This is a genomic window from Acinetobacter sp. 251-1 (assembly GCF_030329305.1).
Taxonomy (GTDB): Bacteria; Pseudomonadota; Gammaproteobacteria; order Pseudomonadales; family Moraxellaceae; genus Acinetobacter; species Acinetobacter piscicola_A.
Genome location: NZ_JACANS010000007.1, coordinates 113,344 through 171,014, shown reverse-complemented (window position 1 = coordinate 171,014; position 57,671 = coordinate 113,344). Strand labels below are relative to the sequence as shown.

Below are 57,671 nucleotides of genomic sequence, written 5' to 3'. Positions count from 1 at the left end.
AATCGTAATATTGTTGTGGCTTTGGTCGATAATGATTTTACTGTAAAGCGCCTTATGATCGAGGGTGATCGTAGATGGTTACAAGCAGAAAATCCTGAATTTCCTGATATTCATTTTCAAGATGGTCAAGAAATGGTAATTTGGGGCGTGGTGACGCGAGTCATTAAGAATCTAAAATAAAATGCAGTTAATCCAGTCGTTATGTCGTTATATAAACACATACGTGGCATTATAAAAACTTACGCATTTGTCGGTCTCTTTGATTCAGTCCTAAAATCTTTTTACGATTTTGAATGTCTACTTCCGAGTATGGCAAATGCTGACGCAATTCTTGCATGGACAATGCATTGTGTTCAATCAAGAAGCAATCTTGCTCTGTTGTCCATGAATTCCGCTGTGTTTGAATGTTCGATTTCTTCATAGCATGATATTTAAAGATCTTTATTCAGAAATTAGATTGTGCTGCTATATTTTCTGCTTAAATCATCATCAAAGCAACTATTGTATTCTGCATTTACATAGCATGCCCCGAGATAAAGGCATTTTTTATCTCACATTTTTTTGCATCGCTTCTGATATTATTCTTTTTATAGTGTAAATTTTCAAAAGCCTTTATCATTGATTTAAAATTGCAATCTACACATGTTATTCTCATGATGTTTACACAAAAACTTATCGTATTTTGATCTTCCTATGCATATAAATATATGTATTTATACAACAAACTCAATTTCCTACAGACTTATGGACGCCACTTTTTTGTATGAATAGCTTCTTAAAATGGTTTGAAACACGTGTTGATCCTTATCCGAATGAAGGGCTAAATGAACCGTTACCCAAAACTTTTTTTGCCTTTGTTTGGCAGTCCGCTTATGGTGTCAAAAAGTATTTGGTTTTATTGATTTTATTCACTGCTGCGACAGCCAGTTTTGAAGCTATTTTTTTCTCGCAAATTGGGCATCTTGTGGATTGGTTAACGCAGTCTACACCTAAAAATTTTATTCAAAATCATAAGAATAATCTGATTATTTTATCCTTGATCTTATTTGCCAATATTTTCTTTGCTAATATGCAGTCGATTATTCGACATCAAGTTCTATATAGCAGCTTTCCAATGCGATTGCGTTGGCGCTTTCATAACTTATTGTTACGTCAGGGTTTAGACTTTTTCCACAATGATTTTGCGGGTCGCTTATCTGCTAAAGTCATGCAAACAGCATTGGCTGTGCGTGAGTTCTGGGTCATTTTGGGTGATATGGTGACTTATGTCATTATTTACTTCATTACCATCAGTATTGTGTTAGGCGCAATCTCCCCCATTTTATTGATTCCACTCTTGATTTGGTTAGGTTTGTTTATTACTGCCGCATGCTATTTTATTCCACGTTTAGGGGCAATTTCTAAAGCCCAAGCCGATACACGTGCAGAAATGACTGGACGTGTAACCGATGCCTATACCAATATTCAAACAGTGAAACTGTTCGCGCATGCAGGTCGTGAAAGTGAATATGCCAAAGCCTCGATGCAAAAATTTATGGTTACCGTATTTCACCAAATGCGCTTAGGTTCAATGTATGAGATCTGCATTAACTTACTGACTTTTGTACTGTTCTTTGGGGTATTGGGTACTGCTATTTGGTTGTGGTTAGAAGGCTTAGCTGCGATTGGGGTCATTGCTGCGACCACAGCAATGATTTTAAAACTCAACAGTATGGCTGAGTTTATGATGTGGCAAACTTCGATGTTGTTTGAAAATATTGGCACCATCCAAGATGGTATGAATACATTAGGCAAGCCGATTCATATCCAAGATAAAGCAGATGCCAAAGCGCTAAACATTCAACGAGGTCAAATCAAGTTTGAAGATGTGAGCTTTGCATATAATAATAAAAACGTGATTGATCATTTTAATTTAGACATTAAACCAGGTGAAAAGATTGGTATTGTTGGGCGTTCTGGTGCAGGAAAATCTACACTGATTCAGCTCCTTTTACACTTTTATAGCCTCAACCATGGTCGAATTTCCATTGATGGACAAGACATTGAAGATGTCACACAAGATAGCCTGAGAAAAAGCATTGCTTTGGTGACCCAAGATACTTCCCTTTTACATCGTACTGTGGCTGAAAATATTAAATATGGTCGCCCTGATGCGACTGATGAGGAAATGTTTGAAGCGGTCAGAAAAGCCAAAGCCGCAGAATTTATTCCTCAACTATCAGACCTTCGTGGACGTACAGGTTACGACGCTTATGTCGGTGAACGAGGTGTTAAATTATCTGGTGGTCAACGCCAACGTATTGCTATTGCACGGGTATTTTTAAAAGATGCTCCGATTTTAATTTTAGATGAAGCAACCAGTGCTTTAGACTCTGAAGTTGAAGCAGCAATTCAGTCCAGTTTAGATGATTTGATGCAAAATAAAACCGTGATCGCTATTGCCCATCGTTTATCAACGATTGCGCAAATGGACAGATTAATCGTTTTAGATCAAGGTAAAATCGTTGAACAAGGCACACATGAAGATTTAATTCGCCAAAATGGCATTTATGCCAATTTATGGCAAAGACAAACAGGCGGTTTTTTGGTAGAACAACAAGGTATGAAAGAAAAGGATGATGAATAAATGTTGTATTTAGAAGATCTGAATGTAGGGGATCAATTTAAAAGCCGAGAATATGAAGTTAGTTTGGATGAAGTTTTAGATTTTGCCCATAAATATGATCCTCAAATTTTTCATACAGATCCAGAAAAAGCGGTTGAACACCCAATCTTTAAAGGCTTAGCAGCAAGCGGCTGGCATACTTCTGCGATCGTCATGCGACTTTGGACAGAATGTTTTCCTGTCGCTTATGGCTTGATCGGCTCAGACTCTAATTTACGTTGGCCACGCCCAACGCGCGTAGGTGATAAAATATCAGTTGAAGTGGAAATTGTTTCTATCACTCCATCAAAAACTAAACCTGATCGTGGTATTGTGAGTTACATCACTCAAGCAAAAAATCAAAATGGCGATGTTTTACTGATTTCGACAACTAAAATTGTTGTTTTTAATCGAGATTTTCAAAACAATTAAAAGCTATTTTTTGTCTTACAATTTTTATGGTTTTTGATTAGAATCATGACAATATGCAACTTAAACACATATGTTGAGAGCAACGGATAGCATATGAAGAACACTTCAGCTCGCCAAGATCAGGGAATTCCTGGTGTTTATGGACTTTTATTACTCGATATTGTTTCGAGATGGGGCTACAGTGCCGAAACTTTTTTTGCGCCATTCCCTTTTAATAGCGAACAATTGGCTGAACCAGACTTTCGTATTCCAACGACAATTGCGAATGAATTGGTTAAACATGCTTTAAAACTCACGGGTGAAAGTACGCTTGGCTATCAAATTGGTACACAAATGCGTATTTCCATTCATGGTTTTATTGGTTATGCGATCATGACTGCCAATGATATTACTGACGCATTGGTCTTAGCCAATCGTTTTATTCAACTGCGTATGCCATTTTTACAATTGTATTTTTCTACTTTTGGCGAAAAAGCCACCTTACAATTGCAATGTGATATTGATATTGAACCATTAAGAACCGAAATTTTAATGGGTTTAACCTTTGGGATTATGACGATGGCACGTGCCTTAACGGGTATAGATGATCTCAAAGGCGATATCGACTTCGATTTTTCTAAACCTGAAGGTTTTGATAAATATATCGATAAACTCCAAGGTCGTTATCAAATGCGCTTTGAGCAGCCTCACTTGATTGCCAGCTTTGATAAATCTTATCTTGGTTTGAAAATGGTCAATGCAGATCCGATTGCCAGTCAAATTGCGATTAACCAATGTGAAGCTGAACTGTCTGCCATTGGGGAACGCCGTCGTTTGTCGATGCGTGTACGTGATATTTTGACGCATTCTGAACAGCATTATTTAAGTATTGAAAATGTTGCTGAACGCTTACATATGTCTGATCGAACATTAAAACGTCAACTCGCTGCAGAAGGGACATCCTTTTCAACGCTAGTGGATGAAGTGCGTTATCGACATGCAACCTCGTTACTGTCAAGAACAGACTATACGCTTGAACAAATTGCAGATGAGCTAGGTTATAGTGATGTCGCCAATTTTAGTCGTGCTTTTAAACGTTGGAGTGGACGTAGCCCAAGCAATTGGCGCAAAGACCCATATCTATAGCACTTTTAAATCTTTTGTTTTTTAACAAAAACCTGTATAACACGTAGAAAAATAAAGTGAAACTTTTAAGGAGTGAGCATGAATCATCCTGCTGAATTAAAGTACGCAGCAACACATGAATGGGTACGAATCGAAGGTGATCTCGTTGTTACAGGTATTTCTGATCATGCACAAGATGCGCTTGGCGATTTGGTCTATGTTGAAATTCCTGAGGTTGGTCGTCCAGTCACTGCAGGTGAAGCCGTTGGTGTGGTTGAATCAGTGAAAACTGCATCTGATATTCATGCACCCATTTCAGGAACTGTGGTTGAAATCAATCCTGCACTTGAAGATGATCCTGATTTTGTTAATGACGACCCTTATGGTAAAGGTTGGATTTATAAAATTAAAGCAGATCATCTGAGCGATGTTGAAAAACTGCTTAGCAATTCAGATTATGAAGCAGGTTTATAAAATAAACTCTGCCATACAATGAAATACTATTGCTTAAATAAAAAAGGAATCGGCTACGATTCCTTTTTTATTTAATACGATCTTTACACTATACTCTGTTGCCTAATTGTATTAAAATTAACCATATTTTTCTCCATAAAAGACTTTTTAGCTCTTTTACGCCTCTCCCAACATTCAGGTTATTTATGTCAACTGTAAATGCACAACATTTATGGAATAAATCCTTTATTCTTTGTTTAGCCAATAATTTATTTTTATTTATCTTTTATTTTGCCCAAACCACCATTTTACCCATTTATATTTTAAATGATTTAGGTGGCAGCTTGACTCAAGCAGGTTTGGCAATCACTTTATTTATGGTCTCCTCCATCGCCGTCCGACCATTTAGTGGACTGATTATTGAAAAATTAGGGCGTAAAAAAACATTATATATTTCTGAAACTTTATTTTGTTTATTTGCAGTCTCTTATTTACTTGCTGACAATTTCACTATCTTGATGATTATTCGCTTTTTACATGGAATTTGGTTCAGTATATTAACGACTGTCACAGTTCCGATTGTGAATGATTTTATTCCAGAAAAACGAAAAGGCGAAGGCATGGGATATTTTGTCATGTCAGTCAATTTGGGAATTGTGCTTGGCCCCCTGATTGGCTTAACTTTGATCCAATCAATTTCCTATTTAACTATAACTGCCATTTTAGCGGTAATTATTTGTCTAGGTTTTGCCTTATGCTTTTTTATTCCAATTCAGCAAAACCAAGCTGTAGCGCTTAAAGTTGAAAATAAAAAACTCAATATTAACCATTTTGTTGAAAAAAAGGCAATTTCTGTGTCTGTGATGGCAATGATCACTTCATTTTCCTACGCAAGCATTATGTCGTTTATTTCCACCTTTGCCGAAGCAAAACACCTACTCGCTTATGCCAGTGCATTTTTTGTGGTTTTTGCAATTTCGATGATGAGCCTACGCCCAATCACAGGAAAAATTTACGACCGTAAAGGTGCAAGTTATGTGATTTATCCTGCGATTGCATTATTTGCAGTCGGTTTAGCCATGTTAAGCCAAGTTGAAAATGTCACAGGCTTTCTTTTTGCCGCAGTACTGATTGGCATGGGCTTTGGTTCCGCCCAACCTTGCTTACAGACACTCGCGATTCAACGCTCGCCAAGAGATCGAATTGGGCATGCGACCTCAACCTTTTTTACCTGCTATGACATTGGTATTGCTGTCGGTTCAATCTTACTCGGCATGATTATTGCGCATTTTGATTATAGTTTTGCTTATTTACTGTGTGCCATAATCACAGCGTGTAGCTTGCTATTTTATAAGTTCGTGGTCAATCGAAAAACGGCTTAAATTAATATACAATCTATAATTTTCAGTCACTTAAAGCCGCACCATGCGGCTTTTGAGCCTAATCTTAATCTCAACTAAAATTTCAGATCAATATGATCAAAAAATAGTCCTAAATATAAATAAAGATATTCAATAAAAGTTTTATTCATCCACAATATCTGCAAAATGAGCAGCTAAAACCTGAGCCAAATCATTGGGATTCACACCGATATCTAACCCTCTTTTCCCCCCACTGACATATATTTTTTTTAATGTTTTTGCACTTTCACAAATTACTGTTTTTAAGCGCTTTTTTTGACCAACAGGACTAATTCCTCCGACCAAATATCCTGTTAAACGCTCTGCATCTTTTGGATCTGCCATATGCAGTTTTTTCGCACCAAACGCAGTTGCAACTTTTTTTAAATTCAGTTGGTGACTTACAGGTAACACAGCAACAAAATAGTTTTTATCATCTGTTACCATCAGTGTTTTGAATACTTCTTCGACATTTAAAGCTAATTTTTCTGCCGCTTCTAATCCAAAACTTTTCGCATTCACATCATGTTCATATTCATGAATTGAAAATTCGATTTTATTTGATTTTAAAACTTTACATGCGGGTGTCATGATCAAATATTCTATAAAAAATAATAAAGTATTATATGACATTCACATAAATATGTTAAATTTGCTTAGGCTATTTATCTCATAACAACGCTCATCTATTTCTTATTATGGATGATTTCCAATCTGCTCATAACATTTATAAAAACTGAATATCAATTTAAATGACAAATAACTTTACTCACCATATGATCTCTTGTTTTAATGGATTTCATATTTAACTTATTTTTTACAATAACAATTTTGGTTTTATTATGACGCAAATTACACCGCAGGATAATAATCAAAGATCTTTGCCCACAACACCAAGTGCTTCAAACTATCTTGCTCGCTTCATCTCTTTTTTAACACGGCGTGGTGCTCGATTACTCACAGGTGCTCGTAGCTTATGGATAGGTTGCCAACCCGAAGAATCCAAACAACGTATTTATTATGCCAATCATAATAGTCATATTGACTTTATTTTATTGTGGTCATCCTTACCTACCCCCATACGCAGAAAGACTAAACCTGTAGCAGCCTCTGACTATTGGTTAAAAGATGGGATCCGCCGTTTTCTCATTCATAATACTTTCAACGGCGTCACTATTCAGCGAAATCGTGAAAATAATCAAGACCCATTACAGCCCATTAAGGATGCCTTAGAACAAGGCTATTCTATTATTTTCTTTCCTGAAGGCACGCGTAACCTCAATGATGATGTTGAGTTATTGACATTTAAAAGTGGTCTATACAATTTACATCATGCTTTTCCTGAGGTTGAAATCGTTCCTGTATGGATTTCAAATCTAAGACGTGTCATGCCCAAAGGTGCATTTGTGCCTTTGCCTTTATTATCTACAGTATGTTTTGGCTGTCCGCTTAATGAGCATATTGAAATGAATAAAGCCGAATTTTTAGCATATGCACAACAAGAACTCCTAAAATTAAAAGAGGTTGAAAACCAATGACCTTAGATAACTTAGAGCAAACTTATGTATTATTTGGTATTTTTGCAGCCATTTTAATTTTCGCATCCACTGTCGGTTTTATTTTAAAACAACGTGCAGGAACTACAGCCTCTCCTGTAATTGACAATTTAAATGCACGAATCAATGCATGGTGGGTCATGCTGATCGTCATTGGAGCTGCTATTCTGCTCGGAAAAACAGCCTTTATTATTCTTTTTGGCATTATTTCTTTATTTGCATTACGTGAATTTATCAGTTTATTACCCACGCGGCGTGGTGATTACTTCCCCTTACTGATCGCTTTTTATTTTGTCATTCCTTATCAATACTATTTAATTTATACCGATTGGTACGGCTTGTATTCAATTTTCATTCCCCTTTATGTCTTTTTACTGATTCCAATTGCCAGTTTAAAACAGGAAGATACCACGCATTTTTTAGAACGAAGTGCAAAAATTCAGTGGGGTTTGATGGTCAGTGTGTTTTGTATTTCCCATGTACCTGCTTTACTCAACCTAAAACTGCCTGGCTTTGATGGGGAGAAAATTTGGCTTGCAATTTGGCTGATCATGGTGGTGCAAGCCTCTGATGTTTTACAATATGTTTGTGGAAAATTATTTGGAAAACACAAAGTTGCACCGATCCTCTCACCATCTAAAACCATTGAAGGTTTAGTCGGAGGCATTGTACTGGCAACAGGTTTAGGTGTTTTAATGAATTGGCTTACACCTTTCACTTATTTACAAGCTGCTTTGATCGGTTTGATTGTCTGTATTTTTGGCTTCTTTGGTGGTTTGGTGATGTCTGCAATCAAGCGTGATCGTGGGGTCAAAGACTGGGGACAATTGATTCATGGGCATGGTGGTATGTTAGACCGCATTGATTCAATCTGTTTTTCAGCACCTATTTTCTTTCATATTTTACGCTATTGGTGGAGCTAAGAATTTAGGTTTTACACCACATAATGTAGCAATCACATAAAAAAGGATGGAGAAATATCGCTATTTCCCCTCCTTTTTTCATGTCGTATAGGTTGTTGACCTATTATTGTTCAGCCACCCAACTCATAAAACGTTGACGTTCTGCTTTTGATGCTCTTTGCCAGATCTGAATCATTTGTTGATCTGCACCGTTGGCTGTATTTAAATCAACTGATGTATTGGGTGTTGCGGTTGTATTGCCCCCAGCGGCAGACTGCTGTGTATTGGCATAAACAGGAGCTGGTTGATTTTCAGATTTTTTTGAGGTTGTTAAATCAAATACTCGACCAAAAACACCACCCGATAACCAAGGTTTCGCTTCATTATTTGCACCTGTTTGCTGCACAATCATTTGATTATTTTGATCATACAAAGCAATTGTAGGTTGTTCAGCATATTTCTTGGCTGCATCAAAATCTTTGGGCGCATTCACTAAATTTAATTTATAGCTCTGACCCTCTTGTAAGTTAGGTGCCGTAATCGTAATAACACCCGATTTTAAAATATCATGTTCATTATTTAAATGTTCAAAATACTGCTGATAACGCACACTGATTGCGGTTTGACCCGCATTGACTTTATATTCATTTTTCTTAGTTCTAAAAATACCTGTATTGACTTCTTGATCATTTACAGCCAAAACAACAATTTCTTCAGGTGCGGTAATGGTGACTGCTGCAAATGCTGACGCATTCATGATAAGACCTAAACCCATTACACTTGCTGCCAATTTAAATCGCATAGGTATTTCTCAAATATCAATAAACTTTAAAATTGAATGCACTATGCTATGTGTGCATGACATTTTTATGACAATTTGTTTTTAAACCCAAAGTTTACAAGTAATTTGAAGAAATTTATCACTTTTTATAAGCTTCAAAAAAATTAAAAAAATCTAAATATTGTTATTTTTACATCAAATAATGTGTATATCTACGGTACTTTATACAAGCTAAAAACAAAAGAGCGCCTAAGCGCCCTTGTATTTAATAAACTGATTAGTTAAATGTTTTAAAACGTTCAGCATCATCCATAAATGCTTTTTCGCCAGCAGGTGCTTCTACCGAACCAAAGACCAATTGAGCACGAAGTTTCCAGTTGCTAGGAACATTAAAGGTTTGTGCCACTTCTTCATCTACAATTGGATTGTAATGTTGTAATGATGCACCTAAACCAGCTTCTGAAAGCGCAGTCCATGTTGCAAATTGTGCAATTCCTGTTGAATGCTCTGACCAAATTGGAAAATTATCTGCATACAGTGCAAATTGTTCTTGCAGGCTTTTTACCACATCTTGATCTTCATAAAACAAGACTGTGCCATAACCAGCGATAAAGCTATTAATTTTCTGGCTTGTCCCTTCAAATGCTTCTGCAGGTACAATTTTACGTAACGTTTCTAACACAATTGTCCAAAATTTTACGTGTGAATCACCAAATAATGTCACTGCACGTGAAGTTTGTGAGTTAAATGCAGATGGGCTAAGTTTAATGGCTTGCTTAATGATATCTTCAATTTTTGAATTATCCAAAGTCACATTTTTGCCAATTGCATAAATACTACGGCGTTGTTTGATTTGATCTAAAAATGACATTATCGTAATCCTCAATATTTCTTTGACCCTATGGTCGTGTTCTTAAGATAAGCTAAGTGTATTACATTCAAAAAATCTTCGTTAGTGGTATCTATATGACATACTGTTGCATAAATAGAACAATATCTAAAAATCAATGCTTTAAATATGTCAACATCCTAGCTAAGACACAGACTGATCCATTCAATCATCAATCAGTGTAATTATTATGACCTAGCTTCCATGCGCATGATGAATATCGAATAAAAATAGCCTTTCTTTACGCTTTAATCCTATAAAATGTCAAATTTTTTATAAAAGCTTATATACATTTATGAAAATACTCGAAAAATCACTTGATCATCCTCATAGCTTTTAGCATCTGCTGGCGTCATGATTGAGCCAAAAGTCATTTGTGCTTTTAATTGCCAATGTGAGGGTAAGTCATAATATTGCAAAATTTCATCATTTATATTGGCATTATAATGATGTAAAGCCGCCCCTAAATTTAAACTTGCCAATAATCCCCACACTGCAAACTGCACCATACCTAAACTTTGTTCTGACCATACTTCAAAGTCATTTGCTTGTAATGGTCTTAATTTTTGTAGTTTTTGTATGACATCAAGATCTTGAAAATACAAAATCGTCCCATATGCAGCCATGCTTTCGTCTATTTTTAATGCCATGCCCTCATAAGCTTTTTCATGCATGTATTTTTTTTGGATTTCTTTGACCATTGCCCAAAACTGTGCATGTGATTTTTGCAGCAAAATAACCACACGTGTACTTTGACAATTCAACACTGAAGGACAGCAATATACTGTTTCTTTAATTAAAGACACTAAGTCATCTTGTGGATAAGCGACCTTTTTACCTAAATGATAAATACTACGTCGCTTACGTAGTTCTTCTAGAAAATTGCATTCATCCTTTTGATTTTCCTTTCGTTTAAAAAGTATATCTTTGGATAAATCCGTTGCTAACACCTGACCGATTTTAGACAAAATTGTCAATTTGTATTCCCCCTAAAAAATGAATAAAAAACCATATTTTTTTTAGGTATTTTAGCTTTAATTGCATGTATTTGTATATTTAAGCAAGGTTCTAACGCCTATTTTTACAGCATAAAATCATTTAAAAACAAAAAACTCCGTGGATAACGGAGTTTTTTGTTTATTTATTCCACATTGTAGCTAGATTCATTATTTTTCAGTTTCAAATAATGCTGCCACAAATGATTTTGCAGAGAATGGGCGTAAGTCATCAATTTTTTCACCGACACCAATAAAACGAATCGGTACATGTGTACGGCTTGCGATATTAAACAACACACCACCTTTGGCAGTACCATCGAGTTTAGTAATGGTTAAGCCTGTTAAGCCCACGGCTTCATCAAACATTTCCACTTGATTAATGGCATTTTGTCCCGTACCCGCATCGACAACCAACATGACTTCATGTGGCGCAGTTGCATCAATTTTTTGCATCACACGTTTCACTTTGGTTAACTCAGTCATCAAGTTACTTTTGTTATGTAAACGTCCTGCTGTATCTGCAATCAATACATCCACACCTTTAGCACGAGCACTTTCAAAAGCATCGAAAATCACAGATGCACTATCTGCTCCATGCCCTTGTGCAACCACTTGGATATTGTTACGCTCACCCCAAATTTGTAATTGCTCTGTCGCTGCCGCACGGAAAGTATCACCCGCAGCCAACATCACTTTCTTACCTTCACCCTGCAAACGTTTAGCCAGTTTACCAATAGTAGTGGTTTTACCTACCCCATTTACCCCAACCACTAAAATCACAAATGGATTTTTATTCGGGTCAATATGTAAAGGTTTGACACGCGGTGCAAGTAATGCCACCAACTCTTCTTGTAAAGCCTTATATAATGAATGTGAATAAATTAAATCACCACGTTCTGTACGCTCAGTCAGATTAGCAATAATCGTCTTGGTTGCTTCAACACCAATATCTGAAACTAAAAGCTGTTCTTCAACTTCTTCAAGCAATTCATCATCAATTTCTTTACCACCGATGAGAATATTCACCATACCGTCTGCAAGGTTTTTACGGGTTTTAGTTAAACCCTCCTTCATACGGCTAAAAAAACCACCTTTCGTTTGCTGTTCTGACTGTTGTTCATCTGTCACAGCCGTATCTGCTACTGGCGCTTGTACAACCGGTGTTTCTATAATTTTATTTTCAACGATGGGCACATCAACGGTGGGTAAACTCGGTAATGTGACATCATCATCACCAATTTCCGCATCAATCAAGAATTTATTGTGCTGTTCTTGCATGCCGATTCCTTGAAAAGCATCATGTTAAAAAAGAAAGAGTTTAGCACAGATTGTCCTATTGATAAGCGTTTAAGACACTTTTAAATATATGCTTAAGGTATTTGTGCTGATGCTGATGCAAATCAACTAAAATGCAACATTTCAATATTGATTTAAAAAATATTTTTCTAAAGAATGGTTTATGTATTTAACACGTTTGGGGTAGGTAGTGCTGAAAATCAAAAAAAATCCTCACTCTATTTTTTCAACTTTATCTCATGTCGTACTTTTAAGTGGATTTTTCTTGACGACTTGTCACATTCCCACAGCATTTGCTGAAACACAAAGTCAATTAGCACGTACAACCGTGGAAACAACTTTAAATAATGGTCTAAAAGTCATTATTCGAGAAGACCATCGTGCGCCGATTGTGATGACACAGATTTGGTATGCAGTAGGCAGTAGTGATGAATTTGGCAATGTACTCGGCATATCACATGTCTTAGAACACATGATGTTTAAAGGCACACAAAAAGTGCCCGATGATGAATTTACACGTCTGAGTCGTATTTATGGTGGGCGGATCAATGCTGCAACATTTACCAATTATACTAATTATTATCAGCTTTACCCTAAAAAGTATTTTCCATTGGCTTTAGAACTTGAAGCCGATCGCATGCAAAACCTCGTCCTACGTCAACAAGATTTTGAACCTGAAATCAAAGTCGTTATGGAGGAACGCCGTCAACGTACCGATGATAATCCGCGTAATTTAGCATACGAACGTTTTAAATGGATTGCCTACCCTACGAGTCACCACCGCCAACCTGTAATTGGCTATATGAAAAATCTACAGAATATTCAACTTGATGATTTAAAAAAATGGTACAAAACGTGGTATACGCCTAACAATGCGACCTTGGTGATTGTTGGCGATGTCAACGCAGAACAAGCACTCAAACAAGTCGAAAAATATTTTTCCGCCATTAGTCAAAAAACAACACCTGACCGCAATGATGTGCTTGAATTTGACCGTTTAGGGTATCGTCATATGGAGTTGTCACTCCCTGTACAGGTTCCAAACTTATTTATGGCATGGAATGTTCGCTCCCTTGCCACCGCCAAAAATCCACAAGATGCTTATGCACTCACGATTATTCAATCTTTACTCGATGGCGGAATCTCTGCCCGTCTGCAAGACCGATTGATTCGTGATAAAAAATTGTTGACTGCCATTAGTGTAAGTTACGACCCCTACAATCGTGGGGATAGCTTATTTATTATTTCCGCCTTACCTTCTGAAAATGTTTCACTGACCGAAGCACAAGCTGCTATCGAAAAAGAAATGAATTTATTTAAAACCGAATTGGTCAATCAAACCGAGTTAGCACGTGTGAAAAACAATTTTGTCTCTAATTTAATCTATAGCCAAGATGATATTATTGGGCAAGCAAATATGATTGGCAATTTAGAGGTAAATGGCTTGAGTTACCGCCTGATGGATGAGTTAGCCCAACATTATGAAAAAGTGACTCCACAAGATTTACAACGGATTGCCAATATTTATTTTGTTCGCGATAATTTAAGTACCTTGTACTTAAGCCCCGAATCAAATAACAAAAAATAGAGAATCAGGAGCTTTCAGTGCAAATATCGCAATTTATTGTATTACTAAGCACACTACTTTGTTCTAACCTGAGCTTAGCTGAGTTTGATCATGACGCCTCGCAAAACATCGAAGAATTACCCAATGCCACCCCTTTAAAATCACTCAGCTCTTTGCAAAGCTTAAAAAATTTAAGTCAGCAAAAAAGCTATGAAGCACCTTTTGTACAACAACTCAATAACGCTCATAAGGTCCGCACACTCTTTGTTGCTGTGCAAGATCTTCCGATTGTAGACATCCAACTGACCTTCAATGCAGGATCTGCCCAAGACGAAAATATTGCCAAAGGCTTGAATGGACTGTCCAATATGGCAGCACGGCTGATGACTGAGGGTACAGATCAATATACTGCAAAACAAATCGCCAGTATTTTCGACGGTTTAGGTGCAAAATTTAGTGTCAACGCATACCGTGATATGTTTACAGTTCGAATGCGTGTATTGTCTGATCCGCAAAAACTCAACCCCGCAATCGAGATGATGTTACATGTTCTCAATCATGCGACTTTTAATAATAGTGGACTCAATTTAGTTTTAAATAATACAAAAATTGGACAAAAACAAATCCAAGAAAATCCAAATCGGCTAATGAATATCCGTTTCTATCGTGCAATCTATGGGAAGCATCCATACGCAGAACCGAGTGTGGGAACAAATGGCAGTATTCAAAAAATTACGCCTGAATTATTGGTTCAATTTCGTAAACAACTTTTAGTCGCACAAAATATGAATATTGCAATCACAGGCAATCTAAGCACAGAACAAGCGACCCAATTAGGCAACCTAATCACACAAAATTTAGCACAGGGTGAAAAAGCAGCCGAACTGCCCGAACCTCTAGATCAAACTGATTTTAATATTCAATATATTCCCTATCAATCGACCCAAGCCCATATTATGATGGGGCATCTTGGCATTAGGCGTGAAGATCCTGATCGTATTGCACTCGAAGTTGCCAATCAAATGTTTGGTGGAAATGGCTTTAACTCGGTTTTAATGAAAGAATTACGTGTAAAGCGCGGCTATACTTATGGTGCATATAGCACATTGTCTTCTACTCAAGCGCGTGGATTATTTAGTTTGAGTTATAGCACACAACAAGACCAAATGATGGAAAGTATTCGTGTCACACATCAAGCACTCATCGATTTTGTACGACAACCGATTCAGCGCAAAGTACTAGAAGAAACCAAAGAAGGAATGCTACGTTCATTTCCAATGACTTTTAGCAGCAATGCCAATATCAATGCACAATTGGCAGCGATTGCTTTTTACCATTTACCAAGCAATTACCTGTCAGAATATCAACAACAACTCAGTCAAATAACAGCCAAACAAGTCCAAACTGCATTACAAACACATATTCGGGCAGATCGTTTAACCTTGGTCATTGTCGCCAATCAGCTTGATGCAGTGGCTTTAAAGACCATGCTCAATGCAAATTTAGGCATTCATACACCTTTAAAATCTGAAAAAAGCACAGAAAATTTGAGCAAATAACCATCAATTTACTATAAAAGTCTATTTAAGACATCATTCATCCTCAATGGCCATTGCAGGATATTCTTTTACACGATGCGATTCATAAGCATATGCACGCATGAGCCTAAAATATTCATGCGTAGCAATTTGTGGTTGAAGCCGTAAATGCTGAGCACGAGCTTGTGTGTGAGGATAACCTTCTTGTAGAGAAAGCTGGGCAACCTGTTGATATTTTTCAACATTAATTGGGCGGAATAAAGCGTAAGTTGAAATCACTAAAATAAAGACCACAACTGCCATAATTGCCATTTTCAAAAAAAACTCTAAGTTTATATGGGATTTAAAATGTAAAATTTGATCTTTTGATATGAGCATGTACTACCTCGAATGTAGAAGTAGTTTAATCCTGAGGCAATAAAAAATACAGTGTTTCAATAAAATACACACAAAATTAAGGGTTATTCAACAAGCTAGTGTAAAATAACCCTGATGATCATATGGCTCAATATTACACCGCAAAAGCGATACTCCATTTGCCCAAATAATTTAGTTTAAGACTGAGCGAATCACTGCAAAATATAAAATAAGTGCAATAATTCCTAAGGCTAAAAACACTGTAAATACACTGACACCACCTTCTGCATCAGCTGGATGCAGATCATCATCATCTGCTAAACGATGTAATTCACCATCGTAAACCCGATAAAATCCTAATTTTTGCAAAGGTTCAAGATTTCGTGTATAATCATGCACACGCTTTCTTTGCGCTAAGCAAAAATTACCTAAATGAATTTCTTGGTGAAATATTGCTTCGTCCAATTGTTTGCGGTGATACTGAGCAAGTGCAACAATTTGAGACTCAGTCGGAGGTACATCAAAATTAAAACCATCTATGATATGTGTCATATTTGTTCTCCTTTTTAGTCGTCTTCCTTATATAGATTTTAATAAAAATTGTTTTTGATTATTGTTTAATCATGTAATCATAAACCATACGATCTAGTGTCTCAAAATAGTTGACAAGTTAAGTAAAATGTAATATTAGTTTAATAAAGAGAAGTTAAATTAGTAGTGTTAGTAAAAGACCTCATGGGAGGTCTTAATGATCATAATTACAATAAGGAGTTATATATGATTCATCAACTTTCTCAACATGACTTAGAACATGTTTATGCAAATGCGGTAAATACGATCCATTCAGAAATGAACTTTGTAGATGCAGTAAAACAGTTAGAAGACGCAGCAAAAGCTGGTCATGGTAAAGCAGCAATGTTCTTAGCAGAACTCTATTTCCAAGGTTTCCGTGTAGAACGTGATTCTTTAAAAGCACAATATTGGCAAAAATTAGCCACAATGCAAGCATAACAAAACGTCACTTAGGTGGCGTTTTTTAATGCCCCCCTTTTTATTTATATTTGTTTACGAATTAACAGCAAGCTTACATCAAAAGAACAGCCGAATCACTTACAATAGTCTTGTATCAAATTCGATTGTTTATCATGAAAAAATACATCCTTCTTCAACCAATTTCTAAAGAACTGACAATTAAACTCTCTATTCTTAAATCTCTCATGTACTGTGGTGTTTTATGGGGCTTATATCATCAAGGTTGGGCAATGAAGACCGACAAAAATGACATATTCTTTCCATTTTGGTTAAATTCTTTGCAAGCATATCAATATGCTAGCTTACATTGGCCACAATACACCCCAAAGAAAATCACACCGAAAGACTTTCAAGAAGCATTACTACCAACCCTAACACGATTGAATGTCAAACCTGCTTTATTCAATTCATCAGGTCGCAAATTCAAACTTTCAACGCTACAAATGCACCATTTTTTCTTTCATAATTCCATGCAATTTCATGCAATTTAATTTTAAATTGCATGAATATTTTCTTTCCCCTCGCACTCAAAATTTTTATTTTGCGCCCATCATCTGTAATTTAAGCTTTTCCTGACGAAAGATTAAACAAACTATTGTTTTTTTCTGCAATTGTCATAAGAAAGTATTTGCATTCTTTTAAAATAAAGCTAAGTTAAAAGAGTGCAATAAAAACGAAAAGGAAAATAATGATGACCACAGTTGCTCAAGTGATTCATAATAAAATAGGTCAAGAAATTTTTACAATTTCGCCTGAACATACCGTCTTGCAAGCCATTACCATTATGGCAAATAAAGGCATTGGCGCATTAGTGGTTACCGAAAACACAAAGGTGGTGGGCATCTTATCTGAACGTGATTACACGCGTAAAATTGCTTTGATGCAACGTACTTCTGACCATACCACTGTGGCAGAGATTATGACACCAAAAGTGATTTCTGTAACACGTAATAACACGGTAGAAGAATGTCTAGGTCTAATGACCGATCGCCATTTACGTCATTTGCCTGTCATTGAAAATGATGAATTAATCGGTTTTGTTTCTATTGGTGACCTTGTAAAAGCAACGATGGAAGATCAACGACAACTGATCGAACAATTAAGACAATATATTTCAGGTTAATTTTTAAATCGCCATAAAAAACCTAGCTTAAGCTAGGTTTTTTATGGCATCAACTGTACAAATTAGTGTAAACCTAATTTCCCTGCAACAAAGTCTGCGTCTTTATCGCCACGACCTGATAAATTGACAACAATTTTTACATCTTTTGGCATTTTTGCAGCTTCACGTATTGCCCAAGCGACTGCATGTGAGCTTTCTAAAGCAGGCACAATCCCTTCAACACGAGACAAAGTCATAAATGCATCTAAACATTCTTGATCTGTTGCTGTGGAATATTCCACACGCCCTAAATCTTTTAAAAAGCTGTGCTGTGGACCTACCCCAGGATAATCCAAACCTGAAGCAATTGAATGTACAGGTAAAGGCTCACCCTGTTCATCTTCTAATACATAACACGCCATACCATGTAATTGACTCGGTTTACCCAAGGTCAATGTTGCCGAATGCATATCTGTGTCTAAGCCATGGCCTGCTGGCTCAACCCCGACCAGTTTGACATTTTCTTCATTTAAAAATGCAGTGAATGCGCCCATTGCATTTGAACCACCACCGACACACGCCACGACATAGTCAGGATTTGTACCAAAACGTGCATTGGTTTGAACTTTAATTTCATCACCAATAATCGCTTGGAAATCACGAACCATTTTTGGAAATGGATGTGGACCAACCACTGAACCAATGGCATAAATGAAATTTTTCGGATCTTTTAAATATTCTTCAAAAGCACTATCTACCGCATCTTTTAACGTTGCTGTACCACGCGTTACCGAAATCAGGTTTGCGCCTAAAATTTTCATTTTAACAACGTTTGGATGCTCTTTTTCAATATCCACTTGTCCCATATGAATTTCACATGAAATCCCGACTAAAGCACACGCAGTTGCCAAAGCCACACCATGCTGTCCTGCACCTGTTTCAGCAATCACTTTGCTTTTACCCATATATTTAGCAAGCAAAGCCTCACCTAAACAATGGTTAATTTTGTGTGCGCCTGTATGGTTTAAATCCTCACGCTTTAAGTAAATCTGTGCGCCGCCAATTTGATCAGACAAACGCTTCGCGTGAAATAAAGGGCTTGGGCGACCTACATAATTCGCAAATAAATCAGCAAGTTCATTTTGAAATTCAGCCGTGTGACGAATTTCTTCATACGCCACATTAATTTCATCCATCGCTTGTTTTAAATGGGGTGGAATAAATTGACCGCCGTATTCACCAAAAAAGCCATCTTCATTGGGTAAAGCAATGCCATTTATTTGATGTGTCATTTCATTCCTCAGATCATCAATCAGTTTCAATTCAAACAGAAATTATAAATATTTTTTATAACTAACGGGATAAGTATTTCGTCAAATCTTCAATACCCTTCAAAGTCATCGGATACATATGATCATCAAAGATTTGCTTAATCCAACCAATCGTTTGCGTATAATGCCAATAATTTTCTTGTTCTGGATTGAGCCACGCTGTTTTTTCAAAATGTTGACGTAAACGACGTAACCACACATCGCCTGCCTCATCATTCATATACTCAACCGAACCACCTACTGACTTCAACTCATAAGGTGCCATACTGGCATCACCTACCACGATGACACGATAATCCTTGCCATAGGTATTCAATAAATCCCATGTATTCATTTTAGTAGATGAACGGCGAAAATTATCTTTCCATACATAATCATATAAACAGTTATGGAAATAAAAATATTCCAGCGTTTTAAACTCAGTTTTAGCAGCACTAAATAGTTTTTCACACTGTGCAATATGAGAATCCATCGATCCACCGACATCAAACAGCATTAACACTTTGATGCGATTACGGCGCTCAGGGATCATTTGCACATCTAAAATTCCCTGTTTAGCAGTTTCATAAATGGTACTGTTAATATCCAGTTCTTCAGCTGCACCTTGACGAGCAAATTTCCGTAGACGACGCAAAGCCATTTGCATTTGACGTGTACCTAAGATTTGTTCATCATCCAAATTTTGATATTTACGCTGTTCCCATACCTTAACGGCTGAGTTTTTCCGACTTGGACCACCAATCCGCACACCTTCGGGATGATCCCCAAATGCACCAAACGGTGATGTACCGCCTGTACCCACCATGCGGTTACCACCTTGATGTTTTTTATGCTGTTCGCGTAAACGCTCTTCTAGCATTTTCATCAATTCTTCTAATGAACCCGCTTTCATCAACTCCGCACGTTGTTCAGGTGTTAAATGCTTTTCAAGCAGTTCTAAATCAAACCAATCTTTCGGTAAATTTTGAACTTTACTCAGCAAATCATCGATATCAAAGGTTTGAATCCCCTCGAAATAATCCTTCATTGCACGATCAAACTTATCAAAGAATCGCTCATCTTTGACCATGACTGTTTTCACGAGTTGATAAAAATCATCTTGATTGGCAAAGACGAGACCTGCCGCAATGGCTTGATTGAGATCAATCAATTCACGTGTTGAGACAGGAACACCATATTTTCGTAGGGTATAAAATAATCGCACAAACATTTGGCGATCCCCCTATTAACGACGCGACATAAAGGCTAAACGTTCAAGCAATTGCACATCTTGTTCGTTTTTAATCAGCGCACCATATAAAGGTGGAATGGCTTTAGATTTATCATGATTACGCAATACATCTTCTGGCATATCATCTGCCATGAGCAAACTTAACCAATCAATCAACTCAGACGTTGAAGGTGGTTTTTTCAAACCAGGCACTTGACGTAATTTAAAGAAAACTTGTAAAGCTTCAGTCACCAAAGTCGATGAAATTTTCGGGAAATGCACTGCAATAATTTCACGCATGGTTGCTTCATCAGGGAATTCAATATAATGAAAGAAACAACGACGCAAGAATGCATCTGGAAGTTCTTTTTCATTATTTGAAGTAATAATCACAATCGGACGTTGAGTTGCTGTAATCGTTTCCCCTGTTTCATAAACAAAGAACGACATTTTGTCGAGTTCATGCAACAAGTCATTTGGAAATTCGATATCTGCTTTATCAATTTCATCAATCAATAAAACACAGCGTTCTTCACTGGTAAAAGCTTCCCACAACTTACCGGGTTTAATATAGTTTTTGATGTCATAAACACGGTCATCCCCGAGTTGACTATCACGCAGACGTGATACAGCATCATATTCATATAAACCTTGCTGGGCTTTGGTAGTCGATTTAATATGCCAAGTAATGAGTTTAAGACCTAAACTCTCAGCCACTTGTTCAGCCAATAAGGTTTTCCCTGTACCTGGCTCACCTTTCACCAAAAGCGGCTTTTGCAACGCACGTGCTGCTTTGACTGCAAGTTTCAAACTATCAGTCGCAATATATTGCGCTGTCCCTGTAAATTGTTGTGCTTCCACAGACATAATAAACCTTTATTTTTTATTTAAAGTGGTGATGTGTTCTTCGTTGACGTTGTTTTTTGCATTAAATTTTTATTTGCTTGGTATTTCGACCAAAAAAAGCCGAGCACTAAGCCGATACCGATGACAAAAACAATCAGCGCGATATTCGACCAAATTAATGGAGAATCTTTGGTCAGTATCCCGAAAAGCAATCCAAAAAATGCAGGTGCAATTGCAGAATTAGGTCCTTCTGAAATGGTAGGCGTTGCAATAACAGCAAATACAATAATCCATGTAATCCCACCCAGGGGTGAAGGTAGACGTTTTGCAATCGAATACCAACACCTTAAAATAATCAGTGTCCCAAGAATATAGACGGTGATCGCAATATTGTCTTCTGGTATAGAATCAAATAGGTTGAGGAAATTTGTCCATATTCCCGATAACTGCTCAAGCACCACGTAGCCCCTCTGGCTCTACCGCATTTGGATTAATTAATCCTTCTGGCGGCATTTGAATAAAGAAACCTTTTGTTTGTAATGAATCTAACACATGTAAAACATTCACACGCGCTAACTTACGAGATTCACTTAATTCCAAATGCATCACATAGGTTGCACGACCAAATGCAACACGCAAAGGTTCAGCTAAAATGTCAAGTGGATCAGCATTTTCAGCTTCATTTGGATGATTTGGGCGAGCCACATAAAGATACATTTCATCTTTTTTGCTCGACTTATAAATATCACAATGCATTTTATTCAACAGCATAACTAAAACTCAAACACAGCATACATGAAAAAAACAACCGATACATTAGTGTTTGTTAACGCATCAGTCGTTATTTTATGCTGTTTGTAAATTCTTTAACCAATTTATTTTAACTCAATCCACATATGCTTATGGGAAAACTTCCATTTGCATAGAAAGATACTGTTTGTCATTCATCAAGATTTTAAGCAATGGTTGTGTTAATGCCTCATAGCGCCAACCCAATAAATAACGGGGCAAATCCTGCTCATCACGTTGAAAAACCACGTGCTGATACAATGCATTCATCCATTTTTTACGCATCAGGACTTCTTTCGGAATTTGCTTTTCCGTAGAGACATTTAAAATTAAATTCTCCACAGTCTGTGCAACCTCCTGTGAGGAATGTTTGATTGGACGTGCTATACGTAATGGCCATTCATCCATATCGGGTAAAAATTTTAATAAATCTAAAATCGTTTTTCCATGTTCACGCACAATATGTGGACGAATATCTTTGCTTTGAGACAACTGGAAATTGTTTTTCGGATTTTTTTCTACCAAATCATGCATGGTCGAATTTTTTAAAATAAAGCTTCTTGGCTGATTTAAAGCTTTCGCCAATTCCTCACGCCACAAACTTAATTGTTGTAATTGCATCAATTGTTTACGTGAATGACGATAGTTACCAATGTCTGTATATAATTTATCTTTTGGTGTTTCTTGTGCAATTTCATAAGTGAGATTTTTACAATCTTCAACCACGCAATTATAGATATTTTTACGGTTCAATTGCTGCTTTAAATCATCTGCTAATTGCATAATATATAATACATCATTTGCAGCATAATCCATTTGCTTACCCGTTAAAGGACGTGCTAGCCAGTCTGAACGCGTTTGATCTTTATCAATTTCAATATCCAAAACTGTTTTCAATGCAGACTGATAACTGACTTGCAAACCATGTCCTAAAAATGACATGGCCACTTGTGTATCAAAGACATTTTCTAAACAGTTTTTTTGCGAATAATGATAAATCAGATCAATATCTTCACTGCATGCATGAAATACATTCTGCTCTGCCTGATAAATAGATGCCCAAAAACCTGATAAATCTAAAGTTGTTCCATCAAGTAAAAATACTTGATCACAGACATTAATTTGGAACACGCCAAGTTTTGGCCATAATGTATCGACTTTGATAAATTCAGTGTCGAGACCATAAATAGAGCTCTGACGCATTAATTGGATCACATGGTCGAGTTCGTTTTGCTGATGAATAAATTGAAACATGTCTGTTTTGCGTCAAGATGTTACATTTAAATAAAATGTTGATTTTACCTTAATATATAAAATATAAATATAATATTTTTAAAGTAATTTACAACAAAAGCTATATTTTTCAGCAATATCAACACACCAAATGTATTTGAAAAATAGTTTTTAACACTTAATTCCTATATAAATCCATTTATATCTGAATATCACTTGAAAACAATCATTATCATGATTGAATTGCATCGTGGCATAAATTTACATTTTCTGAGTAGCTATTCTGCATCGTAATTGTAAATATTTATATTTAAAGCATAACCTGATGAAAAATGGATTAATTATTCGCTTGACCTATACATATTTGCACAAGATTCAAACCAAACAAAATAAACCCTAAATCAAGTTTAAAAAAATAAGCACATGATGTGCTTATTTCATTTGCATCCGATTATGGACAGCTTGACTCAGTGTATGACTGTCGACATATTCAAGCTCACCACCTTGAGGTACACCCTGTGCAATACGGGTCATTTGTATCCCTAAATGCTTGGTTGCTTCTACCAAATAGTGTGCTGTTGCTTGTCCTTCAACAGTTGCATTGGTCGCTAGAATCACTTCTTGGATTGGGTTATTTGCCAATCTTTGTACCAAATAAGGAATGCCTATTTCTTCAGGTCCAATCCCATCTAAAGGTGATAAATGCCCACCTAAAACGTGATATTTCCCTTTAAAACTGCCACTTTGCTCTATTGCCATAACATCCGCAGGTGACTCAACCACACAAAGGATTTGATCGTTGCGTTCTGTAGACTGACAAATATCACAAATTTCATGTTCAGTTAAAGAATGACAAATACTACACTCATGAATATAAGACGTCGCTTCATTTAAAGCAGATGCCAAAGCCACAGCACCTTCTTTATTTTTCATAATCAAATGCAATGCCATACGCTGTGCCGACTTTGGTCCAACACTGGGCAATATTCTTAATGCTTGTACCAATTGATCAAAACGGTTACTAAACACCTAAGTGACCCTTAAAACATGCCTGCAAGACCTGGTGGTAAACCCATGCCTGCATTTGCTTCTTTCATTTTTGCTTCAGATACGACTTCTGCTTGACGTGCAGCATCATTCATTGCTGCAGCGATCAAATCTTCAATCATGTCAGCATCATCTTGTAAAAGTTCAGGACTAATTTCAATACGTTTTACCACATTGCGACAAGTCATTGTCACTTTGACTAAACCACCACCCGCTTCGGCATGAACCTCAGTTTGAGCAAGTTCTTCTTTTGCCTTTTTGACATTGTTTTCCATATCTTTTTGCATGCGTTGAGCTTGCTGCATGAGCATATTAATGTTCATAAAATTCTCCGAACATAAAGTGGTTTAAATTTTCATAACTCAAGTCTGCACCGAACATGTAGACTTGAGTATTTTTTCATTCAAGTAGATTCTAAATTAAATCTAAGCCACGAGAAAGGTCACCGATAATATCATCAATGTTTTCCAAACCTACAGATACACGGATTAAACCTTCTACAATGCCTGCGGCTTGTTTCGCTTCATCTGACATTCTACCATGTGAGGTGGTTGCTGGATGGGTAATGGTCGATTTTACATCGCCCAAGTTACTGGTGATCGACAAGAAACGAGTGTGATCAATCACAGTCCAAGCCCCCTGACGCTCACCCTTCACCACAAATGAGACTACACCACCAAAGCCTGATTGTTGTTTTTTAGCCAAATCATGACCTGCATGGTTAGGTAAACCTGCGTAATACACTTTTTCAACTTTTGGATGTGCATCGAGCCATTCTGCAAGTTTTTGTGCACTTTCACAATGTGCTTTCATACGTAAACTGAGGGTTTCTAAACCTTTTAAGAAAATCCACGCATTAAATGGACTCATTGAATTACCTAATGTACGAATTACGCCATTAATTTCTTCAACAAGTTTGTCTTTACCAACAACTGCACCACCTAGCGCACGACCTTGCCCATCAATATATTTTGTTGATGAATAGACGATCAAGTCTGCACCAAATTTAATCGGTTGTTGTAATACAGGTGTACAGAACGTATTGTCCACGGCAAATAAAGCACCATGTTCATGAGCAATATCCGCAATCGCTTGCATATCACCTACTTGTGCCAATGGGTTAGATGGCGTTTCGATAAAAAGTAACCGTGTATTTGGACGAACAGCTTGTTTCCAACCTTCTAAATCTTCTAAGTCTACAAATGTCACGTCTACAGCAAATTTAACAACGTATTTTTCAAATAAAGAAATAATTGAGCCAAACACAGCACGTGAACAAATCACATGATCGCCTGCCTTAAGATACGCCATACAAACTGCATGTACCGCAGCCATACCTGAACTTGTTGCCACTGCACGTTCCGCACCATCTAAAACGGCTAAACGCTTTTCAAATGCTTGTACCGTTGGATTGGTATAACGAGAATAGGTATTTCCTTCAATTTGTCCAGAAAATTTAGCCGCAGCATCAGCCGCATTTTCACATACAAAAGACGATGTAAGGAAAATTGGCTCGCTATGCTCACCTTCAAAACTACGTGTATGTCCTGTACGAATTGCTAATGTATCCAGTTGGTATTCTATCTCATCTTGTTGGCTCATGTTAAATTCAGTGATCCACTGCCTTTGTAAAGTATTGCTAATATTTTGAGCGTCTAGTGTATTTAAGGTCAAGGTATAATGTGAAATTATCGCTTAGACTTCAATCAAACTTTTATGATTTCTGGACTAAACCGCCTTATGGAACAATTAACGAGTGATTCTCAAGTCCGTTCGAGCAAAATTAAAAATTTATCTAGACGCATTTTCAAAGGTAAATCACTAGTTTTATCGCAAACCACGCCTTATGAAATCATTGGTCACCACAAGCAGGCTAAAATTCGCTTTTATGCCGCAACTGAACGCAAATACTTAGAACCCTTAGTATTTGTTGCACCACTTGCAATCAACATGTCTATTTATGACCTTTATCCTTATCGTTCTTTAATTAAATACTTTACCGAACAAGGTTTTGATGTCTATTTATTAGATTGGGGTAAACTTAACTATAAACATCGCAATCTCAATTTTTTAAATTTTATCGATGAAGCAATTCCGTATTGTATTGACCAAATTCGCACGCATTCTAAAAGTGAACAAATTTCTTTGCATGGTTGGAGTATGGCAGGGATTTTTGTCTTGTTATATACGGCGTTAAGACAGCCCAATTATGTCAAAAATCTGATTGTTTTAGGCAGTCCGATTGACAGTTACTCCTCAGGTGGCATTGGCAAACTTTATAAAAAAATCAATATACTTTTATCTAAAAATCATAAAATTCAACAATCGATTTATCATGGCATCATTCCAAAAAGAATCTTACACACACCGGGTATTTTAAATGCAATCGGTTTTAAAATTTTAGATCCCAAAGGTTGGTACGAAGGTCATAAACAACTGTTACTCAACCTAGACGATGAAAAATTACTATACGAGCATGCAACTTTGGGCAATTTTTTAAACCATATGATTGATTATCCAGGGGGGGTTAATCAAGACATGTTGTTTAATATTTGGCTGCAAAATCCGTTAAAAACAGGTGCAATCCGTTTAAAGGAACATACCATTGAGCTAAAGAACATTGATTGTTCACTTTTAATTGGTGCTGGAAAAAATGACCAAATGGTCACTGCAGCCTCTGTTAAGCCTTTGAGCGAATTGACAAACAGCAATGATGTCACGTTTACTCTAATTCCGGGTGGGCATTTAGGCTTAATGTCGAGTCAAAAAAGTGCGGAAGAATTTTGGCCGATGCTTGCCCAATGGTTAGATAAACGTTCAACACAATATAAGGACTAAAACAATGATCCAATCAGTTGCATTTATTGGCTTAGGTGCAATGGGCTATCGTATGGCAGCACATTTACCAAAACATTTTAATGAGGTCTATGTTTGGAATAGAAATCATGACAAAGCTAAGCAACATGCAGCTGAATATGGCACACAAGCGGTTGATTTACGCCAAGCGAGTCAAGCCGATGTCATTTTTTCTTGCTTACCGACCAGTCAGGAAGTAGATGCTATTTTGGCGCAAGTACAACTCAAAAAAGGCTGCATTTGGGTAGACTGTACCAGTGGTGTACCTGAAGCAGCCAAAGCACAAGCTTTACACTTGGCTGCACAAGGTGTTCATTTCCTAGATGCGCCTGTGAGTGGGCAAACCATTGGTGCAGAAAATGCAACTTTAACTTTTATGGTCGGTGGCGACTCAGATGCTTTTCAACAGGCACGACCTGCCATGCAAGCTATGGGGCAATTGATCAAACACGTGGGTGGATCAGGTGCAGGCTTTGCCGTTAAAGCCATTAACAACATGATGATGGCTGTTCATCTCTGTGCTGCAGCAGAAGGGTTTACCACCCTTAAAGCACATGGGGTAAATTTAAATGAAGCATTAGCCTGTATTAATGCCTCGAGTGGTAAAAGTGGTGTTACTGAAACAGCTTTACCTCAACGGATTTTAAACCGTGAGTTTCCACTGACGTTTGCCCTACCGCTTTTAGCTAAAGATACTGGTATTGCAATCGATTTAGTGCGAGAAGCAAAACTTTCAGCCCCTGTGATTGGCTTAACCCAAAGTTTGATCCAAGCTGCAAATGCTTTAGCTGAACCGAATAGTGACTTTTCAACTGCGATTAAACTCTATGAATCATGGAGTAACATCACTTTAGAATAATTAAGCGATTAATTAAAGATTCAACACAAATAATTTTAAAGAGCATGCGCGCACTAACGCATGCTTTTTTCATATTGAAAATTCCATGACTAAAATCGTGAGATGAACATCAATAATGCTTTACTGAGTCAAAATGACTCGTCTTTAAACCCTGATATTAAATATATGAATGAAATATGAATTAAAATTACACATGAATAATTTTTCGCCATTGAAAAACAAAGATTGTCCCCTATAATCTAAATGATACAAGTGACAATCCAATATGTCCAATTGAGGTAAACTCATGAAAAAGTTGTTCGTTACAGCCTTTACATTTACTAGTATGTTGATCAGTTCTTATACTTTTGCAGCAGATAACGCACAAGAGTGTAAAAAATTGCAAGATGACTATAATGTCATTTATGCATCAAAAGGTTTCTGCTTCAAAGATCCTGAAGCAAAAGCAAAATTTGGCAATGAAAATTGTTTTACTTCAAAACCTAAGTTTTCTGACAAAGAACAACAAAAGTTAGATCAAATTGCTGCGCGTCAAAAAGAATTAAACTGTAAATAACGCTATGATAGACACATTCACAGTTTAAACCGCATAAGCAAGGAATTTAAAATGGCTTACGATGATCAAAATATTTTTGCACGAATTTTACGTGGTGAACTTCCTGCTATCAAAGTCTACGAAGACGAACAAGTGCTGGCATTTATGGATATTATGCCACAAGCCGATGGTCATACTTTAGTCATTCCTAAAACCCCAGCCGTGACATTACTTGATCTACCACCTGATGCAGCAGCATATACTATTCAAGTGGTACAAAAAGTTGCCAATGCCATGAAAAAGGCATTAGACCTCAAAGGAATTGTACTCATGCAGCTTTCAGGAGAGGCCGCTGGTCAGACCGTGCCACATGTGCACTTCCACCTCATTCCAAGCTCAGTACATGAACTTGGCAAGCATGCAGCACAAATGGGCGATCAAGAAAAAATCAAAGCCTTTGCAGAAAAAATCAAAGCTGCGCTTTAAAAAATTTAAAAATAAAGACTAAATCGCAACATCTCAATGAGGCTTTTAAAGCCTCATTTTTTTATTGTGACCAAAATAACTTCCATTCATTCAGCTCTTTTTCATTCTGTTCTTAGCATCGTCATCAAAATGTCATCTCCTCTTCACCCATTTGTAACAAAGTTTGCAGATACTGCACCCAAGTTAGTAAGTATCGTAAAGATTTGTTTCTTACTTACTCAATATAAAAAGTGACAGGGCCATGCCCGACAGAACTGATTTGGAGAAATCTCAATGAAAAAAGTGCTACTCGCTGCCGCAGTTGCATCATTCGGCTTAAGCGCAGCGCAAGCAGCGCCAACATTGTACGGTAAGCTCAATGTTTCGTTAAACCAAGTTCAAAATTATGATTTTGCTGATAATGATGAAACCCAATTAAATTCAAATGCTTCACGTATCGGGGTTAAAGGTGAAGAAGCATTAACAGATCGTATTGCAGCAGTATACCAAGCAGAATGGGCTGTCTCTACAGATGGTTCAGGTTCGGATACAGATTGGAGCGCACGTAACCGTTTTTTAGGTCTTAAATTTAAAGACATCGGTACAGTAAAAGCAGGTAACTACGATTCTTATTTCAAAACTGCTGCGGGCAAGTACCAAGATATCTTTAATGATGACACAAACTTAGACATTACCAAAACCATGCATGGTGAAGAGCGTCTTAAAAATGTAGTAGGCTTTGAAACGGATAAAAACTTAATCGTTCCAGGCTTACAGTTCAATCTAATGACACAAGTTGGCGAACACAATTCTACTGAATACACAACAAAAGAAAATGATAGTTTCAGTGGCATTTCTACTTCGATTTCTTACGAAAATAAAGAGATCGGTTTAGCTGCTGCAATTGCAGGTAACTTTGCTGTACCAGGTGATTATGCTGCACTTAGCTTAAAAGATGTTGAATCTGATGCTTACCGTGTAACAGGATCATTAGACCTCGGTGCTTTAGGTGCAAAAGGTCTAGTGTTTGGCGCTTTATGGCAACACGCTGAACTCTCTGATTCACCTTCTGCTGCTGCATTGACTGCTGCTAAACTTAAACCTGAAGCTGCATCTGCTGAAGAAAAAGCGTGGGCAATTACTGCTGGTTATACAATTCCTGAAACACCTGTCACATTGAAAGCACAGTATCAATCTGCTGAAACCACAGCAGATGGCATGACTGACCGCACCATTGATCAATATGGTGTTGGCGTAGACTATAACTTCAACAAACAAACTCGTTTTTATGGTGTTTTAGCACAGCAAAAACACGACTGGAAAGCCGAAGACAAGAAAACTGTAGTTGGTGTGGGAATGGAATATAATTTCTAATATCGCCACAACAGCAACAGATAAAAGGAATATGAGCAATCATATTCCTTTTTTATATGTTCATTTTAAATTCGATCGCTTTGTCTATTCTTTAGATCATTTTTCGTATTTGATCGAGTGACGATCATTAACGATCATTGGATCAAAAGAGATTTAAAAATTAAATCTCTTTAACATGATATTACTTCTATTTTAACACACTGATTTTTCCATACACTTCTTTTGGCATTTCAGCGATTTCCACACATAATTGAATTTCTAAGCCTGATGCTTGATATTGGTCAAAATCTTTTAAACATGCCAATAATTGTGCAGACATCCGTTGACGTTGTTCTAAGGTACGCCCTGTCAGGATGCCTAAACGCACATGAATATACGCTTGATGATTGTCACCAAAACCAATTAAAAAATCTTGATTGGCACGAATACGTGTCTTGATATTAAAAGGATGATCAATTAAACCTGTATCAAACAAAGCATGGTTTAAATTTAACATCAAATCTTGCTGATTCAGCGCTTTAATATTGTCTGAATATTCAACGACCATTTGTGGCACGATACACTTCCTTTTTTGACATTTTGCCAAATTAACGCAAATAACTTAAATCTAAAACGCAATATTTTGTTCAATATTGCATCGTACATTATTCAATAAATAATAAGGCTAAACGTACTTGGTCATAGCCCATTTTTGGATTCGTCAATTCAACAATTGGACGCAATTTGATTGCACCTTCTTCACTAAAATGGCTTGGATCTTGACGTTTTTGCAATTTTTTATAGATTTTACGGACTTGCTCAAGCACATTTTCATCGGGGCTTGCCACTGAAATATCCAAGCCTTGTTCGCGGTGTAATTTTGCTAAATGGTTAATGATGGTTGCAGGCGTCAAACCACGCTCATTGGCAATATCCTGAATTTCATAACCATTTTCAAATAACTCACGAGTTTCGTCCAATGTTGCTGTCGCGTAATTGGTTTTACCGGCATTTTTCGCTAACTTTTTCTCATTGCGTTGAATTTCAGATGCATTCAATGTCCCTCCACAATGTCGAATAAATGCATTGTGTTGAACAGTTAAATCTTCCTCAGCAAAGTGCTGTTCTGCCTCAGTTGAAAGCTCTTGGAAACGGCGATCCGCTTTAATGGCTAAACTGTCTAATTCTAAGGCTTGTTCATTAAAACCCAGTAAACGCAGACCTTCGATGGATTTCAAACGTGATAATGCGACATAACCTTGCCCTTTTTCAAAAGTATGAGACAAGTTAATTTCAGCAGCTTCTAAGGTCATGCCTTGCGATTTATGAATGGTAATTGCCCATGCCAAACGCAGTGGAACTTGTTGTAAACTCGCAATGGTTTTGCCTGCATCGTTGTCTACAGACCAAGTTTCAGGTTCGACCAATAGCGTTGTACCATCTGTAAGTTTTACCTTAGGCAACAATCCCAGTTCATCATCTTCTTCAAAACCGACCACTTCCCCTAAGCTGCCATTGATATAGCCCATGTCAAAGTTGTTTTTAACAAACATGACTTTGGCATGTTTTTTTAGGGTTAATTCGTCAGGTGCACGAACTGAAGACTTCAGTGTTTCGATCAGTTTTTCATTACCATCCGCCACTGCAACAAACTGGTGTTCTTTGCCTGAAATTTCATTTAAATGTTTATAATTAATATTATCCACATCCATATTGTGGGTATATAGACGTGTATAAGTGTCACCAATATTTTGATTGCGTGTGTTATGTAAAGCTTGAAGGTGTTGTGGTTGAATGTTTTGCGCGCGAATGGCATTAAGAACATCATTTAATGCTGAATCATCTTGACGATGTTGCTCAGTCAAATAGCAAACACGGAATTTTGCTTCCACCCAAGCATTTGACATAAAACAAAACTTATCACGGTTTTTTTCATCATTTTTTCCTACGGGGGGTAACTGGAAAAAATCCCCCGCTGCGATGACTTGAATACCACCAAAAGCTTCATCTGATTCTTTGAAGTATTTTAAGACTTGATTAACCAAATTCAGTTGTTTGGCATGTAACATTGAAATTTCATCAATAATCAAGACTTGGGCATTTTCCAAATGCTCTTTTAAATATTTACGTTCTTTCATACGCTTCAGATCTTCATCTGAAAGTACATCTTTAATACCGATGCCTGCCCATGTATGAATAGTCATCCCATTCATATGCGTTGCAGCAATCCCTGTAGATGCTGTAATCGCCACAGGCACTTTACGCGCTTTTAGATAGTTTATATATTGATTTAATGTATACGTTTTTCCTGCACCTGCGGAACCTGTCAAAAAGACATTTTCACCTGTTTTCATGAGTTTCAGCGCAGTTTCTTGTTTCATAACAACCTAGACCTTATCAGACTGCTCTAGCCTAACGATTTTTGACAAAAAAGTTAAGTTTTTATGCCAAAATCCGCTCATCAACCCGCCGTTTACGTAGCATCAAATTAAATTCAGCAATAAAAGCATAGACTTTATTCAGACAACTTTCGTCTGCTGCACGATTGCTTGGGTATTTTAACTGATCAAAATACAATTGATCATCTTTGTACACACAGCCCAACGTCAAACATTGTGTAGGATGTTGCTCTGGATAAATGTGAAAAGCGACATATTCTTGTGCCAACATACGCTCAGTATATGAATGTGCTAAACAATGTTTATAGTCGACAGACTCTTGAATGACGCGCTCTAACTCATGTAATTCTTCAAAGCACCAACCTTCAAAATAAATGATCGGCTCAGGTGAAATCGCTTGCCAACTTTCAGTTTCAATTCTACTTTTTAGATAATTTAAAGTGCTATCAAATTCAAGTTGCTGATGCCATTCATATGCTTGCTGAAATAAACCTTGCCAAGTCAAATTCTTATTTACAAAACGCTGCTGTGCAAAATGATCCAGTAAATAGTCTGCTACATAAGAATCAAACACACTGATCGAACGCTGCTGCTGTGTAAAATGATATTTAAAATATTGTCGGAACGCGATGACTTCTGTTTTAGACTGTTTTAAAGCCTTAAAAAAATCATGTTGTTGATGCGTTTTAGGATCAATAAAATCCCATAATTCTGTCGGTAAAGTCGAAATAATATGTTGTAAAAACAACATATAGGCTTGCATTACTCGGCTGAGTTTCACATAACATTTTTTCAATAATTTGGGATCATTTTTTGAAAGAATATGCACTAATTCTAGCCACTCTTCGATATATAACATCGAAGCACTAATAGCATTTTTTTGATCTAAATGTTCCCGACTTTCATTTAAACGATATTTTTGATTTTCAGGATTTAAGAACCACTGTTGCTCAAGCGATAAATGACGGCAGTCGGACAAAAATAAACGTCCTGCAATATTTTCAAAATATTTTAAGGTCAGTAAAATGACTTGTGGATGTATATGACTACAATCTAAAAAGCTCAATGCCGTAACTGCAACACGTACATTTGGGCTTTGAATCACTTGGCTGAGCCATAAATTCAACTCAAGCTTTTGTTTGAAAATCCAATTGACTGCTTTGCTTTGATAAAACACAGGTAACCGTGCGAGTTGTGAATCATCCCAATACAGACTTTTTGCATCTAAAAAGTGTTTTTTATCCAGTAAATCCTGATATTGCCAATAGCCTCGATGCATCAATTTTGCATAAGCAAGCACATGCGGTTTTTCAATGGCATGTTGTCGTAATAACTGAAAATCTTGTTGATGATCAATCAGATTCATCAAACTAAATTGTTCAGGATAAAAACATTGCACTAAACAATAAATGTCTTGAGGTAAAAATTGTTGTGCAGAAAAGCATAACTCCTCATAGCTTGAAATGAGCTCATTTACAGCAATAAATTGTTCACCTTTTATGGAGTTTACCAAACATAAATGTTTGATATTTAACTCAACCTCTAAAGGGACTTGTACCCCATGTTCTGCAAATGCAGTTAAATGTGGCTGATCATAATAATGTTGCTGTATCAATAACTGATCAATCAATACTGCATCTGGTACTGAAATATTGTAAATAAATTGTTCTATACGATTTTCAGCATCGACCCATTGAAAAGCTTGCTCCATCAAGATTTGACGCAACACTTGCACATTGGTTTTTACTGTTGTCGGATGCTGTGCTAAACGATTGCCTGTAAAAAATATCATGTCTTGTAAAATAAATTTTGAAATTTTTTCTACAGCAAGTGCATCTTGTACATGTAACTGCAACATTTCACTTTCTTGATTAAAATCAATTATCAACAAACCATTTGCTATAGAGATCCGCTTATTTTTCTCATCAATTTGCAGCATATTCTGTGCATGAATATGTTGTAAATAACGCCATTGTTCTTGAAAAATAGAGAACAATACAGGCGCAATTTTTAATAATTGTTGTGCTGTCCACTGATGTGGAGGTATATGCTGTTGATCATCAAATGGCAACATATGGATCTGTTTCTCAACTCAAGTATTCCCCTATACAAACCCATTATAAGCCTTCTATTTTAAAGATTTGTTCTATTTTCAATTTTATTTTTTATGAAAAACTTTTCATTATTTCATCTAAACACTTCGTAAATTAAAACTAAATCATTAATTCTATTTATTTTTATTTGGTAGGTGTTTCGTAGGTATAAAAACACCTGTGCTTAGACAATACTCATTCTTAAGGTGATCATCACCTGTTGGATGATTAATAACAAAATGGTAGAAGGAATCGCACCATGGCTTTTAAAAATATTGCAGATCAAACAAACGGCTTTTATATTCCTTGTGTTTCATTATTTGGACCCGGCTGTGCCAAAGAAGTCGGTATAAAAGCACAAAATTTAGGTGCTAAAAAAGCACTTATCGTGACTGATGCCGGTTTATTTAAATTTGGCGTTGCCGACATTATTGTTAATTACTTAAAAGATGCTGGCGTAGACAGCCATGTTTTCCCAGGCGCAGAACCCAATCCTACAGATGTTAACGTTCACAATGGTGTGAATGAATATAATGAAAACGGCTGTGACTTTATTGTTTCTTTAGGTGGCGGCTCATCGCATGACTGCGCGAAAGGGATTGGCTTAGTCACAGCAGGTGGTGGACATATCCGTGATTATGAAGGGATTGACCAAAGTAAAGTACCTATGACGCCGTTAGTGGCCATTAATACAACCGCAGGTACAGCATCTGAAATGACCCGTTTCTGTATTATTACCAATACAGATACCCATGTTAAAATGGCAATTGTCGACTGGCGTTGTACACCACTCGTTGCTATTGATGATCCTAAACTGATGATTGCAAAACCTGCGGCTTTGACTGCTGCAACAGGGATGGATGCATTAACACACGCCGTTGAAGCCTATGTATCTACAGCAGCAAATCCAATTACAGACGCATGTGCTGAAAAAGCCATTACCATGATCAGTGAATGGTTACGTCCTGCGGTTGCAAACGGTGAAAATATTGAAGCACGTGATGCTATGGCGTATGCACAATATCTCGCAGGCATGGCCTTTAATAACGCCTCTCTTGGCTATGTGCATGCCATGGCGCATCAATTGGGCGGTTTCTACAACCTTCCACATGGCGTTTGTAATGCAATCTTACTGCCTCATGTCTGTGAATTTAACTTAATTGCTTGCCCAGATCGCTACGCAAAAATTGCACAACTAATGGGTATCAATACGCATGGTTTAACACAAACTGAAGCCGCGAATGCTGCAATTACGGCAATTCGTGAATTATCAGCATCAATTGGTATTCCGTCTGGTTTAGCAGAACTTGGGGTCAAAGCCGAAGATCATGCCGTGATGACAGCAAATGCACAAAAAGACGCATGTATGTTGACCAACCCACGTAAAGCAACAGATGCACAGGTTATTGGTATTTTTGAGGCGGCAATGTAACACTCTCCCTTTTTGCTTTATTTTGGCTAGCCTTGGGAATATCTTGATAGATATTCCCTTTTTTTATTGCGATGAATATTCAATAAAAACAGTAAACTCAAAAATCAAACATATTCAACTTGTAAAAACTTCACCATTCAACCAAAACGTTTTATGATCATTCATAGCTCACAAATTGGATGTCAGTAAAAATGTTGAACTCACAAACTTTAAATTATATGCCTGACATTCTCGGTACAGGCTTTGAACAAGTCACTTTAGATTTTCCTGATGATGATCAAGGCAAAGTGGTTGCGACGCTGATTCGTAAGAAAGCTGCTCAACAAACCAACAAAGCTGTTTTATATATTCATGGTTTTATTGACTATTTTTTTCAAAAGGAAATGGCTGAGCAGTTTAATCAACATGGCTATGATTTTTATGCGCTTGATCTTAGAAAATATGGGCGCTCATATCGTCCGCATCAGAAATATTATTATGTAAAAAACTTAAATGAATACGATGCCGAAATCCATCAAGCCCTCGATATTATTGCATCGGAACAGCATGAAAGTGTAGTCTTGGCAGGACATTCCACAGGTGGGCTGATTGCCACGCTTTTTGCTGCACACCACTTAGACCATCCAACGATTAAAGCTTTATGGTGTAACAGTCCATTTTATGACTTTAATATGAATATTTTAAAGAAAAAATTAGCACTGCCTCGTTTAAGTAAGCTAGGACAAAAATTCCCAAATTTGAAATTCCCAAGTGAATTAAATAAAAATTATGTCCCAAGTTTACACAAAGACTTGTCTGGAGAATGGGACTTCAACCTGACATGGAAACCGACAAAATATCCTAAAGTGTATTTAAGTTTTGTACATGCCATTTTTGAAGCACAAAAAGAAATTCATGCAGGTGCAAAAATCGATATTCCAACACTTGTGATGCATTCGCACCAAACCAAAGCTCCTAAACGTATGAATCGAGCTGCTAAAACCAGTGACATTATTTTAGACGTGAAAGACATTGAAAAATACGCAAATAAATTACAAGGTGATGTCACTGTCATTACAATTAAGAATGGATTACATGATTTAGTGCTGTCAGCATCACCGGTACGCATTCAAGTCTATGAAAGCTTATTTCAATGGCTGAAACAAAAAATAGGATGAGATTCAAGCTTGAGTGTGACTAAATCAATGCTGAAAGAAGCTGTGTAAAACAGCTTCTTCATTTTGTATTAGTTTAAATGATCTAAAATAATCATGGTTAATGTTCTTCTCTATATTTTAATAACATCTGATGTGCTGGATGCCCCAATGGTGTAAGTTCAATTAAACGTTCTACTGCATCAATCGCTTCAGGAAAATGTGCCAAATGTTTTAATAAAACATCAGCCTCGTTGGCTTTAAAAATGGCTTCACTCAAACGTGACTCTAAACAATCACGCCATGCACATAAAAAAGGGCTTTCGGTTTTTGCTAAAAAAACGCCTCGACATAACTTTAATGCTGACTCAGTATAGCCTGCATCTAAAGCACGCTCGACTTGTAAAAAATCTGCCTCAACTTGCGCCAATAAACGATAAGGACGTGAACCCAACATTCCGCCTAAAATTTCACGTAGCTGTGACATCTCTGCTTTTAAAGTCCCCATACTGACTTTACGTTCACCATACAACGCTTGATGCAAACCTTCTAAGTTTAATCCTTGTGGGCACAATGCCAAAATCGTTAAGATTTCAATCTGACGAGGTGTTAAGACCACAATTTTACCGTTAAACAACACTTGAGGGATGGTAAAAGCACGGATAAATAAATGTTGTTGCTGATAATTTAATAGTGCAGATTGCAAAATAGAGGCACAACGTTCAGCTGCCAACAAACCCAAACTATTATGATTACTCCATGTTGTAGAAAGGTCGATAACACCCAAAACATTTTTCGAATAGGGGTCGATCACGGGCGCTGCATAACAAACCCAATCATGGATAGAGCTCATATAATGTTCATTGGAAAATACGCAACTCGACTGTTGTGTTTTTAACGATAAAGCCAAAGCATTGGTGCCAACCAAATCTTCACGCCACTGCCCACCTTCTACAAAATGAACTTTTTCGGCAGCACTGCGCATCTTACCACTGGCTGCTGACCATACAATGGTGCTACCAATATCCCCCACTGCAATCACCATAGACGATTGTTCAGCAATATGTTTCAATTCTTCACTACACGCTGCAAGTGCAACATCTAAACTGCTTTTATTTGTTTCATTTTTCTGTTTTTGAATTTGTAACGGCGCAGCTTCTCGATCAACAGGAATTGCTGCCTGTTTAGAACGCTGCCAAGAACTTGCAATACTTTGCCCTAATTGATCAGCTTGATACAAAGATAAACTACTACTTTGTCTAAATTTTTCAATTTGTTGACGCTTTTGCATTAAACTTTGCATATTCAACACCCTTTTACATCCATGTGATGATTAACGTATAACGTGCCATTTTACTTTTGTTGAACCTTCAATCTATTGTTCGCAAAATACTCAGTCATGGTCAAGACATTTAATACCAAAGCGTAAATCAATTTAACACCGATCTCATTTTTAAATGTCTTGATTAAAAATAAAATACGACCAAAATTTAAAGCATAAGCCAAATATCATTTTTTTAATGCCAACCTTTTTCCAACCTTATATTTCTTAATCTCAAATCAACCAAAAGAACGGATGAAAAAAATCGTCATCCATGCAATGTTAAAATAAGTAAAGGGAAATTCTTATGCGCTATGCAAATCCAAATACTGAAGGTTCAAAAGTTCACTTTAAAACTCAATATGAAAACTTTATTGGCGGCAAATGGGTTGCACCAGTAAAAGGTGAATATTTTGAAAATATTTCACCTGTCGATGGTCAAGCTTTTACCAAAGTCCCGCGTTCTTCTGCTGAAGATATTGAACTCGCACTTGATGCTGCACATGCAGCCAAAGCACAATGGAACAGCAGCTCACCAACGACACGTTCAAATATTCTATTAAAAATTGCAGATCGTTTAGAAGAAAATTTAGAACTTCTTGCTGTTGCTGAAACTTGGGAAAATGGCAAACCGATTCGTGAAACACTGGCAGCAGATATTCCACTGTGTATTGACCATTTCCGTTATTTTGCGGGTTGCCTACGCGCACAAGAAGGCGGTATTTCTGAAATTGACGAAGATACGATTGCTTATCACTTCCATGAGCCTTTAGGTGTTGTTGGGCAAATTATTCCATGGAACTTCCCTATTTTAATGGCAGCATGGAAACTTGCACCTGCTTTAGCTGCGGGAAATTGTATTGTACTCAAGCCTGCTGAACAAACTCCTGCAAGTATCTTAGTTTTAGCTGAACTGATTCAGGATATCTTACCTGCTGGTGTCTTAAACATTGTTAATGGTTATGGTGTTGAAGTTGGTCGCCCACTTGCAACCAATCCACGTATTGCAAAAATTGCATTTACAGGTTCAACAGCAGTGGGGCAAATGATCATGCAATATGCCACTGAGAATATCATTCCAGTGACACTTGAACTGGGTGGTAAATCACCAAATATCTTCTTTGAAGACGTCATGGATAAAGAAGATGATTATCTTGATAAAGCTTTAGAAGGTTTTGCCATGTTTGCCTTGAACCAAGGTGAAGTGTGTACATGCCCTTCACGTGCATTGATTCAAGAAAGCATCGCAGATCAATTCTTAGAAATGGCAGTTGAACGTGTTAAACGTATTAAAACTGGTCATCCTTTAGATACCGATACCATGATTGGTGCACAAGCATCGCAAGAGCAACAAGACAAGATCTTGGGTTGTATTGCAACAGGTCGTGCTGAAGGCGCGCAAATCCTCACAGGTGGTGGCGATCGTCAAGAAGTGGGTCAAGGTTTCTATATTGAACCGACCATTTTTAAAGGCGACAACAGCATGAAAATTTTCCAAGAAGAAATTTTTGGACCCGTTTTGTCTGTAACCACATTTAAAGATTATGACGATGCAATTCGTATCGCCAATGACACAATGTATGGTTTAGGTGCTGGTGTTTGGTCTCGTTCAGCGCATACGTCTTATCGTGCAGGTCGTGCGATTCAAGCTGGTCGCGTTTGGACAAACTGCTATCACATCTACCCTGCACATGCAGCATTTGGCGGTTATAAAAAGTCTGGTATTGGGCGTGAAAACCATAAAATGATGCTTGATCATTATCAACAAACCAAAAACTTACTTGTAAGCTACTCAACCAAAGCAATGGGCTTCTTCTAAGTTAAAATATAGATTTCAAGTAATTAAAGCGGACTTTGGTTCGCTTTAATTTTTAATCAAACAAAATTTAAATCCAAAATAAACGAAATTTTTTATATTTTAAAATCTTGTATTACATCCACAAAGATCAAAAAGATAGATATTAATTTTTTTCTGTCATTTCACACGACACATCTTCATAACCGTCATCATCAATAATAAAATTAAAACCATGATCAAGAGCAAGATATGGTATCACTTGAGGTAAATATTGATCCAAATGCGATGCATGCATGGGTTGATAAAAATCAACTGCCTCTGAGTATTCACCACAAAAAATAAACCATGAAATCATTTCTCCCTCACGCAGGATCACACGAGATCCATTTATAGGTTGCTGACCGAGCGTCTGTAAAGCAATCGCAACCATTTCATTTGGCTTTATAGGATTACATTTAGAGTAATATTTCTCACAAATTTGCTGCTGTAACATTGCAAGCTTTTGCATATTTTCATCCATTTTTGATCTTTTAATTATCACTCATTCTTTGTAATGAAAAGGAATATAGCCCTCAGTTATATTCACTTAACGTAAAACATCATTCATATCGTATAAATCTGGTTTTTGCTGAATCAACCACAAAGCAGCTTGTAATGCCCCATTTGAAAAGTGTTTTCGATTCATTGCTTTATGAGAAATTTCTAACTGTTCACCATTTCCCAAGAACATCACCGTATGTTCACCCACAATATCTCCACCACGAACTGTAGAGAAGCCTATTGTTTTTTGTTTACGCGCACCAGTAATACCTTCACGTCCATATACAGCAACATCTGCTAAATCATGGTTTAAAACTTGTGTAATAACATCACCATACATCAGTGCTGTTCCTGATGGTGCATCTATTTTATGCCGATGGTGTACTTCTAAGACTTCAATATCGACTGATTTTTGGAGTATTTTAGTTGCTAACTCTACTAATTTTACAGAAACATAGACACCTACTGAATAATTAGCGGAGAGAACAATCGCAATTTTTTTTGATGCTTTTTGAATAACCCCTAATTGTTCTGCATTAAAACCTGTTGTACCAATAACAATAGGTGTTCCACTTTGTTCACAAATTTGAATATGCTTCAGTGTTGAAGCTAAAGTTGAAAAATCAATTACGACATCAACATCATCAATAACTTGCTGTAAATCATCGATAATCTTTAAACCAATCTGCCCTAAACCAGAAAATTCTCCAGCATCTTGCCCAACAATAAAACTTCCTGAACGTGCAATTGCTGCACCTAGATAACCAGATGCATAAATAGTTTGTAGCAAATGATGCCCCATTCGACCGCCTACACCAACGATTGCAATTTTAATTAGATCATTCATTTTTCATTCACATTATTTTGAAATACAAAATCATTTTAATTTTCAGTATTTATTTTAAGCATGTTTAAGAAAATTTAAAAATACAAAAATTCCTCACTTAGGGAAATAAATGCGGAATTTTCAATAGATCTGAACTTATTGGCTTAAAGAGTTTGTAAAACACTTTCCACAAAGTGCAAATGATCTATCCCCCAAAACATTTCATCATTCACAAACCATGTCGGTGCACCAAATACACCACGATTCACAGCTTCTTCGGTTAAAAACTTAAGTTCATTTTTAACTTTTTCGTCATTTAGCCACGCTTCGACTTGTTCAGCCTCTAAACCAGCATCTTGAGCAACTTGTAGCAATCCACTCCACTCATTTAAATTACGTGGCTCACCAAACATTGCTTTAAAAACACCTTCTAAAACAGTCAAAAACTGTTCTGGTGCAAAAAGCTGCGTTGCTGTAATTAAACGCATAGCATTTAAGGTGTTAATGGGAAAATTTGGATTCATTTTGACAGGAATATTCCAAAGTTTTGCCCACCGTTTTAAATCTAACAATGAATAGCGTGCTTTGGCGGGTACAGCCATTGGGCTATTATTACCTGTCGCTTTAAAAACAGCACCTAACAAAATAGGCTTCCAAATGATTTTCGCTTGATATTGATCAGCAATTTTTTGAATTTGGTGAAAGCCCACATAACTATATGGACTCCCAACATCAAAATAAAATTCAATCATTTTCATTCTTTGCTCATCCTTCAACGATTAACTTACTTTTTATTAGTCACTATATAAATAATAGGATATTGTATTCAACTTACCACTGTTCAATCCAAGGGCGTAAATCCAACTCATGCGTCCAAGCATCTCTCGGTTGCTGGGCAATATGCCAATAATTTTCAGCAATATGCTTAGGATTTAAAATACCATCTTGGTCTTTTTTGGCATACATTTCAGGAAAATTATTTTTTATGAAATCAGTATCAATCGCACCATCCACAACGACATGCGCGACATGAATATTTTGTGGTCCTAACTCTCGTGCCATACTTTGTGCCAAAGCACGTAAAGCATGTTTTGCCCCCGCAAAAGCTGCAAAATAAGCAGAACCGCGCATTCCTGCGGTCGCACCCGTAAAAATAATGGTACCTTGTTGTCGCGTCACCATGCGTTTAGCCACTTCTCTGCCGACTAAAAATGCAGCAAAACACGCCATTTCCCAAATTTTAAAATATTTACGGGCAGTTTCTTCCAATATACTACACGGAACATTTGCCCCAATATTGAAGACCATCACATCAATTGCACCAATCTCAGTCTCTATTTTTTCAATGAGTTGAATAACCTCTTCTTCTTTGCGTGCGTCTGATCCAAAACCGTAAGCTATACCACCTTGTGCTTCAATTTCTTCAATCAATGGTTGTAGTTTATCGGAATTACGGCGTGTCATACATGCAATATAACCACCTAGAGCAAAGCGTTTGGCAATTTCACCACCTGTAGCATCGCCAGCACCGATCACCAATGCCACTTTTTTTCCCTGTGTTTTCCAACTAGACATTTATTTTCCCTTATGCATATTTTTATAAAATAACGATCGTTACTATAACGATCACTATGTTATAGTTTTTCGACAGCGTCAAGAAAAATATTGATGGAGCTTTATGCGTTATAAAACAGGCTATAAACAAGAAAAACGTCAGGAACTTTTAGCAAAAAGTGGACAATTGGCTAAAAAAAATGGCTTTAATGCTACAGGTGTCGACAGCTTTATGAAAGCGTCAGGTGCCACCAGTGGTGCTTTTTATTCTCATTTTTCCTCAAAAAATGAATTATTTAAAGCTTTGGTGGAAAATGAATTACAACGCAGTATTCACCTGTGGCAAAAAAATCCACATTATGAAGTTGGAGCATGGGTTGATTTTGAACTTGAGCGCTATTTATCACAACACCATGTAGACCAACCTGCGCAAGGTTGTATTTTACCTGCACTTGCCGCAGAAGTTGCTCGTGCTGAAACGGATATCAAACTGGTCTATCAACAAGAACTTATGCGTGGCTATCAACTTTTTGTTGAACACTTGGGCGATGAACAGCTGGCTTGGGGCTTTATGTCTCAATTGGTTGGTGCAATTTTATTGGCGCGAAGTATAATAGATCTTGAGACCAAAGAAGCCATCTTAGCATCGAGTAAGCATATGATTAATTTAGCATTAAAACAGCAAATAAATCATAAAAATTAAACACCTAGACCTATATGAGCAAATAAAATATAACCGAATTTTGCTTTTTTATTTCGATCAATGTAACTCAAAGACTACTTTCAATCTGGGAAATTACTTTTATTTTTATAAAGTCTTTTGCTACAGTATTTCAAAATTGAATTCGATTACAGATTATGACGCACAATAATTTTCCTAATAAAACGATTTATGCCATCCAACATTTAGCTTTTGAGGATTTAGGTATTCTTGAAGATACGTTTTATGAATTGGGCTATCGTATTCGTTATTTTGAAGCGGGTGTAGATGACCTCAAGCAAGCACTCGAATTTGAAGGTCTGACCATTATTTTAGGTGGTCCAATCGGTGTGTATGAAACTGAAGACTACCCTTTTTTAAAAGATGAAATTGAATATTTAAAACAACGCTTAAGTAAAAACCTACCTACGCTCGGCATTTGTTTAGGCGCTCAACTCATTGCACATGCTTTGGGGGCTAAGGTCTATGCTGGACCTCAAAAAGAGATTGGTTGGAGTTCATTACAGATCAATGATGTAAAAAATAACCCACTCTATGTTTTAGGTGAAACTAAAGTCCTCCATTGGCATGGTGATACATTTGACTTACCTGAGCATGCAGAATTATTAGCAAGCTCTGAAATATATCCAAATCAGGCATTTAGAGTGGGTACTAATATTTTAGCACTACAGTTTCATGTCGAAGTGGCTGCTGACAGCATGGAGAAATGGCTGATTGGGCATACGTGTGAACTACGGAAAGCAGGATTTGATATCCCACATTTACGTTTTGACAATGAACAATATGCGCCAGAACTTGAACAAAAATCCCCACAAGTATTGACAAATTTTTATAATCAGTTGACTTAATTACAGGTAAAAGAGCCCATTTTTATTAAAAAACGGGCTCTTTTATATCGCTTATAATCGAATAGTTACTTTGGTTGCAGATGCTGTGTTGGCAGATGCACAATATCTACAAAAGTCCCATCTTGTGCTTTAACACGGTAGGTAAATTCTTTTGCATTTAGAGTCACAATATCGACGACACGGGTAAAGAACACTTTCCCTTCCGCATTCATCGCAGTAATGGTACGGGTTTTACCATCTTCAGATACTGACCACGTCCCTTGCATTTTTGGTGTATCATCTAAATTATACATTTTAAAAGTACCATCATTTTTAAAATACGCATAACCGACAAAGTTTTTAGCACGGGCATCTGTTAATGCAACATTCTGGGTATTCTGATCTTTTGCAGCTGTGGTTAGCCAAGCCTGAGCAGATAATCGTTGACTTGGTGTTAATTGCTCCTTGGCAGTCACCATTTGATTTGCAACACAACCATCTAATAATGGCATAAGCAAAAATACCGCCAACGCAGTAACTTTTAAATTCATACAAACCATCCCTGAATATATTTAATGCTTATTAAATACTAAATAAAAGTATTTAAAAGCTGACTCTTCCATACAATCTAAAAAATAAAACAGTCAAAAATCATTGTCTAGCATATTTTACACCGATACAAAAAAAGCACTCAAAATTGAATGCTTTAATTTACAACAAAAATAAGGCTTTATCTTATTTAGCAACTGCCGCAGGTACAGAGGCTTCAGTAGTGATGTTTACAGTGATTTTATCGCCAACATTTGGCATGTTAATTTTAACAATAAAATACAATAACTTAAAATAATTTGGCGAACTATTGGCGTAAATCAAAAGTTATCCACAGTTATAAATAGCAGAAAACCGACTTAGAGTTACTTCTAAATCGGTCTGATAGCCCAATAAATATAGCACAATTATCTACTACTTTGACCATAGAAAATTTTGATCTGGGATCTATAAAATTCTAAAATGCAAAAAGCATGAATAGATTAGATCTATGTAGCAATTTTATTATTGATGATAAATAAAATCTCGTTGACTCAAATTTGCAATAGTTTTTTTAATGTTTTTATGGGAAGAAGTTAGGCTGGAGTTGATCTTTTCTAATTATCAGCTTTGATTATAAAACTGATAAAGAAATTATACTCCCAATTAGAGTAAACTATAGTTATTTATATAAGAATTTTAATAATGGAACTGTTTAGAATTTTTATTCACGATTCATCATTTAGCTTTATTCTTGAAATCATTTTAAGATGTATCATCATGTATCTGATGATTATTATCTTTTTAAGGTTTTCTGGTAAGCGTGGCGTAAGACAACTTTCGATTTTCGAAATTGCTATTATCTTATGTTTAGGATCAATTGCTGGTGATCCAATGTTTACAGAAGATCTTCCTCTTATACAAGCTCTTACTGTTTTTGTTAGTATTCTAGTACTGTACCGATGTACAACTTATTTAACAATGAAATCAAAAAAAATAGAAAGTTTGCTAGAAGGCAAGCCTATGTATATTGTTCAAGATGGTATGTTGGTTTTAGAGGGTATTAAAAATGAAAAATATTCTTATGATGAGTTTTTTTCTGAAATGCGCCAACAGCAAGTTGAGCATCTAGGGCAGATAAAAATTGCATTATTAGAAACCGAGGGTTGCTTAAGCTTGATTCCATTTCATGATAGTGAAGTAAAATGGGGGCTTCCAATTTTTCCAAATGAATATAAACAAACTATTGATTATTACCCAGAAAGGTTTTATTCCTGTATGTTCTGTGGAAATACTCGTTTAATTAAAAAAATTAATGAAATATGTGAGCGTTGCCAAAAACAGCATTGGGTTTTATCTATTAATACTAAAAGAAGTAAATAATATCAAAGTGTGCAACTTATAAAACAAGTTATACAGAACAAACATAGATATTTTAATTTCAAATCTCACTCACCTTCATTGCACTCACTTTAAGATATCTGATTACATGTTTCTAAGCTGCTTATACGGCAGTGAACATACAGCACACCCGTATTTAATGCATCTTGCACTTTCTAAGCTGCCTACATGGCAGTGAACCAACAAAATTTCTTCAAGGTCATAACCTATTTTTTCTAAGCTGCCTACATGGCAGTGAACAAAAATGATTTTATTCAGTCTAAAATAGATAAATTTCTAAGCTGCCTACATGGCAGTGAACCTCTCGGTACCGAAATGTTGGCATTTGCTGCATTTCTAAGCTGCCTACATGGCAGTGAACTAAAAAATAAGGGTTTTGGTTATTCTCCCGATTTTCTAAGCTGCCTACATGGCAGTGAACTATTGGACAACATTATCACTTGTTTAGACCTTTTTCTAAGCTGCCTACATGGCAGTGAACACAATTTAATGGCAAGCGAGGAATTAAGTAATTTTCTAAGCTGCCTACATGGCAGTGAACAACAAAATAAAGTTGAGCTTGAAAAGTCAGACTTTCTAAGCTGCCTACATGGCAGTGAACTCAGATTCAACAAATTGAGCCTTAGCTTCACCTTTCTAAGCTGCCTACATGGCAGTGAACATTCAAAGAAGCTAGTCTTTGGAATTGGAGTGTTTCTAAGCTGCCTACATGGCAGTGAACGCCAAGGCGTTTTTGGTCGCCGAGGGCTCGCATTTCTAAGCTGCCTACATGGCAGTGAACGTGCAGTTTTAACCATTGTTTCTATACGTTGATTTCTAAGCTGCCTACATGGCAGTGAACATGCTATTAATGTTAGTAAAAAATATGAAGGTTTTCTAAGCTGCCTACATGGCAGTGAACCGCCTACGCTTACACATGCTCAAACAGTGGGTTTTCTAAGCTGCCTACATGGCAGTGAACAAACGGACATGGCACAGGAATATTATGGCTTATTTCTAAGCTGCCTACATGGCAGTGAACCATCTATGACACATGGTCTAGATATTCGCGATTTTCTAAGCTGCCTACATGGCAGTGAACCACTTGAAGTATAAAATTTATAAAGATATTTATTTCTAAGCTGCCTACATGGCAGTGAACAAGCCACTAACCGATATAACTTTTGGCTGTATTTTCTAAGCTGCCTACATGGCAGTGAACAGTAATAATATAGTAAAATTAAAGATATAACAGTGAGTTAAAACTTAAAATATCAAAATACCCAAGTTTTAAATCATGTCTATAACCTATTGATTTTATTAATGTGTTAAAGAGTCAAAAAATATTGGGTAAAATCATCTCTTACCCAATAACTTAATTTAACAGTCTATGATCTTAAAAACTATATATAACGGTATTATTTCACATGATGAATCAAGACATCTGCAACATCACGTGCAGCTAACCAGTACTTTTCATTAAACATTTTTAGCTCAGCTTCATTTGAGATAAAACCGAGCTCAACGATTAAGCCACCATTACTAATAAATCCAAGCTTTCCACGCGCTGATTGTGACTGATCAATCCACCCATCATCACCACGAAGTTTTGAATTAAATGCTTTGGCCACAACTTTTGATAAGTCTTGTGCTAATTTCTTATCCTTTGCTAGTGCAATAGTTTCAATACCGTAAGCTGCCTTGTTGCTTGCTGCATTCATGTGAAATTCAACAGCAACATCAGAGCCTTTGATCAATTTGATTGCTGTATTCAGATTATGGTTATCAGAACCGATACCATCAGTTTTGATTGCAATGCCTGCTTCACTTAAATAATGAGCAACAGCATTACGGAACTTTGCAACCAATTCAGCTTCTTTAAATTTTCCATTCACTGCTCCTGGATCTACATTTGAGTGCCCAGCTGTCACTGTGACAAATTGATTTACATTGTGTAAATTTGGCTGTGCAATCTTGCGACCAAGCCAAGTCAAAGCGGGGATTATAGTGCTCGCAACAATAGCAGCAGTATCACCATCTATAATTTTGTAGTCTAAAGCCCATTGTAAAACCAAAACAACAAGCATAAAAAAAGCTCCCAACATTGGGAGCTTCACGCTTAGGTATTGCCATGGGTTTTCATTGATTAATTTCATTTATTATCCTCTCGATGGCTTTGCATAATCGCCATATCTTGTTTAAGTTGATTAATTGAATTGATGGTCCATGTGCCACCAGACAATGCAACAGTCAGCACCACACCAAGCCCCCACTTCAACATCGCAATCGCACCCTGTGCTTTATGGTTTTGCTGCTCAAGCAGTTCCACTTTTACTCGTTGCTGATCAAGTGCCTGGTGATACCCTTTATTAATTGCATTAGTTTCCACCAACTGCTCTGATACTCTCTGCAGTCGATCTGATACTTCATTTAACTTTTTCCAAAGTGATGCGCTTGGCTCATTCACGTATGCCCCCTAATTTTTGGCAATAAAAAACCACCCGAAGGTGGTGTGTTTCAATTTTTTACTTAGGTTCAAGCTCATCTACATTGATTAAGTAATGCTTTTTTGAGTGAGCCATCCCCATCAATGATATCTGAGATTTTGCATCTATTTCCCTGGCAATCAACTCTATAAGTCACTTTCTTCTCTTTATAGAATTCACCATAAGGAGCTAGTGTTACTTTCACAAGGTTTTGTCCTACTTTTTGAAAAGAAGGTTTTTGACGATATTCCGGATCTTGGCTTTGCCACATTTGATCCTGCCAAGCTTGACCACAATCTTGCCATCTACCTTCTCTTAAATTGTTTTGAGCCTGCTCTAAACTCTTATCATAATACAAAGCTAATAACTCATCTCCTTTTTCCAATTTTTTACCTTGCTGATAAATTTCTTTCAATAACTGAATCTGAGGATCTGTATTTGCAAAAACACTTCCACTCAACATGAATGCTGATACTAAATAAATAATTTTATTTTTCAAAATACACCCCATATTTAAAAATCATATTGAAAATAAAAACATGATTATAAATAATATTTTAAAAACTCAAACATCTATTTGAACAACTTCACCATTTGGTGCAAGGCTGCTTTAACGAACTAGGCTTTCCCATAATTGCTCATTACCTATTGCAACAGGAGTTTTTGATATTGATTTTTCCTTATTATTGACAATAAAAAAGCCACCTCTCGATAGCTATTAAAAATTCATATAACTACAATGTAGAAATACATCACTTAAATTCAAATAAAAAATTTTACAGCTTGTTGTGAAATACGAATGACTCATACTGTCTTTCATTGCATATATCATCATTTCACGCATCAATCTGCTTTGCTCATTTAATAAAATTGCATTCATATGACCTCTTAATAGGTTGTGACATCAATAATCTGAAAGCTGTAAAAACCTGAAACAGCAATATTTCCTCGGACTGCACCGGTTTGTGCTTCATAGCTAAATTGTTTAAATTGCACTTTTGTATAACCGTTATCTTGTGTCGTGATTGTCAAGGCTCGCGCATACACCACATCACGACTAACAGACAAACTAAATGGTAGATTTCCTAAAACAACTGCATATTTTCGAGAAGGATCAAGATTGGCTTCATATAAAACCTCATCTTGCCAAACATCTTTAATCACACCACTTTGATGATGTACAACCCGCAGTGGCTTTAATTTTGATGAAAAAACAAGAACACCAAGCGAGTTTCGAATATTGATGCCAACAGGATCTCTTAAAACTTCAACATCACTAAACTCATAAATTTTCAGCTCACCTTTGGTTGTATAGTGATCGAGTGACTTCCAAGAAAAACCATTTGCATAACTTGCACCAAGCATCATCACGCCTTCGGTTTGACATGACAAAGCCAAAACTGAAAAGCTATTACGCTTAATTTCAATGTTATTGCTTTGTGCTATTGTTCTTACCGAAGTTAATGAAAGAGTTCGATATGTGTCATCAATCAAAGCATTGCCATTTTTTGATTTAATAAAAAACTTAATCGCCATCAATAAATTCCAAAATAGATCACAATGTTTTTCTTCATATCGACAAATGAATCCCCCACGCCATCTGCAAAAATTTGCTTGCATACAGCTGTATTTCCTGAAAATTGAATATCAATATATGAGTGATTACCAAAAACTGAGCTATAACAATTTAAGTAATGCGAATTCGGATTGTAGATCTGAAAAAAAGGCTTTCCTTTCGAAAAGCCTTCATGTACCACCTGATGTTCACTTTTATCATTCCAAGCGATTTCCAAACTTGTTAAATACCTCCCAACCAACATTTGATCATCAAGCACTAAACGTCCTTGCTCATCTCTAATCCTCAGCATTACCACTCTCCGATTTCAATTCGCACAACACCATTCCTATCAATCACTCTTAAACCATTACCAGACACTTGTGTTTGACTTTGACTTGTTGAGCTATTCATTTCAAATGTTCCCGTTTTACTGCTAATTGCCCAACCTGATTTGTTTTGCACATAGTTATCGGAGTAAATCGTGCCAAGTTTCGCACTGATTGCACTTAAGCTATCAGCGTGAATTTTATTAGCATTGATTGATCCAATGTATGCATCATCCAAATAAAGACCTTTTGGGATAATCGTACCGTTCGGCAAAGTGTAAGCTGTTGATTGATAAATAAATGCATAAGCATTAGAAACACCTGAAACGCCACTGGGTGCACCAATTGCAAACTTATTGGCCTGGATGATGAAATCAACAGTTTTGCTATCATTTTCAATACCCACACCACCAATCAAATTACCTGATTGCAACCTCAATGTTGCCCGTGCAGTCAAGCCATTGATTGATGTTTGTTGAGCTTGAATACTTGCTGTATTTCCATTCACAGTTGACTGAATCGTATCAACTTTTGAAGCCGTAGCAGATTGTGCAGTTGTGACCGCATCAACTTTGGTTTGCACAGTCGCAAGATTGGTATTTGCTGTATTCGCTTTGGATAACGCATCATTTGCAGTCGTTTGAGCTGTTGCAGTAGATGCTTGAACTGTATCAATTCGACTCGACTGTGCTGATTGCGCATCTGATAGGGTCTTGATCTGACTCTCAACAACAGATTTATTGTTTTGAAAATCAGACTGCACAACATCAATACGCTGACCAATGGCTGAATCTGCATCAACTCGTGCTGTTTGCTCAGTCACAATTGCAGCTTTATTGTCATTCACTTGCGCTTGCGTAATATCAAGGCGCTGACTTAAAGCTAAATCACTTTCAGCAAAAGCACTTTGCAATGTCCAAGATGCCGCATCTACAGTTCCACTATCAGCCGTTAATTTAGTTGTATCGGAAGTTACTGGTGTAACTTTTGCATAAACGCCATTCAAGCGCTCTGTATTTGCTGTGATTTGATCTCCTTGATTTTTCACATCTGTTTTCACAGAATCTAAAGCACCAGCACTCGCTTTGCCTGCCAAATCAACAACTAATGAATCAATTTTTGATGCATTTGCACTTGATTGTGCCACTGCTGTTTCAGCTTTACTCATCGCAGTTGCGGCATTAGTTTTTGCAGTGCTAGCATCTGATTCCGCAACGACTAATCGACTATCTAGTGCTGTAATTTTTGAGGCATTGGCAGCATTATCAGTCGTCACCACATTTACTTTTTCAGATACAGCGGCAAGCGCTAAATCATTGCTCGCTTTATACAAGTTTAATGCCTGAGCATTTGCGCTATCCCCATCTGCACGTGCAGTAACTTCTTGTTGAATCAGTGCTTTGTTATCAATGACTGAAGCAGACACAGTATCAATACGTTGACTTAAGGCTAGATCACCCTCAGCAAAAGCTGATTGTAGTGTCCAAGCACCAGCTTGATTTGAAGAACTATCAACTGTCAGCTCAGTTGAATCCGCAGTAACAGGTGAAACTTGTGCATAAACACCATCTAACTTTTGTGCATTGGCAGTCACCACCCCATCAATTTCTTTCACATCTGCTTGTAATTCAGACAGAGCACCTGCACTGGCTTTATTAGTAAGTTGAGTATTAATTGATGTAATGTCTTTAGCATTGGCACTCGACTGATCCGCAGCTGCAGTTGCTTTACTCAGTGCAGTAGCTGAATTTGAAATTGCTGTATCTGCTGTACCTTTTGCTGCATTTGCAGTAGCAGTTGCTTGATTGGCAATACTTGCAGCGCTATCTGCTTTTGATACAGCAGTATTTGCTGTTGTTAAAGCGGATGCACTATTTTCAAGTGCTTTTCCTGAATCTGTTTCAGCCACTTTTAAGCGAGTATCTAAACCGCTGATATTGGATGCATTAGCATTCGACTTATCTGTGACCGTTTTAATATCACTGACTACCGAAGCCATGGCTTGATCATTTGATGAAATGTAAGTATTCAGCGCTTGAGTTTGTGACTTGTCTGTATCAGACAAAACTTTTAACTCTTGTTGAATACTCGCCTGATTTTCATTAAATGATGCGTTCAATGTATCAATACGCTGACCAATCGCAGAATCTGCATTAATGCGTGCTGTTGTTTCAGACTGTATTAATGCAGAGTTTTCACCAATTTTCGCTAGATTGACATCAATACGCTGACTTAAAGCTGAATCGGCATCTGCCATGGCGGATTGAATTGTCCAAGATACAGCAATCACACTACTATCCGCTGTAGGTGCTGTTGCGTCAGCAGTTGCCGGCATTGTAATTGCATATACAGCATCTGTTTTAGTGGCTGTCGCAGATAAATCACGCGCAACAACTTCAACGGATTGCTGTACTGCTGCAACTGATGTATCCGTACTTTTCTTGTATGTTTCAACAACATTCAAAATAGCACTATCACCCGCTTTTCTATCTTGAATCTCAACAGTTAAGCCATCTTGCACAGTTTTTACCGCTGAAATACGATCAGTCACTTCTTTATCAACACTACTTGTGACTGTGTTAATTGCAGTTTGACGATCCTTTACTTCCTTATTGATCGCATCTGTTCTTGCCAAAGCTTCTGCTGCATCTGCTTTGGTTCGATCTATGATCTCCTGAGTTAAACTATCACTGGTATTTTTGACTGCGTTAATGCGGTCTTGAGTTTCTTTATTTAATGCAGTATTTGTTGCATTAACTTCAGATTCAACTTCGGTAATCTTGTCAATCAGATTTCCAATGTCACCATCTAAACCTGCAATGGTATCGATCTTATCAATTTTGGTCGTTAAGTCCTTATGTAGTTGGCTTTCAGTGATTTGCCCAGACAGAGCATCTAAAATATCAGATACTTGTGCTGTTGAAGTCCCATTGGTCCAATCCGACCAATCACCCATATTTCCGATTCGATCAATCAAACGACCTCGATACCAAAGCGTAACATTTGCCGCTAAGCCTTGAATTTGTGTACTTGTCGTCGGATACGCAAATAATCCCTGAACAGAAGCATTTGCACCATTTGATGTTGTGGACACCTCAATTTCAGTATGAGCAGTATCAAGGGCACCCACCACAGGAAATCCCCACTCAACTTTCATCCCAAACATCGTACCTGTGGCTTTAATGAAAGCCAATTTGGGTGGCTGTCCGGCTTTTCCTTTGAGTTCAGTCAAAGCAGAATAAGTCGGTAAAGAACTGACATCAAAAGCAGAAATTGCTGTGACACGTGCCTGATAATTGCCTGAATAAATGCCCTGTACTTCAACTGAGTTATTACCTGTTAATGGTAATTTAATCCACGATCCATCATCTTTACGCCACTCCACCAAGTATTTAACGGCTGCTTGTGCTTGTGGCCATGTGATCAACATCGTTGCAACAGTTAAACCTTGCTGCACCATGTGCTCAGCACTTACAGTAACAGAAGCAACAGGTGCCTGAACTGTGGGTGTGATGATTGTGATCGGACGATCATCAATGACTGCACCGAAGTCAATCGCATCATATTTAGCAGGATTGTATTGCAGTCCTGTGATTGTAAATTGATGTGATTCATCTTGTGTGATCGATACGACACGGAATTTCATCGTTGCTAAATCTTGCGCATCAATGACCCACACATTTTGCGGAGCAACTGAATCAAATGCAGCAACCACAGTCACCATTCGACCATTGATCGACTGAACGACACGTGCCTGTGCTTTACCATCTTCACCGTTCACAACCAGTCGATCACCCGCTTTACACACAACATTGTCACGATCCAATGTGATCTGTCTTAAATCAGTACTGACTTTTGAAATACGTCCACCATTTGCACGCCCTGCAAAAATCGGATCTGCAATTTCAATCACTTTACCTGGCAACGGAATGTAGCCATCTAAGCCGACTTTAAACGTGACTGTACGCGTCTCATATTGCTCAGATTTTAAAGCCCAAAGTCCTGCGCGTTGTGCTTGTCCTTCTGAGGTACAACCCCATGCCGAAATGTCAGCAATACGAATTCCGAGACGTGAAATTGCAGGTTCATCACGTACAGGAATGTATTCTGTTTTATAGCGATTTTTTGGGTTATCCCATGCCACTTTTGCAACTGTATGTCGATCACGTGCACGTGTGCCAGAGTATTCAAATAAACCATCAATGACGTTTGCGGAAGTGTATGTAAAATAAGTATCTTGCGGCACATCTGCATCGCAAACAATTGACTTTCCATCCCAATAAATGAAAGCACGAAATACACCCGCCATTTTTGATAGTACAGTCCAAGCATCTTCTTGTGATTGCTCATAAACATTCAGTGTAAAACGTGGCTCTTCACCGCCGCTGCCATCGGGTACAAGTTGATCGCAGTACTGCGCAAGGCGATAAATCGACCATTTATCAATCATAGATGAATTGATTCGATCACCCAAAGCATAACGTTTTGTAATACATGCATCGTAAAAATGCCAAGCTGGATTGTTTGTGTAAGCACGCTTAAATGTGCCATTCCACAAACCTAGATATTGTCGAGTTTCAGGGTTGTAGTTGGTTGGCACTAGAATTTCAATACCATCACATTCAACTGCTACTTTTGCAACATTTGAGAATGTTTCAGCATCATATTGCAAACCAAGCAATGCTGTATTGGGATAACGTAACTTAGCATCAATCACTTCCGTGACTGCTTCAACATACATTTTGTCGCTGATAAATTCTGATGTCGCATTTGGTGTGATACGACGCACGCGGATCTGCCAACCCTTAGATGCTTTAGGCAAGTCAATGCGATGCGAACGCTCATAGTTCGCCGATGTTTTATCAGTTACTTGTGTATTTAAAACTTCAGTCCACGTACCCCCATCGGTTTGAACGTCAATCGCATATTGGATCGTAATGCCATTCACATCACCATTTTCTTGATTCTGTTCACGCAATGGTCCCCATTTCAGACGTACACGAACTGCATCCATGTCTAAGTTTGTGAATGCTTTGACCCAAGGGGATGTTGATTTAAGTTCTACCCCAATCGCTGTTTCAGATGAAATATCTGGAAAACCTTCAATGTAGTCTTGGTCATTCGTGCCAAGTCGAGTATCAACCGTGATGTTCTCAAAGTTACTGTTGCCGTTTGCATCATGTAACGGAGTATCATCTAAATAAATCGATTGAAAGCCATGACTTAAACCTTTGATTTTTCCTTCTGATAAACCATATAAAATTTTAATGTAGGTTTTAGATTGTGCTGAATCGGGCGCAACAACAGCCTGTCTTGCTTTTTTTGAACCTGCTTTTTCGCCTTTGATCATTGCGCTCATAATTTTTCCTAAGCAATAAAAAAGGCGCTGAATGCGCCTAAAACTAAAAACTGAATTACATTAAATCTTCAGGATATTGACCTGCTGACACAATAAAGCCGCCGATCTCACGCCGACCACGTAACACCGGGACTGGATTACCCTGAGCGACGGTTGTCACCGCACCACCAAATCCAAAATTGGCTTTATTGCCATCGCTGTTTTGATCTTGTGTATTGTCGACTTTTGGCATCAACATTTGAGCTACACCACCAATTAGCATACCAATCCCAGCACCAACAAGATTTGCGCCCCATGCTTGGCCATATGCCATTGCAACAGCACCAACCACAACCATCACTGCACCCAGTATTGTTTGCAAAACCCCATTGTTACCACCTGCACCAATCACGCGGGGCACGATTTTAATGACCGATGCAGTTGTATTCATATCCAATTCTTTTGCAGAGATATTTTGCTTATCCTGAAAAACCGCAAACTCTAAACCACGTTCATGTGCATGTAACATAAACTTTTCAAAGCCAGGTATTTGTATAGATAAAGCACGCACTGCCTCACGTGTGTTTGCAACATTAAGCTGAAATTCTTTACCAAATTTCTTGGCTAAGATGCCATACAATTTAATTGTTTTGAGCATGTCGTACCACCTTAACTACACGTTCTTGCCACTGTTGGCCAAAGATTTCACGCACCGATTTGCGTCCGTATGGGTGATGTAAAATTAAAGCTGACCCGATGCACGGTTCCGCCTGCTCAGATTTAAGTTTTCCGTTATCGCCGAGCCAAATTACCGCATGATTCACATGCTCAGTACG

58 protein-coding genes, 1 pseudogene and 1 CRISPR repeat array (2 of these 60 only partly in view) are annotated in these 57,671 nt (G+C 37.2%); of the genes and pseudogenes, 24 read left to right on the top strand and 35 right to left on the bottom strand.

What is annotated here, in order from left to right:
* Positions 1 to 180: the final stretch of a LexA family protein gene (locus HX129_RS07660; RefSeq protein WP_286435095.1), read on the top strand. Its footprint begins 396 nt before the window's first position; the window shows 180 of its 576 coding nt (coding positions 397–576); its start codon lies off the left edge, out of view; the stop codon is at positions 178 to 180.
* Between the two features lie 49 nt (positions 181 to 229).
* Here HX129_RS07660 and HX129_RS07655 read toward each other — a convergent pair whose 3' ends face one another.
* Entirely contained in the window at positions 230 to 421 is a 192-nt protein-coding gene (locus tag HX129_RS07655; RefSeq protein ID WP_180045179.1) for a hypothetical protein, read from the bottom strand.
* Between the two features lie 342 nt (positions 422 to 763).
* Between HX129_RS07655 and HX129_RS07650 the strand changes: the two genes are divergently transcribed.
* The 5 genes from HX129_RS07650 to HX129_RS07630 all read left to right on the top strand — a co-directional run bounded on the left by HX129_RS07650 (position 764) and on the right by HX129_RS07630 (position 6,015).
* A complete protein-coding gene (locus HX129_RS07650; protein ID WP_286435096.1) occupies positions 764 to 2,626 on the top strand; it encodes an ABC transporter ATP-binding protein in 1,863 nt (620 codons plus the stop codon).
* A complete protein-coding gene (locus HX129_RS07645; RefSeq protein ID WP_130073600.1) occupies positions 2,627 to 3,076 on the top strand; it encodes a MaoC family dehydratase in 450 nt (149 codons plus the stop codon). It begins immediately after the preceding gene.
* Between the two features lie 93 nt (positions 3,077 to 3,169).
* The gene (locus HX129_RS07640; RefSeq protein ID WP_174492662.1) at positions 3,170 to 4,201 is read left to right on the top strand and encodes an AraC family transcriptional regulator; all 1,032 of its coding nucleotides are present in this window, start codon (positions 3,170 to 3,172) and stop codon (positions 4,199 to 4,201) included.
* 78 nt (positions 4,202 to 4,279) lie between these two features.
* Positions 4,280 to 4,654 (top strand): glycine cleavage system protein GcvH, encoded by a 375-nt coding sequence (gene gcvH, locus HX129_RS07635; protein WP_180045177.1) that lies wholly within the window; start codon positions 4,280 to 4,282, stop codon positions 4,652 to 4,654.
* A 185-nt stretch (positions 4,655 to 4,839) separates the two neighbouring features.
* Positions 4,840 to 6,015: an MFS transporter gene (locus tag HX129_RS07630; RefSeq protein ID WP_130073603.1), complete on the top strand. Its 1,176-nt coding sequence runs from the start codon at positions 4,840 to 4,842 to the stop codon at positions 6,013 to 6,015.
* Positions 6,016 to 6,156: 141 nt separating this feature from the next.
* Here the strand turns inward: HX129_RS07630 and ybaK are convergent, their stop codons facing one another.
* Positions 6,157 to 6,624, bottom strand: a complete 468-nt coding sequence (ybaK, locus tag HX129_RS07625; protein ID WP_180045175.1) for a Cys-tRNA(Pro) deacylase — start codon at positions 6,622 to 6,624, stop codon at positions 6,157 to 6,159.
* A gap of 251 nt (positions 6,625 to 6,875) precedes the next feature.
* Between ybaK and HX129_RS07620 the strand changes: the two genes are divergently transcribed.
* Entirely contained in the window at positions 6,876 to 7,571 is a 696-nt protein-coding gene (locus HX129_RS07620) for a lysophospholipid acyltransferase family protein (protein ID WP_130075169.1), read from the top strand.
* Positions 7,568 to 8,512, top strand: coding sequence for a phosphatidate cytidylyltransferase (locus tag HX129_RS07615; protein ID WP_130075170.1), 945 nt, complete (start codon positions 7,568 to 7,570; stop codon positions 8,510 to 8,512). The genes HX129_RS07620 and HX129_RS07615 overlap by 4 nt, the downstream gene beginning before the upstream one ends.
* Positions 8,513 to 8,615: 103 nt before the next feature.
* On the opposite strand, the gene HX129_RS07610 is transcribed toward HX129_RS07615, so the two are convergent.
* The 4 genes from HX129_RS07610 to ftsY form a co-directional block, all read right to left on the bottom strand.
* Positions 8,616 to 9,293, bottom strand: coding sequence for a YccT family protein (locus HX129_RS07610; RefSeq protein WP_286435097.1), 678 nt, complete (start codon positions 9,291 to 9,293; stop codon positions 8,616 to 8,618).
* Positions 9,294 to 9,549: 256 nt separating this feature from the next.
* Complete coding sequence (locus HX129_RS07605; protein WP_171457512.1) at positions 9,550 to 10,146, bottom strand: nitroreductase family protein; 597 nt, start codon at positions 10,144 to 10,146, stop codon at positions 9,550 to 9,552.
* Positions 10,147 to 10,454: 308 nt separating this feature from the next.
* Positions 10,455 to 11,138: a nitroreductase family protein gene (locus HX129_RS07600; RefSeq protein WP_286435098.1), complete on the bottom strand. Its 684-nt coding sequence runs from the start codon at positions 11,136 to 11,138 to the stop codon at positions 10,455 to 10,457.
* A gap of 189 nt (positions 11,139 to 11,327) precedes the next feature.
* On the bottom strand, positions 11,328 to 12,437 hold the full coding sequence (gene ftsY, locus HX129_RS07595) for a signal recognition particle-docking protein FtsY (protein ID WP_286436137.1): 1,110 nt from the start codon (positions 12,435 to 12,437) through the stop codon (positions 11,328 to 11,330).
* 283 nt (positions 12,438 to 12,720) lie between these two features.
* Here ftsY and HX129_RS07590 point away from each other — a divergent pair, with 283 nt between their 5' ends.
* Both HX129_RS07590 and HX129_RS07585 read left to right on the top strand, forming a co-directional pair.
* A complete protein-coding gene (locus HX129_RS07590) occupies positions 12,721 to 14,043 on the top strand; it encodes a M16 family metallopeptidase (RefSeq protein ID WP_286436136.1) in 1,323 nt (440 codons plus the stop codon).
* Positions 14,044 to 14,060: 17 nt separating this feature from the next.
* Positions 14,061 to 15,581: a M16 family metallopeptidase gene (locus HX129_RS07585; RefSeq protein WP_286435100.1), complete on the top strand. Its 1,521-nt coding sequence runs from the start codon at positions 14,061 to 14,063 to the stop codon at positions 15,579 to 15,581.
* A 33-nt stretch (positions 15,582 to 15,614) separates the two neighbouring features.
* Here HX129_RS07585 and HX129_RS07580 read toward each other — a convergent pair whose 3' ends face one another.
* Both HX129_RS07580 and HX129_RS07575 read right to left on the bottom strand, forming a co-directional pair.
* On the bottom strand, positions 15,615 to 15,878 hold the full coding sequence (locus HX129_RS07580; RefSeq protein WP_286435101.1) for a hypothetical protein: 264 nt from the start codon (positions 15,876 to 15,878) through the stop codon (positions 15,615 to 15,617).
* A gap of 231 nt (positions 15,879 to 16,109) precedes the next feature.
* Positions 16,110 to 16,469 (bottom strand): hypothetical protein, encoded by a 360-nt coding sequence (locus HX129_RS07575; RefSeq protein WP_130075177.1) that lies wholly within the window; start codon positions 16,467 to 16,469, stop codon positions 16,110 to 16,112.
* A 225-nt stretch (positions 16,470 to 16,694) separates the two neighbouring features.
* On the opposite strand from HX129_RS07575, the gene HX129_RS07570 reads away from it, so the two are divergent.
* The 3 genes from HX129_RS07570 to HX129_RS07560 all read left to right on the top strand — a co-directional run bounded on the left by HX129_RS07570 (position 16,695) and on the right by HX129_RS07560 (position 18,072).
* Positions 16,695 to 16,928: a hypothetical protein gene (locus HX129_RS07570; RefSeq protein ID WP_130075178.1), complete on the top strand. Its 234-nt coding sequence runs from the start codon at positions 16,695 to 16,697 to the stop codon at positions 16,926 to 16,928.
* 134 nt (positions 16,929 to 17,062) lie between these two features.
* Positions 17,063 to 17,440 (top strand): DUF2750 domain-containing protein, encoded by a 378-nt coding sequence (locus HX129_RS07565; RefSeq protein ID WP_130075179.1) that lies wholly within the window; start codon positions 17,063 to 17,065, stop codon positions 17,438 to 17,440.
* 200 nt (positions 17,441 to 17,640) lie between these two features.
* On the top strand, positions 17,641 to 18,072 hold the full coding sequence (locus HX129_RS07560; protein WP_130075210.1) for a CBS domain-containing protein: 432 nt from the start codon (positions 17,641 to 17,643) through the stop codon (positions 18,070 to 18,072).
* 62 nt (positions 18,073 to 18,134) lie between these two features.
* Here the strand turns inward: HX129_RS07560 and trpB are convergent, their stop codons facing one another.
* The 9 genes from trpB to HX129_RS07515 form a co-directional block, all read right to left on the bottom strand.
* Positions 18,135 to 19,343, bottom strand: a complete 1,209-nt coding sequence (gene trpB, locus HX129_RS07555) for a tryptophan synthase subunit beta (RefSeq protein WP_286435102.1) — start codon at positions 19,341 to 19,343, stop codon at positions 18,135 to 18,137.
* Positions 19,344 to 19,404: 61 nt separating this feature from the next.
* Complete coding sequence (locus HX129_RS07550; protein WP_286435103.1) at positions 19,405 to 20,592, bottom strand: vWA domain-containing protein; 1,188 nt, start codon at positions 20,590 to 20,592, stop codon at positions 19,405 to 19,407.
* 15 nt (positions 20,593 to 20,607) lie between these two features.
* Complete coding sequence (locus HX129_RS07545; RefSeq protein ID WP_130075182.1) at positions 20,608 to 21,459, bottom strand: AAA family ATPase; 852 nt, start codon at positions 21,457 to 21,459, stop codon at positions 20,608 to 20,610.
* Between the two features lie 20 nt (positions 21,460 to 21,479).
* Positions 21,480 to 21,899, bottom strand: coding sequence for a hypothetical protein (locus HX129_RS07540; RefSeq protein WP_286435104.1), 420 nt, complete (start codon positions 21,897 to 21,899; stop codon positions 21,480 to 21,482).
* Positions 21,889 to 22,194, bottom strand: a complete 306-nt coding sequence (locus HX129_RS07535; RefSeq protein ID WP_130075211.1) for a YcgL domain-containing protein — start codon at positions 22,192 to 22,194, stop codon at positions 21,889 to 21,891. Before HX129_RS07535 ends, HX129_RS07540 begins: the two co-directional genes overlap by 11 nt.
* A 144-nt stretch (positions 22,195 to 22,338) precedes the next feature.
* Positions 22,339 to 23,481 (bottom strand): ribonuclease D, encoded by a 1,143-nt coding sequence (locus tag HX129_RS07530; protein WP_130075184.1) that lies wholly within the window; start codon positions 23,479 to 23,481, stop codon positions 22,339 to 22,341.
* Positions 23,482 to 23,892: 411 nt separating this feature from the next.
* Positions 23,893 to 24,489 (bottom strand): recombination mediator RecR, encoded by a 597-nt coding sequence (gene recR, locus HX129_RS07525; RefSeq protein ID WP_130075185.1) that lies wholly within the window; start codon positions 24,487 to 24,489, stop codon positions 23,893 to 23,895.
* Positions 24,490 to 24,500: 11 nt separating this feature from the next.
* Complete coding sequence (locus tag HX129_RS07520) at positions 24,501 to 24,830, bottom strand: YbaB/EbfC family nucleoid-associated protein (protein WP_130075186.1); 330 nt, start codon at positions 24,828 to 24,830, stop codon at positions 24,501 to 24,503.
* A 91-nt stretch (positions 24,831 to 24,921) separates the two neighbouring features.
* Positions 24,922 to 26,109 (bottom strand): O-succinylhomoserine sulfhydrylase, encoded by a 1,188-nt coding sequence (locus HX129_RS07515; RefSeq protein WP_130075187.1) that lies wholly within the window; start codon positions 26,107 to 26,109, stop codon positions 24,922 to 24,924.
* Between the two features lie 138 nt (positions 26,110 to 26,247).
* Between HX129_RS07515 and HX129_RS07510 the strand changes: the two genes are divergently transcribed.
* From HX129_RS07510 to HX129_RS07490, 5 genes are all read left to right on the top strand, one after another.
* Positions 26,248 to 27,345, top strand: a complete 1,098-nt coding sequence (locus HX129_RS07510; RefSeq protein ID WP_286435105.1) for an alpha/beta fold hydrolase — start codon at positions 26,248 to 26,250, stop codon at positions 27,343 to 27,345.
* 4 nt (positions 27,346 to 27,349) lie between these two features.
* A complete protein-coding gene (locus tag HX129_RS07505; RefSeq protein WP_130075189.1) occupies positions 27,350 to 28,222 on the top strand; it encodes an NAD(P)-dependent oxidoreductase in 873 nt (290 codons plus the stop codon).
* A gap of 325 nt (positions 28,223 to 28,547) precedes the next feature.
* Positions 28,548 to 28,778 (top strand): YARHG domain-containing protein, encoded by a 231-nt coding sequence (locus HX129_RS07500; protein ID WP_286435116.1) that lies wholly within the window; start codon positions 28,548 to 28,550, stop codon positions 28,776 to 28,778.
* Between the two features lie 51 nt (positions 28,779 to 28,829).
* Positions 28,830 to 29,243 (top strand): HIT family protein, encoded by a 414-nt coding sequence (locus HX129_RS07495; protein ID WP_130075191.1) that lies wholly within the window; start codon positions 28,830 to 28,832, stop codon positions 29,241 to 29,243.
* A gap of 273 nt (positions 29,244 to 29,516) precedes the next feature.
* Positions 29,517 to 30,596, top strand: a complete 1,080-nt coding sequence (locus HX129_RS07490) for a porin (RefSeq protein ID WP_130075192.1) — start codon at positions 29,517 to 29,519, stop codon at positions 30,594 to 30,596.
* Positions 30,597 to 30,783: 187 nt separating this feature from the next.
* Here the strand turns inward: HX129_RS07490 and HX129_RS07485 are convergent, their stop codons facing one another.
* The 3 genes from HX129_RS07485 to HX129_RS07475 form a co-directional block, all read right to left on the bottom strand.
* Positions 30,784 to 31,143: a 5-carboxymethyl-2-hydroxymuconate Delta-isomerase gene (locus HX129_RS07485; RefSeq protein WP_218946259.1), complete on the bottom strand. Its 360-nt coding sequence runs from the start codon at positions 31,141 to 31,143 to the stop codon at positions 30,784 to 30,786.
* A 97-nt stretch (positions 31,144 to 31,240) separates the two neighbouring features.
* Positions 31,241 to 32,956: a DEAD/DEAH box helicase gene (locus tag HX129_RS07480; protein ID WP_286435106.1), complete on the bottom strand. Its 1,716-nt coding sequence runs from the start codon at positions 32,954 to 32,956 to the stop codon at positions 31,241 to 31,243.
* A 61-nt stretch (positions 32,957 to 33,017) separates the two neighbouring features.
* A complete protein-coding gene (locus tag HX129_RS07475; RefSeq protein ID WP_286435107.1) occupies positions 33,018 to 35,048 on the bottom strand; it encodes a hypothetical protein in 2,031 nt (676 codons plus the stop codon).
* Positions 35,049 to 35,326: 278 nt separating this feature from the next.
* On the opposite strand from HX129_RS07475, the gene mdh reads away from it, so the two are divergent.
* Both mdh and HX129_RS07465 read left to right on the top strand, forming a co-directional pair.
* The gene (mdh, locus tag HX129_RS07470) at positions 35,327 to 36,499 is read left to right on the top strand and encodes an iron-dependent methanol dehydrogenase (protein ID WP_130075196.1); all 1,173 of its coding nucleotides are present in this window, start codon (positions 35,327 to 35,329) and stop codon (positions 36,497 to 36,499) included.
* 191 nt (positions 36,500 to 36,690) lie between these two features.
* A complete protein-coding gene (locus tag HX129_RS07465) occupies positions 36,691 to 37,656 on the top strand; it encodes an alpha/beta hydrolase (protein WP_286435108.1) in 966 nt (321 codons plus the stop codon).
* Between the two features lie 97 nt (positions 37,657 to 37,753).
* Here HX129_RS07465 and HX129_RS07460 read toward each other — a convergent pair whose 3' ends face one another.
* Positions 37,754 to 38,935 (bottom strand): AfsR/SARP family transcriptional regulator, encoded by a 1,182-nt coding sequence (locus tag HX129_RS07460; protein ID WP_502872654.1) that lies wholly within the window; start codon positions 38,933 to 38,935, stop codon positions 37,754 to 37,756.
* Between the two features lie 325 nt (positions 38,936 to 39,260).
* On the opposite strand from HX129_RS07460, the gene exaC reads away from it, so the two are divergent.
* Positions 39,261 to 40,772, top strand: coding sequence for an acetaldehyde dehydrogenase ExaC (gene exaC, locus HX129_RS07455; protein ID WP_286435110.1), 1,512 nt, complete (start codon positions 39,261 to 39,263; stop codon positions 40,770 to 40,772).
* 142 nt (positions 40,773 to 40,914) lie between these two features.
* On the opposite strand, the gene HX129_RS07450 is transcribed toward exaC, so the two are convergent.
* The 4 genes from HX129_RS07450 to HX129_RS07435 all read right to left on the bottom strand — a co-directional run bounded on the left by HX129_RS07450 (position 40,915) and on the right by HX129_RS07435 (position 43,692).
* Positions 40,915 to 41,271: an immunity protein Imm33 domain-containing protein gene (locus tag HX129_RS07450; RefSeq protein WP_286435111.1), complete on the bottom strand. Its 357-nt coding sequence runs from the start codon at positions 41,269 to 41,271 to the stop codon at positions 40,915 to 40,917.
* Between the two features lie 66 nt (positions 41,272 to 41,337).
* The gene (gene dapB / locus HX129_RS07445) at positions 41,338 to 42,138 is read right to left on the bottom strand and encodes a 4-hydroxy-tetrahydrodipicolinate reductase (RefSeq protein WP_286435112.1); all 801 of its coding nucleotides are present in this window, start codon (positions 42,136 to 42,138) and stop codon (positions 41,338 to 41,340) included.
* 143 nt (positions 42,139 to 42,281) lie between these two features.
* Positions 42,282 to 42,875: a 2-hydroxychromene-2-carboxylate isomerase gene (locus tag HX129_RS07440; RefSeq protein ID WP_286435113.1), complete on the bottom strand. Its 594-nt coding sequence runs from the start codon at positions 42,873 to 42,875 to the stop codon at positions 42,282 to 42,284.
* 73 nt (positions 42,876 to 42,948) lie between these two features.
* Positions 42,949 to 43,692, bottom strand: coding sequence for an SDR family oxidoreductase (locus HX129_RS07435; protein ID WP_286435114.1), 744 nt, complete (start codon positions 43,690 to 43,692; stop codon positions 42,949 to 42,951).
* Between the two features lie 103 nt (positions 43,693 to 43,795).
* On the opposite strand from HX129_RS07435, the gene HX129_RS07430 reads away from it, so the two are divergent.
* Positions 43,796 to 44,374: a TetR/AcrR family transcriptional regulator gene (locus tag HX129_RS07430; protein ID WP_286435115.1), complete on the top strand. Its 579-nt coding sequence runs from the start codon at positions 43,796 to 43,798 to the stop codon at positions 44,372 to 44,374.
* A 155-nt stretch (positions 44,375 to 44,529) separates the two neighbouring features.
* Positions 44,530 to 45,240, top strand: a complete 711-nt coding sequence (locus tag HX129_RS07425) for a glutamine amidotransferase (RefSeq protein ID WP_130075203.1) — start codon at positions 44,530 to 44,532, stop codon at positions 45,238 to 45,240.
* Between the two features lie 65 nt (positions 45,241 to 45,305).
* Here HX129_RS07425 and HX129_RS07420 read toward each other — a convergent pair whose 3' ends face one another.
* Positions 45,306 to 45,770, bottom strand: coding sequence for a DUF4822 domain-containing protein (locus HX129_RS07420; RefSeq protein WP_213072969.1), 465 nt, complete (start codon positions 45,768 to 45,770; stop codon positions 45,306 to 45,308).
* 184 nt (positions 45,771 to 45,954) lie between these two features.
* Positions 45,955 to 46,032, bottom strand: a pseudogene (locus tag HX129_RS17780) (YceI family protein); the annotation flags it as partial.
* A 420-nt stretch (positions 46,033 to 46,452) separates the two neighbouring features.
* Between HX129_RS17780 and HX129_RS07410 the strand changes: the two are divergent.
* A complete protein-coding gene (locus tag HX129_RS07410; protein WP_286436134.1) occupies positions 46,453 to 47,130 on the top strand; it encodes a DUF421 domain-containing protein in 678 nt (225 codons plus the stop codon).
* Between the two features lie 109 nt (positions 47,131 to 47,239).
* A CRISPR array of direct repeats spans positions 47,240 to 48,349; the repeat unit is 28 nt; unit sequence TTTCTAAGCTGCCTACATGGCAGTGAAC.
* A 196-nt stretch (positions 48,350 to 48,545) separates the two neighbouring features.
* Here the strand turns inward: HX129_RS07410 and HX129_RS07405 are convergent.
* The 8 genes from HX129_RS07405 to HX129_RS07370 form a co-directional block, all read right to left on the bottom strand.
* Positions 48,546 to 49,283 (bottom strand): N-acetylmuramoyl-L-alanine amidase, encoded by a 738-nt coding sequence (locus HX129_RS07405; RefSeq protein ID WP_286436133.1) that lies wholly within the window; start codon positions 49,281 to 49,283, stop codon positions 48,546 to 48,548.
* Positions 49,280 to 49,594 (bottom strand): hypothetical protein, encoded by a 315-nt coding sequence (locus HX129_RS07400; protein WP_180045154.1) that lies wholly within the window; start codon positions 49,592 to 49,594, stop codon positions 49,280 to 49,282. The genes HX129_RS07405 and HX129_RS07400 overlap by 4 nt, the downstream gene beginning before the upstream one ends.
* Positions 49,595 to 49,668: 74 nt before the next feature.
* A complete protein-coding gene (locus tag HX129_RS07395) occupies positions 49,669 to 50,112 on the bottom strand; it encodes a hypothetical protein (RefSeq protein WP_130075249.1) in 444 nt (147 codons plus the stop codon).
* Between the two features lie 389 nt (positions 50,113 to 50,501).
* Positions 50,502 to 51,149, bottom strand: coding sequence for a hypothetical protein (locus HX129_RS07390; RefSeq protein ID WP_111859387.1), 648 nt, complete (start codon positions 51,147 to 51,149; stop codon positions 50,502 to 50,504).
* A complete protein-coding gene (locus tag HX129_RS07385; protein ID WP_286436132.1) occupies positions 51,149 to 51,481 on the bottom strand; it encodes a hypothetical protein in 333 nt (110 codons plus the stop codon). The genes HX129_RS07390 and HX129_RS07385 overlap by 1 nt, the downstream gene beginning before the upstream one ends.
* Complete coding sequence (gene gpJ / locus HX129_RS07380) at positions 51,481 to 56,856, bottom strand: TipJ family phage tail tip protein (RefSeq protein WP_286436131.1); 5,376 nt, start codon at positions 56,854 to 56,856, stop codon at positions 51,481 to 51,483. Before gpJ ends, HX129_RS07385 begins: the two co-directional genes overlap by 1 nt.
* A gap of 55 nt (positions 56,857 to 56,911) precedes the next feature.
* Entirely contained in the window at positions 56,912 to 57,493 is a 582-nt protein-coding gene (locus tag HX129_RS07375; RefSeq protein ID WP_180046636.1) for a tail assembly protein, read from the bottom strand.
* A protein-coding gene (locus tag HX129_RS07370; RefSeq protein WP_286436130.1) for a C40 family peptidase crosses the window boundary here: on the bottom strand, positions 57,477 to 57,671 show its end. It continues 555 nt past the right edge of the window; the window shows 195 of its 750 coding nt (coding positions 556–750); its start codon lies beyond the right edge, outside the window; it ends in the stop codon at positions 57,477 to 57,479. The genes HX129_RS07375 and HX129_RS07370 overlap by 17 nt, the downstream gene beginning before the upstream one ends.

Bases quoted from the DNA above. Each gene is read 5' to 3' on its own strand.
- HX129_RS07655 (WP_180045179.1), bottom strand. From the start codon at position 421: ATGAAGAAATCGAACATTCAAACACAGCGGAATTCATGGACAACAGAG.
- HX129_RS07650 (WP_286435096.1), top strand. From the start codon at position 764: ATGAATAGCTTCTTAAAATGGTTTGAAACACGTGTTGATCCTTATCCG.
- HX129_RS07645 (WP_130073600.1), top strand. From the start codon at position 2,627: ATGTTGTATTTAGAAGATCTGAATGTAGGGGATCAATTTAAAAGCCGA.
- HX129_RS07640 (WP_174492662.1), top strand. From the start codon at position 3,170: ATGAAGAACACTTCAGCTCGCCAAGATCAGGGAATTCCTGGTGTTTAT.
- gcvH (WP_180045177.1), top strand. From the start codon at position 4,280: ATGAATCATCCTGCTGAATTAAAGTACGCAGCAACACATGAATGGGTA.
- HX129_RS07630 (WP_130073603.1), top strand. From the start codon at position 4,840: ATGTCAACTGTAAATGCACAACATTTATGGAATAAATCCTTTATTCTT.
- ybaK (WP_180045175.1), bottom strand. From the start codon at position 6,624: ATGACACCCGCATGTAAAGTTTTAAAATCAAATAAAATCGAATTTTCA.
- HX129_RS07620 (WP_130075169.1), top strand. From the start codon at position 6,876: ATGACGCAAATTACACCGCAGGATAATAATCAAAGATCTTTGCCCACA.
- HX129_RS07615 (WP_130075170.1), top strand. From the start codon at position 7,568: ATGACCTTAGATAACTTAGAGCAAACTTATGTATTATTTGGTATTTTT.
- HX129_RS07610 (WP_286435097.1), bottom strand. From the start codon at position 9,293: ATGCGATTTAAATTGGCAGCAAGTGTAATGGGTTTAGGTCTTATCATG.
- ftsY (WP_286436137.1), bottom strand. From the start codon at position 12,437: ATGCAAGAACAGCACAATAAATTCTTGATTGATGCGGAAATTGGTGAT.
- HX129_RS07575 (WP_130075177.1), bottom strand. From the start codon at position 16,469: ATGACACATATCATAGATGGTTTTAATTTTGATGTACCTCCGACTGAG.
- HX129_RS07570 (WP_130075178.1), top strand. From the start codon at position 16,695: ATGATTCATCAACTTTCTCAACATGACTTAGAACATGTTTATGCAAAT.
- HX129_RS07565 (WP_130075179.1), top strand. From the start codon at position 17,063: ATGAAAAAATACATCCTTCTTCAACCAATTTCTAAAGAACTGACAATT.
- HX129_RS07560 (WP_130075210.1), top strand. From the start codon at position 17,641: ATGACCACAGTTGCTCAAGTGATTCATAATAAAATAGGTCAAGAAATT.
- trpB (WP_286435102.1), bottom strand. From the start codon at position 19,343: ATGACACATCAAATAAATGGCATTGCTTTACCCAATGAAGATGGCTTT.
- HX129_RS07550 (WP_286435103.1), bottom strand. From the start codon at position 20,592: ATGTTTGTGCGATTATTTTATACCCTACGAAAATATGGTGTTCCTGTC.
- HX129_RS07545 (WP_130075182.1), bottom strand. From the start codon at position 21,459: ATGTCTGTGGAAGCACAACAATTTACAGGGACAGCGCAATATATTGCG.
- HX129_RS07535 (WP_130075211.1), bottom strand. From the start codon at position 22,194: ATGCATTGTGATATTTATAAGTCGAGCAAAAAAGATGAAATGTATCTT.
- HX129_RS07530 (WP_130075184.1), bottom strand. From the start codon at position 23,481: ATGTTTCAATTTATTCATCAGCAAAACGAACTCGACCATGTGATCCAA.
- HX129_RS07520 (WP_130075186.1), bottom strand. From the start codon at position 24,830: ATGAACATTAATATGCTCATGCAGCAAGCTCAACGCATGCAAAAAGAT.
- HX129_RS07515 (WP_130075187.1), bottom strand. From the start codon at position 26,109: ATGAGCCAACAAGATGAGATAGAATACCAACTGGATACATTAGCAATT.
- HX129_RS07510 (WP_286435105.1), top strand. From the start codon at position 26,248: ATGGAACAATTAACGAGTGATTCTCAAGTCCGTTCGAGCAAAATTAAA.
- HX129_RS07505 (WP_130075189.1), top strand. From the start codon at position 27,350: ATGATCCAATCAGTTGCATTTATTGGCTTAGGTGCAATGGGCTATCGT.
- HX129_RS07500 (WP_286435116.1), top strand. From the start codon at position 28,548: ATGTTGATCAGTTCTTATACTTTTGCAGCAGATAACGCACAAGAGTGT.
- HX129_RS07495 (WP_130075191.1), top strand. From the start codon at position 28,830: ATGGCTTACGATGATCAAAATATTTTTGCACGAATTTTACGTGGTGAA.
- HX129_RS07490 (WP_130075192.1), top strand. From the start codon at position 29,517: ATGAAAAAAGTGCTACTCGCTGCCGCAGTTGCATCATTCGGCTTAAGC.
- HX129_RS07485 (WP_218946259.1), bottom strand. From the start codon at position 31,143: ATGGTCGTTGAATATTCAGACAATATTAAAGCGCTGAATCAGCAAGAT.
- HX129_RS07480 (WP_286435106.1), bottom strand. From the start codon at position 32,956: ATGAAACAAGAAACTGCGCTGAAACTCATGAAAACAGGTGAAAATGTC.
- HX129_RS07475 (WP_286435107.1), bottom strand. From the start codon at position 35,048: ATGTTGCCATTTGATGATCAACAGCATATACCTCCACATCAGTGGACA.
- mdh (WP_130075196.1), top strand. From the start codon at position 35,327: ATGGCTTTTAAAAATATTGCAGATCAAACAAACGGCTTTTATATTCCT.
- HX129_RS07465 (WP_286435108.1), top strand. From the start codon at position 36,691: ATGTTGAACTCACAAACTTTAAATTATATGCCTGACATTCTCGGTACA.
- HX129_RS07460 (WP_502872654.1), bottom strand. From the start codon at position 38,935: ATGCAAAGTTTAATGCAAAAGCGTCAACAAATTGAAAAATTTAGACAA.
- exaC (WP_286435110.1), top strand. From the start codon at position 39,261: ATGCGCTATGCAAATCCAAATACTGAAGGTTCAAAAGTTCACTTTAAA.
- HX129_RS07450 (WP_286435111.1), bottom strand. From the start codon at position 41,271: ATGGATGAAAATATGCAAAAGCTTGCAATGTTACAGCAGCAAATTTGT.
- dapB (WP_286435112.1), bottom strand. From the start codon at position 42,138: ATGAATGATCTAATTAAAATTGCAATCGTTGGTGTAGGCGGTCGAATG.
- HX129_RS07440 (WP_286435113.1), bottom strand. From the start codon at position 42,875: ATGAAAATGATTGAATTTTATTTTGATGTTGGGAGTCCATATAGTTAT.
- HX129_RS07435 (WP_286435114.1), bottom strand. From the start codon at position 43,692: ATGTCTAGTTGGAAAACACAGGGAAAAAAAGTGGCATTGGTGATCGGT.
- HX129_RS07430 (WP_286435115.1), top strand. From the start codon at position 43,796: ATGCGTTATAAAACAGGCTATAAACAAGAAAAACGTCAGGAACTTTTA.
- HX129_RS07425 (WP_130075203.1), top strand. From the start codon at position 44,530: ATGACGCACAATAATTTTCCTAATAAAACGATTTATGCCATCCAACAT.
- HX129_RS07420 (WP_213072969.1), bottom strand. From the start codon at position 45,770: ATGAATTTAAAAGTTACTGCGTTGGCGGTATTTTTGCTTATGCCATTA.
- HX129_RS07410 (WP_286436134.1), top strand. From the start codon at position 46,453: ATGGAACTGTTTAGAATTTTTATTCACGATTCATCATTTAGCTTTATT.
- HX129_RS07405 (WP_286436133.1), bottom strand. From the start codon at position 49,283: ATGAAATTAATCAATGAAAACCCATGGCAATACCTAAGCGTGAAGCTC.
- HX129_RS07390 (WP_111859387.1), bottom strand. From the start codon at position 51,149: ATGGCGATTAAGTTTTTTATTAAATCAAAAAATGGCAATGCTTTGATT.
- HX129_RS07385 (WP_286436132.1), bottom strand. From the start codon at position 51,481: ATGCTGAGGATTAGAGATGAGCAAGGACGTTTAGTGCTTGATGATCAA.
- gpJ (WP_286436131.1), bottom strand. From the start codon at position 56,856: ATGAGCGCAATGATCAAAGGCGAAAAAGCAGGTTCAAAAAAAGCAAGA.
- HX129_RS07375 (WP_180046636.1), bottom strand. From the start codon at position 57,493: ATGCTCAAAACAATTAAATTGTATGGCATCTTAGCCAAGAAATTTGGT.